Raw genomic sequence first — 57671 nt, forward strand, 5'->3', positions numbered from 1 at the left:
TGTGTGCGACCGGGCGGACACACGGGTCCGCCCCTACAAGAGATAGAAGCGCTTCTCGGTAGAGCGACTGATAGAAAGCGTTGTCGTTCACAGCATGAGACAATCAGAACCCTGAACACATAAAGTTCCCTCCACCCTCGCAAGGAGTCGCGGCATGACCGCCACAATCCGCTCTCTGCTCATGGTCCTGGCCCTCGCCCTGGCCGGCTGCTCCGGCGGCGCCAAAGCCCCGGATTATTCAGGCTTCGCCACCGGAAAGCACGAAATTTCCAAGGAACACCCGCGCCTTCTGGGCAGCGCCGACTACCTGAAAAAGCTGGCCGCGGAGCGCCCCGAGGCCTGGGCCCGCGTAGACTGGGTGGCCCGTAACCTGGAGACCAGGGACGAGACCGTGATGGACGAGCACATGAAAGCTATCTCCATGGGCCTGGTCTACGTGGTGGAGGGTGACACGGCGGTGGGACGCGCCGCGGTGGAGCGGGTGCTGATCACCGTGCGCGCGCCGATCCGGGTGGGGCACGACACTTTCGGCTACGACATGGCCAAGGTCTCGCTGGTCTATGACCTCTGCTGGCCGCTCTGGACCCAGGCCGAGAAAGAGGAGTTCTTCGATTACTGCAACCGCACTATCGACGCCAACGTGAACAGCGAACTGGCCGTGTTCCACAACGCCTGGTACGGCTACAAGTGGTGGGGCTACGGCCTTACCGCCTACGCCACCTGGAACGAGTGGGAGCGCGCCCCCAAAATCCTGGCCGAGCTGGAGAAGGATTACGCCGAGCGCGCCGCCCCGGCCCTGGAGCTTTCGGGCCAGGGGGGTGGGTTCGCCGAGGGCTATTATATCAACTACTGGTCCTACGAGTGGCTGTTTTTCTGCGAGGCCGCCCGCACGGTGGAGGGCAAGAATTATTACGCCCTGGCCCCAGGGTTTTTCCACAACCGCGCCGTGGCCTGCATGTTCGAGGCCTATCCCTGGATCAGCGAGAACAGCTCGCACCGTCCGATCCCGATGGGCGACTCCGGCGGGCAGAGGTTCCGCCGCGAGCGCGACAAAGCCCTGGCCGTGCGCCGTATCCTGGTCAATTTCTACCGCGATGACCCGGCGCACCAGGTGGTGCACACGTTCAACGAGGAAACGCCCCGCTGCGGAGTGCCCGGCAACGCCTACAAGGATTTCCTCTGGCGCGACACCACTGTCACAAAGGGCGACCTGGCCCATTTCAAGCTCTCGCATATCAGCACCGGGCCGGGCTATGTCTACGCCCGCAGCAGTTGGGACAACGGCGCGACCTATTTCTTCTTCAAGTGCGGCGACCGGTTCACCGCCCACCAGCACCTGGACAACGGGCATTTCCTGTTCGCCAAGTATGATGAGCTGGCCGGGGACGGCGGCCAATATTTCTATTTCGGCGGGGACCACGACACCAACTACCTCATCCGCACCATCGCCCACAGCACGGTGACGGTCTACAACCCGGCCGAGACCTGGACCAACCTGCGCGCGTTCGCCGGGCCGTTCGGCAACGACGGGGGCCAGATGCACGACTGGCCGCACCACAACGGCTCGTGCAACGACATCGCCGACCGCGACCTTCACCCCGACCTCTACGAGCTGGCCGATATCACCGCCTATGAGGACAAGGGCGCCTACATGTATGTGGCCGGCGACATGACCAAGGCCTACAAGGCGGACAAAATGGGCCTGTTCACCCGTCAGATCGTGTTCCTGCGCCCCGGCACCCTGGTGATATTCGACCGCGTGACCGCCAAGGACAAGAATTTCACCAAGCGCTGGCTGCTCCAGGCCACCAAGGCGCCCACGCAGCAGGACGGGGCCTTGGTAGTGACCAATGATTACGGCGGACGGATGTTCGTGCGTGCGCTTCTGCCGCGCGAGGCCAGGGTGAAACTCAACTCCGGCGACAGCCTGTACTGCTACGACGGGCACTGCTACCCGGCGGAACAGTCCCGCGGGCCCGCGCCCGAGTGCCGGGTGGAGATAAGCCCCCCCGTGGCCGCGGAGACCGACTATTTCCTCAACGTGCTCACCGCTGCCGACACCTCCATGACCGCGCCGCCGGAGGCCGGGTACACTGAATACGAGGACCGGGTGGAGGTGAATCTGGAGGGGGCGAAAGTGACTTTCCAGAAAGGCGCCCTGGGCGGTCAAATAGAGCTGGGTGGGCAGAGCGCACCCCTGGCCGCGGGGATTGTGCAGTAGGGCAGGGAAAAGAAGGCTTAGCAGGGAAAGAAAAGGCCGCCTCCCGGTGGGATTGGGGGGCGGCCTTGTTGCTGATTATTGATCGGGATTCAAATTGTTTGCCCAAGACAGTTTTCTTGAATTACACACCCCGGCGGCTGCGCCGCCACCCCTCTTTTTAGAGGGGAGTTTCCCACCCGGCCACGGAAATCCACCAAAAGTATGTCCAGCCGGCCTCCCCCTTTGACAAAGGGGGATTGAGGGGGATTTGCCTTGTAGTTCTGACTCAGCACTCATGCCGACACCGTCAAAGCCGTAATCCCCCCTGACCCCCCTTTTGGAAAGTGGGGAAATAAAACAGGCCCGGGTTATCTCCCGGGCCTGTCGCATTTTCATAGCCTTTTTACTGCACTGCCTCAGCTCGCCTGGCGCGCCACGGCGGCGAAATGCTGCTCGATCCCGCCGGTGAAGCGGTCCAGGATGATCCCGTGCATGTCGGGGTTGGTCATCAGCACCTGCATCAGCTTCTCGTGCCCGAACTCGCGGGTCATCATCAGGATCGTGATGTCGTGGATGATGAACTCGCGCGCCACCATGCAGAGCGCCGGGTCGCGGGTGATCACGGCCCAGGAGTTGTCATCCTGCAGCATCTTGCCGATCAGTACCTCCTGGTTGTCCCGCACCACGAGCGTGTGCTGGCCGCGCAGACGGTTCTCCACCACGTGCAGCGGCATGCTCTCATCGTGGTAGTAGATATGGCCGGGCAGGTCCACCGGGCTGTCCGAGAACATCGTGGTGAAAATCTTCACCCCGCGCTTCTCGGCCCGGCGCAGCAGGGGACGGACCTCCTGGGTCTGTTCCTCCCACAGCTCCAGCATCAGCTCGCGCTCGGCGTTCTCGATCATCAGGCGGATCTCGCTGCGCACGTTGTGTGCACCCTTGATGTAGTAGATGTATTCGCGGGTGAACGAGAACGAGGCCTGGTCCAGGGCCGTGCGCACCGAGTCGATGGAATGGTCGAAATCCCGTTTCAGGGTATCCAGGAACTTGTCATAGGGCACGGGCACGTACTTGACCGGGTCTTTCTCGATGCGGTAGACCGCACCCAGGTCGATCAAACGTTGCAGGACATCGTAGATCACCGAGCGGCGGATGCCGGTCTCTTTGCTGAGCTGGTATCCGGTTACAGGGTTTATCCGCAGCAGCGAAATGTACACCTTGGCCTCGTTGCCGTTCATGCCGAGCTTCTGCAGGTCCTCGATACACTGTTTCACGGCTTGTCTCCGGAGAGAGTAAAAAATAGGGTTTTCTACAGATTAATTAGGCTCAAGCTCTCCTGTCAAGGTTAATTTTTATGGAGAACGAACAAAATGTGCAAAAAAAAGCCCCGCCGAAGCGGGGCTGGAGGGCTTAAATCCTTACAGGTCAAGCTTTCCGCTTTGATGAGCCTCGATGTATTTCATGCAGAACTCATCCTGGCCCAACAAAGTGCGCGTGGTGATCAGGTTGGCCATCAGGCGCTTGTCCGTGGGGTCGAGGATGGCTGCGTCCAGTCCATGATCCATCGCAAGTACCAGAAACATTTGATTTATAAGGAATCTGAAGGGCAGCCCATAGGAAACGTTGCTGAGTCCGATGACCGTATGAACGCCCTTGAATTGGTTCATAATTCGAACCAATGCCTCTAACACTACAGTCGCGTAAGTGTGGTCTGTGGCCACCGGATGGACCAGCGGGTCGATGTAGATGTTTTCCAACGGGATGCCCTCGCCGGTGAGCCGCTCCACCAGGCGCCCGGCCAGGCGCAGCTTGCTGTCCAGGTCGGTGGGCATGCCATCGTCATCCGCACACATGGCGATCACATCCGTGCCGTAGTCTCGCACCAGGGGCATCAGGGCCTCGTAGCGCGTTTTTTCCAGGGAGATGGAATTTATCAGGGCCTTGCCTTTGTGAAGTTTCAGCGCCGGCTCGATGGCCCTGGGGTTGGGGCTGTCCAGGCTCAGCGGGCAGCCGTAGCGGCCCTGGACTGTCCCGACCAGCCAGCAGAGCAACTCCGGCTCGCGCTCGCCGAACATCCCGGCGTTGACATCCACATAATCGGCCCCGGCCTCTAACTGCATACCGGCCTCGTTCAGGATGAAATCTGCGTCGCGGCTTTCCACCGCCGGGGCGATCCTCTTGCGGCTGGAGTTGATGCGCTCTCCGATTACGAGCATACGGTCCTCCGTCTGGGGTGACAATTCAGAATGAAATGATTCGGATAATCGGCCCGTTTCAGTGCTGCAGCAGCCCGGAGGGATAGGGCTCCGGGAAGAACATCGAATCGGTGAAAGTCTCCTCCCACTCGGGCCGAGAGGCCAGCTCGACAAACTCCATGCGCCGGGCGATGCGGCAGGCGCGCTCCAGCTCCGGGGCCGACAGAAGGGCGAAGCGCGCCCCGATCCCGGCCGCGTTGCCGATCGCGCTCAGGCGCGTCAGGGGGATGCCGCGCACCAGTCCCACTCCCAGGGCGCTGACCGGCTGCATGTAGTTGCCGAACGCCCCGGTCAGGAGCACTCTCTGCACCTGTTCCGGCTCGCGTCCGGCCGCGTTCAGCAACAGGCGGATTCCGCTGGAGATGGCCCCGGCGGCAAGCTGAAGCTCGCGCACGTCTTTCTGGGTCAGAAGCACCCGCTGGTGTCCGGCGGCGTCCTCGTGCTCATCCAGCAGGAACCAGCCCCGTCCCAGCTTGTCCTCGCCCAGGCGCCCGGACAGAGCCGGGCTGACCTTGGACGGCAGCTCCGCGCGCGGCAGGAGACGCCCCGTGGCGTCGATCACCCCCACGCGGCGCAGCTCGGAGACTATGTCCAGAAGGCCCGAGCCGCAGATTCCGCGGGCGTGAAGGCCCTCGCCGATCACATGGAACTCCGGCCCGCCCGACAGGTTCACCCGGAAACTGTCCAGGGCGCCGCTCTCGGCGCGCATGCCCATGTGGATACGCGCGCCCTCGAACGCCGGGCCGGCGGCGGTGCTGCAGCAGAGCAGCCGTCCCCGGTCGGCCAGGACAATCTCACCGTTGGTGCCCAGGTCCACGGCCAGGGTGAGCTGGTCGGCGGTGTCCAGGCGGGCGGCCAGGGCCACGGCCACGGTGTCGGCCCCCACGTGGCCGGCCACGGTGGGAAGGAATGTCCCGCGGGCAAACGGCGAGGCGGCGAGCCCGCACCCGGCCGGGCTGAACTCCACAGCGCCGTTCACCAGGGGCAGGTAGGGCGCGCGGCCCAGCAGCAGCGGGTCGAACCCGAAGAACAGGTGCTGCATGGTGGTGTTGCCCACCAGGGACCAGCGGTAGATATGCTCGGGCGAGGCGCCGGCGCGCGAGCAGGCCAGGCGGGCCAGGCCGTCCAGGTCGCGGCGGATCAGCTCGCTGAGCTGCGCCAGGCCGTCCGGCTTCTCAAAGCAGTAGCTGATCCGGCTCATCACGTCATCACCGTAGGCGCTCTGGCTGTTGGCCTTGCCGACCGAGGCCAGCAGACGCCCGCTGGTGAGGTCGCACAGGTAGAGGGCCAGGGTGGTGCTGCCGATATCGACCGCCGCGCCCAGGACCTGGCTCGTGGTATCGCCGCGCTCCACTCCGGCCAGGCTGTCGCGGTCGATCAGCAGGGTCACCGCGTTCAGCTCACGGCCCACCGCCTCGACAAAGGCGCGCGCCACGGGCAGGGGCAGGGGACGGCTCCCCAGGTGGGGGGGGAGCGCGGCGTGAAGGGCCTCGGCCGAGGGGATGAGCAGGTTTTTCAGGGTCGGCTCCACCGGACTGAACAGCACCTTGCGCGGCGCGCCCTCCGGGGCCACCCCGGCCTGCTCGGCCTCGAGCAGGGCGATCTTGGCCCGCGGTATCTCGCCGATGTGCAACAGGCGCACGGTCAGGTCGGAGTGGACAGTCAGGCGGCAGGCGAGGCGGAAACCCTGGTCCAGGCGCTCGGGGCCGATCTGGGCGCGGTCCTCCTCCGAGGGTGGCGGGCTGTCGCCCTGGAAACGCACTTGGCAGCCGCCGCAGGTGCCGCGTCCGCCGCAGGGTGAGTCTATCAGGAAACCGTTGTCGCGGGCGGCGCTCAGCAGGCTGGTCCCATCAGCCACCCGCACGCTGACATTCTGGGGCAGGAAAGTAACGGAATGTTCCGTCATTGTCTCCACGGCTGGAAAAGGGTAACAAGGGCAGGCCGGGAAGTGAATCTTTCAGGCAGCACTCCCGTCCCGCGGAAGAAAAAAGGGGGCAACCCATGCAATATGGTTTGCCCCCTGACTTTAGTTGCTTCAGCTTCGGCCACGCGCGGTCAGGCGGCGATGCCGAGCAGTTCCTTGGCCTTGACCACCGCGCTGCTGCCATCGGCCGAGTAGCCGTCCGCGCCGATCTCATCGGCGAATTTCTGGGTCACCGGGGCGCCGCCGACCATGGTTTTCACCTTGCCGGTCAGGCCGGCGTCCTTGACCGCCTTGACCACGTCCTTCATCGACAGCATGGTGGTGGTCAGCAGTGCGCTCATCAGGATCAGGTCGGCGTTCTTGTCCTTGGCCGCCTGGACGAACTTGTCGGCCGCCACATCCGTGCCCAGGTCGATCACCTCGAACCCGGCGCCTTCCATCATCATCACCACCAGGTTCTTGCCGATGTCGTGCAGGTCGCCCTTGACCGTGCCGGCCACGGCCACGGCCTTGGCCTTGTAGTTGCCCTCGACCAGCTTGGGCTTGATGATCTCCATCCCGGCTTTCATGGCCCGGGCGGCGATCAGGACGTTGGGGATGTAGTACTCGCCGCACTTCCATTTCTCGGAGACAATCTCCATGCCTCTGACCAGCCCGTCGTTCAGGATATCCAGGGCGTTCTTGTTCTCGCCGATGGCCTTCTCGCACAATTCCTTGATCTTCGGGGCGTTGCCGACCACAAGCGAATCACGGATTTCCTCGATCAACGACATTGTCGTATCCTCCAGCCGGGAAATGAAATGATGGATTGATGTATGAAAGATTTTTCGCAAAAGGGACAGCCGCCGGGCTGAACAAGCCTCGCGACGCGAGCGGCCGGTTCATTGTCCGAAAAGTATAATCGAATGCCGAGGAAAAATCCACCCTTTTCGTCAGGCCGGATAGCCACTTACCCCACGTCCGGCGCACGAGTTAGAACGAACGCCGCCGCGCGTGCCAGGTTGCACGGCTCAAATCTTCAGCGCGGCGACCAGGGCGGCGAACCGCTCGAAATCCAGCGACTGCTGGCCATCTGACAGGGCCCGTTTCGGGTCGGGGTGCACCTCGATCATCAGGCCGCAGGCGCCGACCGCGCGCGAGGCCAGGCTTAAGGGGGCCACCAGCGAGGCCCGTCCCGTGCCGTGGCTCGGGTCCACGATCAGCGGCAGGTGGCTCAGCTCGCGGGCCAGAGCCACGGAGTTGAGGTCCAGGGTGTTGCGCGTGGCGGTCTCGAAAGTGCGGATACCGCGCTCGCAGAGGACGACATTCGGGTTGCCGGAGTCCAGGATATACTCCGCGGCCAGGAGCCACTCCTCCAGACGCGCGCTCATCCCGCGCTTGAGCAGGATCGGCATCCCGCTGCGGGCGGCCTCGACCAGAAGGTCGAAATTCTGCATGTTGCGCGTGCCGATCTGCAGCATGTCGCAGCAGGAGGCCACCAGCTCTATGTTCTTCACGTGAAGGATCTCCGTGACCACCGGGATTCCCACCTCGCGCCGGATGCGGTTGAGGATCGCCGCCCCGGCCTCGCCCAGGCCCTGGAACGCGTAGGGTGTGGTGCGTGGCTTGAAAATCCCGCCACGGAAAAGGCCCGCCCCCAGGCGCTTGACCTCGCGCGCGGTGGTCAAGGCCTGCTCCTCGCTCTCCACGCTGCACGGCCCGGCGATCAGAGCGAAAGGAGAGTTCCCGCCCAGGCTCACTCCGCCCACCTGCACCACGCTGTCCTCGGGGCGCCACTCCCGGCTGACCAGCTTGTAGGGCTTCGAGACGTGGATGATCTCCTTGACCCCCGGCATCAGGAGCACCTGGTCGGCATCCACGTATCCCACGTTGCCCATCACGCCGATCGCGGTGCGGGTGGAGCCGGGCAGAACCTCGGCCTTGAGGCCCAGGGCCTGAATGAGGTCGGAAACCTCCCCGACCTGTTTTTCGGTGGCGGACTTGTCCATTACGATCAGCATACCGATTCCTCAGTCTTATAAACTTGTCTGTTGCAGGCGGATACCGCGGCGGAACTCTCTGATGAATGTAGGGGCACGGCGCGCCGTGCCCCTGCGGTCTGGGAAATTTATAAATGATAGGCTCATCCGGCGCAAGAATAATCCGGCTCAGGCCTTGCCTTTCTCCAGGATGCCGGGACGGGTGATCCGCTCCGGGGCGAGGGCCGCCTCCAGCTCCGCCGGGGTGAGGATGCCCCGCTCCAGGATGATTTCCTTCAGCGAGCGTCCGGTCTTGGCCGACTCCTTCACGATCTCCGCGGTGTTGAGGTAGCCCAGCACCGGGTTCAGCACCGTGGCCGTGCCCAGGCTCTTCTCGAAGTACATCCGGCAGCGCTCGCGGTCGGCCTGGAGGCCCGCCACGCAACGCTCGGCCAGCAGACGGCAGGCGCCGGTGAGGATACGCGCCGACTCCAGGACATTCCAGGCCACCACCGGCAGCATCACGTTGAGCTGGAGCTGGCCGGCCTGGGCCGCCATTGTCACGCACTGGTCGTTGCCGATCACCTGGAAACTTACCATGGCGGTCATCTCCGGGATCACCGGGTTGACCTTGCCCGGCATGATACTGCTGCCCGGCTGCAGGGCGGGAAGGAGGATTTCGGCCAGGCCGCTGGTGGGGCCGCTGGCGAGCAACCGCAGGTCGTTGGTGATCCGGATCAGCTCCACGGCCAGGGCTTTCATCCGCCCGCTTATGTCCACGAACACATCCAGGCTGGCCATGGCGGCGAACAGGTCGGGGTCGGCCGAGAGGTCGAACCCGGTCAGCTCGCGCAGCGTGGCTATCATGCGGGGCACGTACTCGGGGTGGGTGTTGAGGCCCGTGCCCGCGGCCGAGCCGCCGATCCCCAGCACCCCGGCCCGGTTGAACGCGCTTCTCAGGTGCTTCTCGACCTTGAACAGGGTGTGGGCGTAGCCGCCGAACTCCTGGCTCAGCCCCACCGGCACGGCATCCTGAAGGTGGGTGCGGCCGGTGGTCACGATGCCCTCGAAGGCTTTGGCCCGGCCCTCGAAAGCGCGCGCCAGCGCACCCACCGCCGAAACCAGCGGGGCTTCCATTTTCAGACAGGCCAGGCGGATCGAGGTGGGGACCACATCATTGGTGGACTGGCCCATGTTCACCTGGTCGTTGGGGCTCACCAGCTTGTACTGGCCGCGCTTGCCGCCCAGGGATTCCTCGGCCAGGTTCGCCAGCACCTCGTTGACATTCATGTGGTAGCTGGTGCCGGCCCCGGCCTGGTAGACATCCACCACGAAATGGCTGTCCAGCTCACCCGTGAGCACCCGGTCCGCGGCGGCCACTATCGCCCCGGCCACCTTTTTATCCAGCAGCCCCAGGTCGGCGTGCACCTGGGCCGCGGCTTTCTTGATCGCGGTGGTGGCCCAGGTCATCTCGGGCGGAAGGGTCCGCCCGCTGACCGGAAAATTCTCGACCGCGCGCCGGGTCTGCACGCCGTAGTACATGGCCTCCGGCACCTGGACCTCGCCCAGCGAGTCTTTTTCCACACGGTAGGACACTTTCGCCCCCTTATGCCTGTTCCCCCGTTAGAGTGAGAACGAAGGAATGTCGGGTTGTACGATACAGGTTTACGTAGGGACACGCCGGAGCGTGCCAAGAATCGGTTTTATTGTCTTTGGTTACAGTCAGGATAACCAGAAGCCACTGGGGACGTAATTCCGTCCCGGCCTGTCGTAGGGGCGGACCCGTGTGTCCGCCCGGTCGCACACGCGGGTGCGACCCTACATAAAACCAAAACACAACTCTTCCATTCCCCCTCATAAAAAGTTTTGGGAGGTGGGAGATGGTTTGGGAGGGGGTGGAGAACCTTTTTCAAAAGGGTACCGCCCCCTCCCGTAATCCTGTTACGCCGTCTTCGAGCGGGTGAGCGGCAGCAGCCCGCCGGCCAGGAGCACCTCGCGCTCGTAGTCGCTCAGCTTGCACAGGGCGCGGACAGTCTTGCCGCTCGTGCGGTCGGTGACAGCGATCTCCTCCCGCCCGGCTTCCAGGGCCGCGCGCACGCCCGAGATTTCCAGCTCATCGCCCTGCTTTATCGCGGTGTAGTCGTTCTCATCGGCGAAAGTCAGGGGCAGGATGCCGAAATTGATGAGGTTCGAGCGGTGGATACGGGCGAAGCTCTTGACCAGCACGGCCTTGAGGCCCAGGTACATCGGGGCCAGGGCGGCGTGCTCGCGGCTGGAGCCCTGGCCGTAGTTCTGCCCGCCCACCACGAAACCGCCGCCCGCGGCCTTGGCCCGCTCGGGGAAAGTCTCGTCCAGGGTGTTGAACACGTACTGGCTGATCTTGGGGATATTGGAGCGCAGCGGTAGCACCTTGGCCCCGCCGGGCAGGATATCGTCCGTGGTGATATTGTCCCCGGTCAGAAGCAGCACTGTCCCCTGGAGCGTGTCGGCCAGGGGCGTGTTGACCGGGCAGGGCTGGATATTCGGCCCGCGGACTATCTCCACCGCGGCGCCCTGGGGCGCGGGCGGCTCGATCATGCGGTCATCGATGATGAACTCCGCGGGCGGGGCCACCTCGGGCGGCGTGCCTGAAGCATCCGGGGACGGCAGCTCACCGGCCAGAGCGGCCAGGGCGCAGACCTCGGGGCTGGCCAGGATCACGCCCACGTCCTTGCTGCCGGCTCTTCCCTTGAAATTGCGGTTGAACGAGCGAACCGAGACCGAGCCCGTGGGCGGCACCTGCCCCATACCGATACAGGGGCCGCAGGCGCTCTCCAGGATGCGCGCGCCCGAGGCGATCAGGTCTTTCAGCCCGCCGCTGGAGGCGATCATCTCGAACACCTGACGGCTCCCCGGGGTAACCACCAGGCTCACCTCCGGGTGCACCCGCTTGCCGCGCAGGATCGCCGCCGCGGCCATCAGGTCGTGGTAGCTGCTGTTGGTGCAGGAGCCGATACAGACCTGCTGGACTTTAATCCCGGCTTTCTCCGACAGCTTCACCACCGCGTCCGGCGAGTGCGGCATGGCCAGCATCGGCTGAAGCTCGGACAGGTTGATCTCCATATCTTCATCGTACTTGGCATCCGGATCGGGCAGGACCTCGCGCCACACGCTTTCGCGGCCCTGGGCTTTAAGGAATTCCAAGGTGCGCTTGTCCGAGGGAAACACGCTGGTGGTGGCCCCCAGCTCGGCGCCCATGTTGGTGATCGTGGCGCGCTGGGTCACGTCCAGGCTTTCCACCCCGGGGCCGTAGTAGGCCACGATCCGTCCCACGCCGCCCTTTACGGTCAGACGGCGCAGCATTTCGAGGATTACATCCTTGGCCGAGGCCCAGCCCTTGAGCGAGCCGGTCAGCTTGACGCCCAGGATCTTCGGGCAGCTCAGGTGGAAAGCGCCCCCTCCCATGGCCACGGCGATATCCAGCCCGCCCACGCCGATAGCGAGCATCCCGGCCCCGCCCGAGGTGGGGGTGTGGCTGTCCGACCCCAGGAGGACCTGCCCCGGCGCGGAGAACCTTTCCAGGTGCACCTGGTGGCAGATACCGTTGCCGGGGCGGCTGAAATGCGCGCCCACCTTTTTGGCCACGCTCTGGAGGTAGCGGTGGTCATCCGCGTTCTCGGTGCCGGTCTGGAGCATGTTGTGGTCCACGTAGCTGACCGAGAGCTTTGTCTTGACGCGCGGGATGCCCATGGCCTCGAACTGAAGGTAGGCCATGGTGCCGGTGGCGTCCTGGGTCAGGGTCTGGTCCACCCGGATCGCGATCTCGGCGCCGGGAGTGAGCTGGCCCGAGACCAAGTGTTCGCTCAGGATTTTCTGCGGAACGTTGAGGCCCATCGGGTTCTCCTTTATGCAAAGTTCGGCTGCTGAAGTGAACGTTGAGTCCCAGAGCGATACTCTCCGCCCGGACCGGCCATAGTCTATATAATTATTTCTACATTCCGGGCGGAAGGTCAAGCCGGGCCGGGAGAAGATGCGCAATATAACGCAGAAAGCCGGGAAAGGCAAAAGGAGGGCGGCCGGGAGACGTTTTGTGTTGCGGATGGGCGGGTAGGCGGGCCGCGTGAGGTGGCCTGACCGTAATCCTGCTACATACCGACTTTCAACCCCAGCGAGAAATTGTAGAAATGCGCCCGGCTGGCCTGTACTATCCTGCCGAACATTTGCCCGCCCTCCCGGGTTGCGCCGTAGGTGTTCGCAGCCGGGTCCACATGCCGGTACAGACGGTCGTAATCCAGGGCCGCGGTCAGGCTGATCCTGGAGCGCAGCTCCCGCTCCAGGCGCGCCATGCCGAACAGGCCTGGCTCAGCCCCCGGTTCGAACTCCACCAGGATGTCCACATCGCTCTCCGGGCCGAAATCCTCCCGCAGCACCGAGCCGAAGAAAGAGAACCTGCGGATGTGGTTCCGCCGGCAGAAAGCGGTTATTTCATCTGTGTTCAACTTTATCCGAGTCATGCCACTATTCCTGAAAAGACGGAGATTCCGAACTCTCAGATTAAAATCTCATAGTACAAACTAAAGGTCAAGAAATTTTGGCAGTGCTTTGTAAGTACTCGCCATCATTGGGCTGACAGATATTCCATGATCGCATAGTTAGATTTTCTGTTCTGAATTATAACAATCAACATCCTGTCTTGGATTTTCAAATATGTTGGCAGAATATCCTTGCCATGCATGCATAGCTGAAAATAAGCACTGGTGCTTGAAGTGCTGTTGTAAATATATCCCCTATAACGCTCTCCATGCGGGAAAACAATAGTTACATCTCCTTTGCTTACATAATTATAGTTGTTCGAGCCTCTTTTTATCGTAATCGGATGCCTTGTGCTGTTGAAAAACGATTCGTTTAGCTGGAAATTGAACATTATCATAATGACCTCCGCTTCTTTGAACAGATTATTACCTGTTTATCCAATACCCAGCACTTGTAAATGCCTTTCTCACTGCTTCTATTTGCCCATGTGAGGCGCCATTGCTATCAGCAAATCCCATAGCCTCTTCAGTCGCTCTTTTTATCGCCGATTTGTCATTTTTCGATGGCAGAAGGAAACGTTTGGAAGCGCCGCCCTTGAAAGAAATAAGCATGTAATTTTCTGCAATTCTTGCAGTCATTCTTTTCTGGGCAAATCTTGGTCTCGCGATTTCCATCTTTTTCTCCTGTTTTGGATTGTCGATACTAAATACTCTCCTGAGTACAATATCTGGTGTTTCTCCAAATGAACAACGTTTGGCAATTTCATTCCATACTTCCTCAGAAATTCTAATTGTTCTCATAAATTCTCCTTTTGGTCTGGATTTTACTGAAATATAATCACAGAACTCGCAGTAAATCAAGTGTAAAGTAAAAATATTTTATCCACCCCCACGGCACGCGATTTGCAATCTCACCGGTGCAGAAAATAATTCCCCCTTTTTCTTCACCGGAGAACGTCATCTTGTCCAAAATTGTCCGCAAGCTCGGCTGGCTGCGAAAAGTGCGCTGGACCGCCTGGGCTTCCCTTGTCATACTCGGCCTTGTCATGTGCCTGACCGGCGCGGCCCAGGCCCAGGCCCCGGCCGCCGCGCCAACGGGCGGCGGCATGCTTTTCCCCAGCATCAATGTCGGCGTGGGCCAGAGCCATAACCCGCAGGACCTGGCGATCACACTACAGATACTGTTCCTGATGACCCTGCTCTCGCTCGCCCCCTCGATCCTGATCATGATGACCTGCTTTACCCGGATCGTGGTGGTGTTCCACTTTCTGCGCCAGGCCCTGGGCACCCAGGGCATGCCGCCGAATCAGTTACTTATCGGCCTGGCCCTGTTCCTCACTTTCTACATCATGATGCCGGTCTGGACCGAGATCAACGACCGCGCGCTGCAGCCCTACCTGAGGCACGATATAGTCCAGGCCGAGGCGTTCAATCGCGGCCTCAAGCCCATCCGCACCTTCATGCTCAAACAGGTGCGCGAGAAGGATTTATCTCTGTTCGTGTTCATGAGCAAGATGGAAAAGCCCAAGAGCGCGGATGATATCCCCACCCTGACCATCATCCCGGCCTTCATCATCAGCGAGCTGCGTATCGCGTTCCAGATCGGGTTCCTGATCTATCTGCCCTTTATCATGATCGACATGATTGTCTCCAGCGTGCTTCTTTCAATGGGTATGATGATGCTGCCGCCTGTGGTTATCTCCTTGCCGTTCAAGGTGTTGCTGTTCGTGATGGTGGACGGCTGGTACCTGCTGGTGAGCAGCTTGATGCGAAGTTTCAATTAGCGGAGGTGAAGCTTGACCGAGCAGTTCGTTATCCATCTGGGCCGCGAGGTGTTCATGACCTCGGTCCTGGTCGCGGCTCCCATGCTGCTGGCCGGCCTGGTGATCGGCGTGGCGATAAGCATCGTGCAGACCGCCACCTCGATCCAGGAGCAGACCCTGACTTTCATCCCCAAGATTCTGGCCGTGGCCGCGGCGCTGATCCTGTTTTTCCCCTGGATGATGAACACGCTGCTCACGTTCACCGCTGACCTGATCACCAACATTCCCAACTATATCAAGTGAACGCGGCCGCACTGCCCGGCAAAAATGTCCGGCCCGCGGGCAGGGCCTCGAATAAAAGTATACCGGTCACAGGGTTGTAGAACAGTGTACAGGGCAACAGTTGCCGCCAGCCTGACAGCGAAAGCGGCACAGTCGCCCGGAAAGGACTGCCCGGCCGATGTTGCCGGTGGCCGAAATAACGCTCCGTCAGATAGAAATCTACTCGATCATCTTTTTCCGGGTGAGCGGGGTGATTTTCATGCTCCCGTTCTTCGGCTCGGAGAACGTGCCGCGCCTGGTGCGTATCGGGCTGGCCCTGGTGATCACCATGGTGCTGGTTCCCACGATCGACATCGCGCGGGTTACGTTCCCCGACGCCCTGGTGCCCTACGTGGTCATGGTGGCCCGCGAGCTGCTGGTGGGGTTCGTGTTCGGCTACATCGCCACTCTTCTGTTCACTGGAATACAATTTGCGGGAGACCTGTTAGGCTTCCAGATGGGTCTGCGCATAGGCAACATCATCGACCCGATGAGCGAGGAGCAGATTTCGGTCATCGGCTCGATGCAGAACCTGCTGGCAATCCTGATCTACCTGAGCCTGTTCTGGGACCATTTCCTGTTCAAGGCGATGGCGGCCAGTTTCCAGGTGATCCCGCTGGGGGGAGTGGTGCTCAACCCGCGCCTGCCCTCCGAGCTGATCCGCATGAGCGGCGAGGTGTTCGTGATCGCCCTGAAAATGGGGGCGCCGGTGCTGGTGGCGATGCTGCTGGCGGATGTGGCCCTGGGTTTCATCGCCCGGACCGCGCCGCAGATCAACGTCTTCATCATCGGCTTTCCGGTCAAGGTGGGGCTGGGCCTGATCCTGCTGGGGATAAGCCTGCCGTTTTTCGCGTTCGTGTTCGGGCGGTTGGTGGGACGGATGGAGAACGATTTCATGATCGCCCTGCGTCTGATGGGCATGGGATAAGAGGCGATGGCCGAGGAACAGAGCTTTCAGGAAAAGACAGAGGACCCCAGTCAGAAACGGCTGGATGACGCCCGGGAGGAAGGCAACGTACCCCGGTCGGCCGAGCTGTCGAGCGCGATGGTCCTGCTGGCCGGGATAACCGCGCTCTATTTCATCGGCTGGCGGATGTGGCAGGACATGGGCCTGGCCAGCCGCTTCATTTTCATCCACGCCCCCGAGATCGAGCTGACCAGCGACAGCCTGCCGACTTTGGCCCAGGAGTCGGTGCTGTTCTGCATCAAGCTGATGGCGCCCATTTTTGCCCTGGTCATGGTGGTGGGAGTGCTGACCGGGGTGGCGCAGTCCGGGGCGAATTTCACGTTCAAGCCCCTCAGCCCCAAGTTCAGCAAGATGAACCCGCTGGAGGGGATCAAGCGTGCCTTTTTCTCGGCCCGCACCGTGATCGAGCTGGTAAAAAGCCTGCTCAAGGTGACTGTGGTGGCGGGCCTGGCGGCCTGGACCATCCGCGGGATGTTTGTCGACTACATCCCCCTGCTGGACCAGGAGGCGGGGCAGATTTTCCTCTACCTGATGACCCAGATGTTCAAGCTCAGCCTGCGTATCGCCTTTCTGATCCTGGCCATGGCCGTGCTCGATTACCTCTGGCAGCGTTTCGAGCAGCGGCGCAAGCTGCGCATGAGCCGTCAGGAGGTCAAGGAGGAGCGCAAGCAGCAGGAGGGCGACCCGGCGGTCAAGAGCCGTATCCGCTCTATCCAGATGGAGATGGCGCGCAAGCGCATGATGGCGGACGTGAAAGAGGCCGACGTGGTGGTGACCAACCCGACCCACCTGGCCGTGGCGATCAAGTACGACATAGCCACCATGCGCGCCCCGATGGTCCTGGCCAAGGGCGCCCGCCTGGTGGCCGAGAAGATCAAGGAGATCGCCCGGGCCAACGATATCCCGGTGATCGAGAACAAGCCCCTGGCCCAGGCCCTGTTCAAGTCCGTGGACGTGGGCCAGGAGGTCCCGGCCGACCTGTACAAGGCCGTGGCCCAGGTGCTGGCCTACGTGTACCGCCTGAAGAAGAAACGCATCGCCTGAGGCGGAAAGGCTTGCGGGCGTTGAGGCGAGAAGGGCACGGCACGCCGTGCCCCTATAGGAAGAACATATCGGCAGAATCCGGGCGGACACATGGGTCCGCCCCTACGTAGAAGAAGATAAAGTCCCGGAACGAAACGACTGACGGAGCCGGACAGTGGCAAACGCAGCGAAAAAAGGCGGCGGTTTCAGCTTCTCCCACTATAGCGACATCCTGCTCGCAGTGGGGCTGGTGCTGATCCTCGTTGTGATGATCATCCCCATGCCGCCGCTGCTGATGGACCTGATGCTCACCCTGGACATCTCTATCGGGCTGCTGATCCTGGTGGTGGTGCTCTACACCACCGAGCCGCTCCAGTTTTCGGTGTTCCCGGGCTTGCTTCTGATGGTCACCCTGTTCCGCCTGTCGCTCAATGTGGCCTCCACGCGTCTGATCCTGAGCGAGGGCTACGCCGGCCGGGTGATCGAGGCGTTCGGCAATTTCGTGGTCGGCGGCAACTATGTGGTGGGGATCATAATTTTCGCCATCCTGGTCATCATCAATTTTGTCGTGCTGACCAAGGGTGCGGGCCGTATCGCCGAGGTGGCGGCCCGCTTCACCCTGGACAAGATGCCCGGCAAGCAGATGGCGATCGACGCCGACCTGAACAACGGCCTGATCGACGAGCACCAGGCCAGGGCGCGGCGCGAGAAGATCGACCGCGAGGCCGAGTTCTACGGGGCCATGGACGGCGCGGCCAAGTTCGTGCGCGGCGACGCCATCGCGGCCCTGCTGATCACGTTCATCAACATCCTGGGCGGGTTCGTGATCGGCGTGGCCCAGCGCGGCATGAGCTTCACCGACGCGATCAAGACCTACACCCTACTCACCGTGGGCGACGGCCTGGTGAGCCAGGTCCCGGCCCTGGTCATCTCCACCGCCGCGGGCGTGATCATCACCCGCGCCTCCAGCGAGAGCCACCTGGGCTTCGACATCCAGAGCCAGCTCATGGCCAAGCCGCGCGCCCTGTACATCACCGCCGTGGTGCTGATGTTCTTCGGTTTCACCCCGGGGTTGCCCACGTTTCCGTTCCTGGTCATGGCCACGATTGTGGGCCTGATGGGAGTCGGCTCGCGCAAGCAGCTGGAGGCCAGGGAAAAGGCCCCCGCCGAGGATGAGGAGCCGGCCCGGGACGAGAAGAAGGATGTCAAGGCCCAGATCGAGGAATACCTCCAGGTCGACCCGCTGGAGCTGGAGATCGGCTACGGCCTGATCCCGCTGGTGGACGTGGAGCAGGGGGGCGACCTTCTGGCCCGCGTGACCGAGATTCGCAAGCAGTGCGCCCTTGAACTGGGCATGATCGTGCCGCCGATCCGCATCCGCGACAATATCCAGCTCAAGAGCAACGAGTACGTGATCAAGATACGCGGCATCGAGACCGCCCGCGGCGAGGTGATGGTGGGCAGCTTCATGGCCCTCGACCCCGGCACAGTGGAAAAGCGCATCCCCGGCATCGACACCGTGGAGCCGGCTTTCGGCCTGCCTGCGCTCTGGATCACCGAGCAGCAGAAAGAGCAGGCCGAGCTGAGCGGCTACACCGTGGTCGAAAGCCCGGCCGTGCTGGCCACGCACCTGATGGAGATCCTGAAACGCCACGCGTTCGAGATCCTCAGCCGTCAGGACGTGCAGACCCTGGTCAACAACGTCAAGAAAGAGCACGCCACCCTGATCGACGAGCTGGTGCCCAACGTACTATCGGTCGGCTCGGTGCAGAAAGTGCTGCAGAACCTTCTGCGCGAGCGCGTGCCGGTGCGCGACATGGTCACGATCCTGGAGGCCCTGTCCGACTACGCCAACCAGACCAAGGACCTCAACACCCTGACCGAGTATGTGCGCCACGCGCTCAACCGCACCATTTTCAGCATCTACCGGGACAGCGAGGGCAAAGTGACCGCGATCACCCTCAGCCCGGAGGTCGAGCGCACCATTATCGACACGATCCAGTCGAGCGTGGGGAAAGGCACGCCTCTTGCTATGCCTCCCAGGTATATCGAGAATCTCACCTCGAACCTGAAAAGGAAAGTCGAGGCCATGAGCAACGAGGGCCTTCAGCCGCTGCTGGTCTGCTCGCCCACGATCCGCCAGTATTTCAAGCGTCTGGTCGAGCCGGTTTTCCCCAACCTGGTGGTGATTTCGTACGCGGAACTGCCCCAGACAGCGGAAATTGTTTCCTACGGCACCATTGTGCCTGAAATGGCGGGGTCTGCCCGATGAAAGTGAAAAAGTACGTTGCCCCCACAATGAAGGAAGCCCTGGAAAAGATGAAGAAGGACCTCGGCGAAAGCGCCGTGATCCTGGGTTCACGCAAGATCAGCCGCGGCGGGATGCTCGATTTCCTGGGCCGCGAGATGGTGGAACTGACCGCCACAAACGAGGAGAACGTGGCCGTTCCGGTGGCTGCAAAAAGTGCCGGTCGGCGGTCACGCAACGCGGCACGGGTTTCCTACACGGTGGGCGACACGGGCGCAGTGGCCGACCCGCCCGCGCCGGAGTTCCGCGACCTGCTCAAGGGCGCCGGTGCGGTGGAGACGCCTGCGCCGGTGCTCCCGCTGGGAGGAGGCGCCGCCGCCGCTCCCGCTTCCCCGGCGCGTCCGCTGGGCGGTTCGGGTGGCTGGGACGGCTCGCCGATGCGGCTGCTGCAGCGCCAGCTCGACGACATCAAGAACACCATGGGCGAGATGGCCGAGCAGATACGCTACCAGCGGATGCCGGCCCTGCCCGCCGCGCTCAAGGAAATTTACCGCCGCCTGGTGGACAGCGAGCTGGAGGAATCGATCGCGGTCAGCCTGATCCAGCGGCTCTACGGCCAGTTCAGCGAGAAACAGTACTCTGACCGCGAATTCGTCGAGAAGTTCCTGATCGATGAGCTGACCGCCCTGATCAAGATCGCCGCGCCCACGCCGGTGCGCCAGAGCGGCCCCCTGGTGCTGGCCTTCGTCGGGCCGACCGGGGTGGGCAAGACCACCAGCCTGGCCAAGCTGGCCACGAACAAGCGGTTCTACGGCGGCTGCCGCACGGCCCTGGTCACCACCGACACCTACCGCGTGGCCGCCACCCAGCAACTGGGCACGTTCAGCGAGATCGCCGATATCCCGATGGAGATAGTCCACAGCCCGCGCGACCTGTCCCGCGCCATCGAAAAGCACAAGGACAAGGAGGTGATCCTGGTCGACACCGCCGGGGCCAGCCAGTACAACGACCGTCTGATCGAGGACCTGCGCGCTTTCCTTGAGGCGGCCGACCCGGACGAGGTGCATCTGACCGTTTCGATCACCACCAAGCCGCGCGACCTGAAAGGCACGATCAAGCGTTTCCGGATGAAGCAGCGCGAGCGTCTTCTGTTCACCAAGTTCGACGAGACCCTCACTTTCGGCTCAATCATCTCGGTGGTGCAGAGCAGCGCGCTGCCGCTCAGCTATGTCACTTTCGGGCAGGAGGTGCCCGAGGACATAGAGCCGGCCGATGCGGGCAAGATCGCGCGCCTGGTGGTCAACAACATAGTCTGACCTTTTCCGGCCTGGCCGGGGTGCTGTGCGGAGCGGGAGTCAATGGAATTCAACATCCTCAAGCTTGCTTTTCTGTTGGGCTACCTGTCACTGCTGGTCTGCGTGGTCAGCGGCATACCGTTCCTGACCGCGCTGTTCCGTTCCGTGCTGGTGACCGTGATTTTCAGCCTGCTCGGATTTTTTATCCGTCTGTTCCTTCTGCGCCTGGTGAACTCGGTGGAGAGCCGGATCGCCTCAGGCTTCGAGGAGCCCTCCGGCCCCGGTTTCGGGGAGGAGACTCCCCAAGCCGGTGAGACCGAGGAAGAGATGGAATTTGAGAGCGCCGCCGGCCGGGGCTCCGACCAATGAGAAACCTGTTCTGCGACTGTGAACAGTGGCGTTCGGGAAGGAAAGCATGAACGATGGCAGCCAGACATTAGAGGGCATCAAGGAAAGCAAGCGCGAGAAAGTGCGCGAGGCCTACCGCGCGGTCCGCGAGGAGCGCGCCGAGGAGCGCGCCCGTCGCAACCGCCAGGTTGAAAAGCTGGTGGCCGAGTACCAGAAGAGTCACAACCCGAAGACAAAAGAAAAAATCCTTCTGGCCAACCTGTCGCTGATCAGCTACATCTCGGAGCGCCTGGCGGTCTCGCTGCCGCACTCGGTGGAGCTGGACGACCTGAAGAGCCTGGGCGTTCTGGGCCTGATCGACGCAATCGAGAATTTCAAGGCTGAGAAGCAGGTGCGGTTCACCTCCTACGCCGCCCTGCGGATCAAGGGGGCGATAATCGACGGGCTGCGCAGCCTGGACTGGGTCCCGCGCAGCGTGCGCAAGAAATCGCGCCAGATCGAGCATACCCTGCAGAGCCTGGAGGCCGAGCTGGGCCGCCCGGCCACGGAACAGGAGGCCTCGGAGCGCCTGGGCGTGGGCCTGGCCGATTACCGCAACATGCTCGAGGAGGTCAGCCCGATCTCGTTCCTTTCGATCAACGATACGGTTTACGAGGACGGAGACCAGTCTGTTCGGCTGGGCGAGGTCATCGAGGACACGACCAGCCACGGTCCGATCACCGAACTGGAGCGTGAGGAAGTGAAACGCATACTCGTCGACGGGATCAACAATCTCCCGGAGCGCGAAAAGCTCGTGGTGGCGCTCTACTATTACGAGGGGCTGACTCTGAAAGAGATCGGCGAGGTGATGCAGATTTCGGAGAGCCGGGTCTGCCAGATCCACACCGAGTCGATGCTCCGTCTGCGCGGGAAACTCAAGGCCTCTTTCTGATTCACCTTTCAGGGTCCCCTTTCGGTTCATCCGGCATACTCCTTCCCGGTGCCCCGGCACTTTTCTTGCATATAATTATCGACGCAACTGACGCCTCCAACGTGTCGCCAGTAACCGTAACCTCTAAAGCCTGTTCCAGTTCCGTAATCTGGCGGCCACGGTGCGACGGTGAGGGAGGTGATGTGCATGTTGGCGCCGATCTCCGGTGAGATGAATTTTGTTCCACCTCCCCGGAAAAAAAGTGTCGCCTCTTCCCCGGATGAGCCGGTGCGTTTCGATGAGGTGCTGATCGAGCGGCTCGAGGCCATCGACCGGGATGCGGCCAGCCGCGAGGACAGCGGCGGGCGCGGCGAGAAGGAAGAGACGGATTCGGATAGCGCGGCAGGCGAGGACATCGAGGCGGGGACGCAGGGAAGCGGCCCGCAGAATGAGGCAGCGCCCGTGATACGACGGATCGATCTGCGGGCCTGACAACGGCGGGCGCAGCCGCACAACGGTGCGGCCGGGGCGATGAGGATGCAGAAACAGACGCGTGTCGACCGGGAACGGCTCAAGCGTATCACGCAGACCATTATCAATCTGCCGACCCTGCCGACCATCGTGGCCAAGATGCTCGAGATCATCGACGACCCGCGCAGCTCGGCCCGCTCGCTTACCCGGCTCATCAACACCGACCAGGTGCTGACCGCCAGGATACTCAAGCTGGCCAACTCCTCTTTCTATGGCTTTCCCAACCCCATTTCCACGATCAACCTGGCCGTGGTGGTCCTGGGTTTCGAGACCATCAAGAACCTGGGCCTCTCGGTCTCGGTCATCTCGCGTTTCGCCCGGGCGCGCACGGACGGCGAGCTGCTGGACTACAGCCGTTTCTGGGAGCACTGCGTGGGCGTGGGCGTGGCCAGCCGCATGCTCGCCCGGATGCACGGCCTCAGGGCCATCGAGTCCGAGGCCTTTGTCGCCGGGCTGATCCACGACATCGGCAAGGTCATCCTCAGCCAGTACCAGACCGATCGCTATTCCGAGAGCCTGCAGATCGCCCGCGAGGAGCAGATGCTGATCGCGCGCGCCGAGGAGCGGGTGTTCGAGGCCAACCACACCGAGGTGGGAAGCTGGCTGGCCCGCAGGTGGAACCTTCCCGAGACCCTGGTCGAGGCGATCCGCCTGCACCACGTGCCCCTGACCGCGCGGATCAGGCCCGAGCTCTGCGCCATCGTGCATTTCGCCGACATCCTGGCCCGCGCGGCCCGGATCGGCTCGGGCGGGGATGACCTTGTGCCGCCGTTCTATCGCGGCGTGCTGCGTCTGGTCCCCCTGCGCCGTGCGCAGGACGGGCGGGTGGACCTGCCGTTTTACCTGGAGGCCCTTAACGGCGAGATGGAAACCGCCGAGACTTTCATCAACATCGTCCTGGGCAAGTACACCCGCCCGGAGTCCCTGGCCGCGGGCGAGACTGGCGGCCGCGGCAGCCTGAGAGCTTGATCGGAAAATCCTGTCCGCTCCGGGCGCATTATTCTCCGCACCTCCCCGGCAAAATGTTCCGGCGCCATCGGCCCCTCCGCTTGCTCCACCGCTCCAAGCCCCGTCAAACCTGAATTCCGTCCCCTTTCACCGCTGGCACGAGTATTGCCATTTACCGCTGCAGGACAATTTTACCGGCCGGAGGCCGGAAAGCAGTCAGCGAGCCTTCTGCAACGGACATAACCATGCTCAGACTCATCCGTATCTCAATAGCAGCGGCAGGCCTGGCCGCGCTGGCCGGTCCTGCGGCGGCCGCCTCGTTGGACGGCCTGCAGGTGTTCAGCGAGCGCGAGTACGCGCGGATTGTTTTCAGCCTGGAGGGCGAGGCCCGCACCGCGGTGGAGCCGCAGCCGGGGGGCGAGCTGGTGCTGGTGCGTTTCGACGGGACCGACATCACCCGGCTGCCCGAGCAGTCCTATGTCTTCGAGAACAACCCGCACGTGGAGTCGATCACGTTCCTGCCGCTCGCCGGTGGGGCCACGGTGGCCCGGATCAAGCTGCGCCACCCGTTCAGCCTTCGCACCTACAACATCGGCCAGCCGCCGCGTTTCGTGCTGGAGGTGAGCCGCGCAGCCGCCTCGTCGGTTCAGGGCGACGATAATTCTCCGAACATCGATTACTATTCCCACGGCCTGGAGCAGGTGCGCCAGGGCAGCGACGAGGCCGCGCTGATCTCGTTCCGCAACGCGATCCGCTCCGGGCACAGCGCCGCCGAGAGCTACTACCAGGCCGGCCTGATCCGTATGCGCCAGAGGCAGCCGCAGATGGCCGAGGTGAATTTCGAAAAGTCGCTCGGCAGCGGGCAGTATGCCCACGAGTCGCGCCTGTTCCTGGCCTGGCTCGCCCACGCCAGCGGCGACCGCGACTCTTTCCGCCGCCGCTGGAACGGTTTCTCGGCCGCGGTGCCCGACCCGGCGCGCCGCCTGGAGCTGGCCGCGGCCCATCCCGAGGTGGACTACCGCGCCATGGAGAGCGCCGCCCACGCCGCCGGTCTGACCGCGATCACTGTCTCCACGCCCGAGAGCCTTCCGGTGGCAGTGAGCCCGGCCGTGGAGAGCGCGCCCGCCCCCATGCAGGAGGCGGGCCCCCGGATCGACCTGGACTCGGCCCGCGCGTATTTCGACCTGGGCCTCCAGGCCCGCAACGACAAGCACCTCGAACAGGCCGCGGCGCATTTCCAGCACTCGCTCTCGTTCAATCCGACCAACCCCGAGGCTTGTTTCCAGCTCGGCATAGTCTACAAGGACCTGAACCGTCCGGCCGAATCGGCGGTCTGGTTCGAGCGCTCGCTGGGCAAGACCTCCGGCGCCGGGACCAACCGTGCCGAGCCGGTGGAGCAGCGCGCCGACCCCGAGGCCGAGTCCCTTGATGGTATGGCCTCCAAGGCCGGGGCCCCCATGTTTCCCGACAGCCAGTCCACCGATACCACGGGCTTCTCCGCCGGTTTGGCCCAGGCCAGCGGCGCCACCGGCCAGCCGCTTCCAGCCGACCGGGCGCAGGGCGCTGAATCCACGCCGAACAACGGCTCTACGGCAGTTGCGGCGGCTGCGTTGCAGCCCGCCGGCACCAGCCCGCTGCAGCGGCTGCGCGGCCTGGTCGGCGCTTTTGTCCAGCGCACGGGCATCCCGCTGCTGCGCAAGCAGGTGATTATCCTCACCCTGGCCACTGGATTTCTGTTCCTGCTCACCCTTATGGGCGAGCGTTTTGCCCTCGGACGGTTCGGGCTGCGTCTGTTTGGACGCGCCGGCAAGGACATGGCCGTGAAAGCGCTTCCCGCTCCGGCTGCGGCCCAACCCGAAACTATCACTCTGCGCCAGGCGGCCCAGTCGATCGAGCGCCGTCAGCAGGTGGCCCAGGTGCTGGCCCGCGAGCTGGCCGCCAAGCAGAAAGCCGTCCCGGCCGACAGCGGCGCCCCGCACCCCGCTGCCCAGCCCGTGGCGGCCATGGCCCGCGGCATGGACCTGCGCGTGGGACGACCCGCAGGCAGCGGCCCGGTCTACGGCGCCGACATCGCCCGCCGGATCAAGGAGCAACTGGCCTCGCCCGCGGTCAGGGTCGAGGCGGCCTCCGCCGGGTTCAGCCGGGCCAGGGAGGATGTCAAGTCCCGCCTGATCCGTCAACTCAGGGCCAAGAACTGGACAGTCAGCGACATCGCCCAGGAGATGGGGCTCTCGCGCGAGGAAGTCAAATGGGCGCTCTCCTCCAGCCCGGCGGCCGAACGCACGGCCCAGCCGAAACCGGCGGCCATGGAGCTGGGGCAGGCCCGTGCCCTGGGTGATGCGAACCTGTCCCGCTCCGCGGCTCGCGACCTGGACCGTGAAATGGAACTGGAGCTGCAGATCAATGTATAAAATAAGGGGGACAGCGAGGGGCGGGGCGATAGTGACGCTGACCGCGCTGCTGGTCCTGGCCGCTGTCACGGGGCTCGCGGCCCAGGGGCGGTCGGACGGCAGCAAGCTGCCGCCCGAGAAACTGGTCTATCCGCCCACCAGCCTCTGCCTGTTGAATGTGCGCAACGCAGAGGAGGGCTATCCTTACAAGATGGAGGAGTTCCAGCGCGCAGTGATTTCCTGGCTGCGCTCGGCCGACTACATGACTGTCCGGACCGAGAACGACATCCGGGATGTCCTGCGCCGCAACCGCCTGAGCGCGCCCGAGGTGTACGAGTCGGGCCTTCTGTCCAAGATCGGCGAGCTGGCCGGCTGCGACTACGTGGCTTTCATGCGGCTTTCCACCTGCGGCCTGAACCGCATGGATGGGTTCACGATCCCGCACCTGTTCCACCGGAACAAGGTCACGGGCTGGATCGAGCTGGACTTGGACCTGGTGGAGGTGAAGACCGGTGCGCTCCAGTATTCCAGGCGCGTGCGCGGCGAGGCCGGGTTGGGACGGAGTTTCCAGATGTACCCGATAGTGGAGGACCCCAATGTGTACCTGGATTTCCGCACCCGCGGCCTGCTGGAGCAGCACACGGTGGAGAACCTGGCCCGCGCCACTTTCGAGTCAATCATGACCGGCATCCAGAAACCGCTGGGTGACCGCTACATCTGCTACTGGCAGGATGAGGTGCATATTATTTCGGACAAGCCCGGACTCTGTCCGATCTGTGGCTCCAGGCTTGTCCGGATCAAGCGCTGAACGCACGGTCCCCCTCCGGCCGCTTCGGTGCGCCAGGCAACCCCCCGGCGCGACTGCCCGCTGCCACAAATATTTCAGTCACAGACGCCCCCGCCCGATTATTGAGGTATCATGGGAGAGAACGGGAAAGAAAACGGACTGGGCGCTCGGGAACTCGAGACCCTTTTCAAGATCAGCCAGGTAATCCAGTCCTCGGTTGAGACCGAGGTGGTTTTCGGTTCGGTGCTCGACCTGCTGGAGGAGCTGGCCGAGTTCGAGTTCGCCGCCCTGTTCATAAACGACGAGTCCGAGCAGCGCCTGCGCGTGGTGGCCAGCAAGGGCCACGTGGTCGACCTGATCCAGCCGGTCAGCTTCGACATGGGCAACGGCCTGAGCGCCTGGGTGGCCAAGCAGAAACGCCCGATCCTGCTGAGCGACATGCACCGCGGCAAATCCGATGAGGAGTCGCCGCTGCGCTCGTTCCTCTCGATCCCGCTCCTTCTGGGCGACCGCCTGATCGGGGTGATGAATTTCGGCCACAGCCGCTCCGGGGCTTTCACCCGCCACGACCTGCACGTGCTGTCCATCGCCGGGGCGCAACTGGGGGTAATTATCGAGCGGGCGCTGTATTTCAACCGTCTGTCCGAGACCAACCGGGAGCTGGAGGAGAAAAACCGCCAGCTGGCCGAGGCCCAGCAGGCCCTGATGCGTCAAGAGCGCCTGGCCGCCCTGGGCGAGCTGGCAGTGACCGTGAACCACGAGATCAACAACCCCCTGACCGTCATCATCGGCAACGCCGAGTTCCTGCTGCACGACCTGGAGGGCGGCGACCCCAAACTGTTGAGCAAGGTGGAGCACATTGTCTCCGAGGCCCGGCGCATCGCCCGGATCACCCGCTCATTGCGCAAGCTGGACAACCCGGTGAGCGAGGACTACCTGCCCGGCGGCCGCAAGATGATCCGATTGGACGGCGGCTCCTGAGCCTGAAACCCCCTTCGAATAATTCTTTCCCGCCGCCGTCTTATCCGTAAGTCCCCCCTGCCGTTCCGGATGAACGCCTGTATTTGACCGCGCGCCAACAGTTTTATCGTGGCTGTCCGGTCCAAGAGCGTTGACTTTTCCTCCAGAAGGATAATAGATTTTATAGGATATGGGCAGGTAGGCTGCTTTGAGGGAATTCTTCGCCGAAAGCGAGTCCGGGATGAGAAAATATTTCAAGCTGTTCCTGATTGCCGTTGTGCTGTGCATGCTGAGCATGGGGGTCGGGGTCTCCCAGTCCGATGAGGGGGCCTCGGGCGGGGCGAAAAACCTGATGCAGCTCAACGAGGTGCTTAACGTCCTGTCGGAATACTATGTCGACCCTATCCCGCCCGAGGACCTGGTGATGGAGTCGATCGACGGGCTGGTGGAAAGTCTGGACATTCACAGCCAGCTCCTGGATCAGCGCAACCACAACCGTCTGATGGAGCAGACCCGCGGTGAGTTCGGCGGCATAGGAATCGAGATTTCGATCCGGGACGACTCGCTGACAGTGCTCAGCCCCATCCCCGGCACCCCGGCCTCGCGGGTCGGGCTGCAGGCCGGAGACCGGATCGTGCGCATCGAGCAGGAACCCACCTGGCAGATGGCGCTGGAGGCTGCGGTGCGCCGCCTGAAAGGCAAGCCCGGCACCCAGGTCAACATCTGGATCCGCCGCATGGGGGTGGATGAGGATATCCATTTCGAAATCACCCGCGACATAATCAAGATCGAGAGCATCCAGGGCAAGTTCATGCTCACGCCCGATGTCGGCTACGTGAGGCTGAGTGTGTTCTCGGACAAGAGCGGCGTGGAGCTGGCCGAGGCCATCGAGGACCTGAAGGCCCACGGGATGAGGAAAATGGTTTTCGACCTGCGCGACAACCCCGGCGGGCTGCTCTCGCGGGCGGTGGATGTGGCCGACCTGTTCCTCGACCCCGGCCAGGTGATAGTCTCGACCCGCGGACGGATCAGCTCGTCGAACAAGGTGTTCCGGGCCACCACGCCCCCGATGTGGAAAGACGCACCGGTGATCACGCTCATCTCGGGCGGCAGCGCCTCGGCCAGCGAGATCGTGGCCGGCGCCCTGCAGGACCACGACAAGTCCGTGATCATGGGCGTGACCAGCTACGGCAAGGGCTCGGTGCAGACAATCATCGACCTGCGCGACGACTATGCGCTCAAGCTGACCACGGCCAAGTACTACACCCCCAGCGGACGCTGCATCCACGCCGACAAGGGCGCGGGCGAGGAGCACCAGGCCCTGCTCACCAGCGAGGACACGCTCCAGACCTACCTGACCGACTCGGGACGGCCGGTGCACGGCGGCGGCGGGATCACCCCCGACCTCTATCTCAGGCCCGACAGCCTGAACGCGGTCGAGCGCAAGATATTCAAGCAGGTGGGGTTGTTCCGCAACCTGATGTTCCGCTACGCGGTGCAGTACAAGACCTCGCACCCCGAGCTGGGGAGCGATTCGATCGAGGCGGTGGGCTATGTGCCCGATTTCCGGGACAAGGTGCTCAAGATCACCCCGCAGATGATGAAAGAGGCCCGCCAGCTGATGCGCGACAACGGCTTCGACCTGAGCGAGGCCGAGTTCAGGCAGGCGGACAAGCTCATCCACCAGTGGATGAACTACTACGTGGCGGATGCCGCGTTCGAGCGCAACGTCTCGCAGCATATCTTGTCGATGTACGATGAGCAGGTGATGAAAGCGGTCGAGGTGCTGAGCAAGGCCCAGCCGCAGGGAAATTTTGTCGGCACCGTGCTGGCGGGCAAGACCCTGCCCGACACGCTGAACCTGTTCTGAAAGCCTGTGATGCAGAGTGAAACCGCGAAAGGCACCCCCCCTGTAAAGGTTGGAACCTCGACCGGTTCGGATGATATTTATCAGTCCCATAGGGGCACGGTTCGCCGTGCCCCTCGTTTTTGTCTCTGCGCTTTTGCTACCCTGGTTTCGATTCCAGAACGCCTGGAGCGTTCAATGCCGATACGGTCCCTCATGCGCCTGATCCCGGTCCTGGCTGTGGCTTGCTGTCTGGCTGCAACCGGGCTTCAGGCCGCATTCCACCTGCCCTATCAGGCCGCGCCGCCCCGTCCCGCCTGCCAGCGCGTTCCCGGCGGCTACTGCCGTCCCGAGTACCCCGAGGTGGCCGAGCGGCTCGACCCCGAGACCCTTGACTGGCTGGTGCGCACCTATCCCGTGCTGGGCTGGCAGGACATGGACCCCCGTGTCTGGCGTCCCAAGCCCGTGCCCGGAGCGGACCGGGTGGATGGGTTCCGCTACGACACCGGGCGGCGTAACCTGGAGGTGGAGGCAGTGTTCCATTTCGGGCCGCGCAAGGGCAACGGCGCCCTGATCGAGGAACTGCTGCCGCTGGACGGCAACCGTCTGCTCACGGTCAACCGGGCCTCGCATAACCTCTCGGTCATCAACACCGCCAGGCCGGATGTGGACGCGGTGATCCCGGCGCCGCGGGGCCTGCGCTCGCTGGAGGTCAACCCGACCTCCCAGGAGCTGTACCTGGTGGAGCGCTCCGCCTCGGGCATGCTGGTCTGGAGCCTCAAGGACTACCGGGTCACCGACACCCTGTTCGTGGATTTCAGCCCCGGCGCGGTCCTTCTGTCGCGGGATGCGCGCTGGCTGTACCTGACCGATGAAACGAACGGCTACCTGGTGCGCCTGGACCTGACCCGACCGGCGGATGGCCCGGCGCGTCTGGCCGTGACCCTGGCCGCCCCCTGGCTGATCGCAGAGGACCGGGAAAGCGGGATCGTGTTCCTGGCCGGGCAGAAAGACGGCCGGGTGCTGCTGTGCGAGCCCGAGGGCTTCACCCGTCTGGGCCGGGAGTTCTCGCTGGGCGCGCCGCTGCTGGCCTGGAGCGCCCCAGCCGAGGGGAAGGCGCTGTTCCTGGCCGCGGGCGACTGCGAACGCTCGGCGGTCTACAGCCTGACCACCGGCGACGGCACGGCCTCCCTGACCAAGCTCGCCGACCTGGGCGGCGCGGTGACCACCCTGGGCACGGACACGAAAGGTGAAAAGCTCTGCGCCCTGGCCGGGCAGGAGCTGTACAGCCTGGACCCGGACGCCTACTCGAACCCGGCCCACCGCGGGCTCCCCGCACCGGCCCAGCGCGTGCTGCCCCTGGGCTCGAAAGTCTATGTCAGCGCAGGCATGGACTGGCTGCTGGTCTTGGATGAGGGCCTGCAGGGCCGGATCGACCAGGTGCAGGTGGAGTTTGGGCCGGGGCCGATTCTGGAACGTGAGGGCGCCCTGTGGGTGGCCAACGGACTTTCCAGCAGTATCACCGTGCTGGATGCCGGCAAGCTGGAGGAGAAATTCTCGGTCCTGGTGGGCGTGCTGCTCGGCCGCATGGTGCAGCACGGGCGGAAAGTGGTGGTCAACAACCTGTTCCGCGGCAACGTGATGGTGCTGAACCCCGAGAACTACATCATCGAGGACATTGTGGCCGCCGGGGGCAGCCTCGATTTCTCGGCCGCGGCGAACCGGGTGACCATGGTGGACGACAGTCTGGCCGTGGGCATGGACTACCCGCCCTCGCGGCTTTCGATCAGCGCCACGCTCGACATTCCCCGCGGAGTGCGGCTGTTCGCCCGGGTGGGGGATTCGCAGAGTTACCTGGTGGAGGACCAGGACCGCAGTGTGGAGAGGGTGGACCTGTCGCGCCGTTTCCGTTTCGGCGGGGTGCCGCTGCCGGCCGAGGGAAAGGGGATGTTCACCTGGGACGGCGCCGCGTGGGTGCTCTCAGCCTACGACCTGTACCGTTTCGGGGTGGGGGAGAGCCTGGGCCTTGACCGGAGCTGGCCGCTGCGGCCGTTCAAGTTCCACCCGCCCTACGTGGCCGCGGACTACGTGTCGGGCGGCAACGGCAGCCAGGTGCACGTGATGTACAACGGCCAGTTGCTCGACCTCACCTCCACCCCGGGCCGCATCGGGGTGATCCGGGACGACCCCGACACCTCCTACTGCTGGTTCGGCACCACGCAGAACGCCCTGGTCTTCGACCGGCGGGACAACCGCTCATCGGCCGTGGTGCCGGTGGACGGCACCGCGCGGGACATCTACCTGCCGCCCGGCTCGCTCAACGGCTACATCTGCGGCGAGGGGAGCCTCACCGTGGCCGACCGCCGCAATTTCTTCCGCCAGAACGAGATCGCGGTGGACGGCGATTTCGTCTATGTCTCAGGTGAGGAACTCTACCTGCTGGACCACGAGGACCGCAGCCTGCTCTACGTGGTGGACGGTTACCGGGCGATGGTCTACCAGCGGCTGCGCCTTCCGCTCAGCCCCACGGACGCCGCCTCGGACGGCGAGCGGCTCTACCTTCTGGGCGGGGCCGAGGGCGCGGTGGCGATCTACTCCAATTTCCCGGCCGCCGAGCGTCTGCCGCGCTCGGTCGACCGCAATGTCTGGGACTCCGAGGCCGACCGCCGCAGCGGCGAGCACCGCTGAGAACGATTTTGCCTCGTTCATCACCGTGAACCGAATCGCGGCAATTCTTTCCTATTCGGCGAAAGAAGCAAAGCCGGCGTGGGCCGGTACAATCTTTGCGTTTTGCGTAGGGGCGGCCCCCTGTGGCCGCCCGGACCGACAGGGGCAGGCACAGGGGCCTGCCCCTACGGGAAAGCCTGCCTTCTACGTTGGCAGTTCATGATTCACGCTTTGGTTCGGACACGGCACACCGTACCCTGACACCGGTTTTTACCGCCTGAGACTACCAGCCACCCATTCGCCGCCTTTGACTTTTCCAGCCCACTCTGTTAAACTTACATATTATTCAAAACCCCGCTCCAGGGCGTCTAAAACGCCCGAACACCAACAATGACGGGTATTTACGATGAAAAAGATAATCGAAAAGGTCGGGCTGACATTCGACGATGTAATGATCGTTCCGCGCAAAAGCGACATCCTCCCGCGGGAGACGGACCTCTCCACACGCTTCAGCCGCGGCATCCAACTCAACATCCCCATTGTCAGCGCGGCCATGGACACGGTGACCGAGTCCGAGATGGCGATCTCGATGGCCCGCGAGGGCGGTCTGGGCGTGATACACAAGAACATGTCCATCGCCCAGCAGGCCGAGCAGGTGCGGCGGGTGAAGCGCAGTGAGAGTGCGGTGATCACCGAGCCGCTCACCCTTCCGCCCGAGGCCCGCCTGAGCGACGCGGTCGAGCTGATGCGCACCAGCCGGGTTTCCGGCATCCCGATCACCGAGGCGGACGGCCGTCTGGTGGGCATTGTCACCCATCGCGACATGCTGTTCGAGACCGACATGAACCGCCGTCTGCGCGAGCTTATGACCTCCGGCGACGAGCTGATCACCGCCCATGAGGGGATCGAGCTGGCCGAGGCCCAGAAAATCCTGCACAAGAACCGTATCGAGAAGCTGCCCCTGGTGGATGCCGAGGGCCGTCTCAAGGCCCTGGTCACGGTCAAGGACCTGGTCAAGCGCACCCAGTTCCCCAACGCGAGTAAGGACAGCAAGGGCCGTCTGATCGTGGCCGCGGCTGTCGGGACGAGCGAGGACACCCTGGAGCGAGCCCGTGCCCTGCGCGACGCCGAGGTGGACGCCCTGGTGGTGGACACGGCCCACGGGCACAGCCGCCGGGTGTTCGAGATGGTCCGCCTGTTGCGCCGCGAGCTGGGCGACATCCAACTGGTGGCGGGCAACGTGGCCACGGCCGACGCCGTGCGCTCTTTGGCCGGCGAGGGCGTGGACGGGGTCAAGGTGGGGATCGGCCCCGGCTCGATCTGCACCACCCGCGTGGTGGCCGGAGTGGGAGTGCCACAGCTCACCGCGGTCCTGCAGTGCGCCGAGGAGGCCGGACGTCACGACCTGCCGATCATCGCCGACGGTGGCATCCGCTACAGCGGCGACATGGTCAAGGCCCTGGCCGCCGGGGCGCAGTCGGTGATGCTGGGCAGCCTGCTGGCCGGCACCGAGGAAAGCCCGGGCGAGACAGTGCTGTTCCAGGGCCGCACGTTCAAGGTCTATCGTGGCATGGGCTCGTTGAGCGCGATGAAGAAGGGCAGCAAGGACCGCTACGCCCAGGAGGATTTGGAGGCTTCAAAGCTCGTCCCAGAGGGCATCGAGGGCCGCGTGCCGTTCAAGGGCCGCGCCGGCGACACGATCTACCAGATGGTGGGCGGCCTGCGCTCCGGCATGGGCTACTGCGGCGTGCGCACTATCCCCGAGCTGTACGAGAAGACCGAGTTCATGCAGAGCACGGTCATGGGCATGAAAGAGAGCCACCCCCACGACGTGACGATCACGCGGGAAGCTCCCAACTACTCCCTGGACTGAAGCGGACGGAACGAGAGCGTGGAGAGTCAGGCCGGAGCGCTGCGGGTCGGCGAGATTTCATACACCAACTGCTTCAATATCTTCCACTGCCTGCGGCGCGGCCTGCCCGCGCCGGGAGTGGAATTCCACGCCGCTGCGCCCGCAGTGCTGAACCACCTTCTGAGCCACGGCGGGATCGACCTCAGTATCAGTTCCTCGGTGGAGTACGCCCGCCACGCCGATGACTATTTCCTCCTGCCGCGCTACTGCATCGGGGCCACGGGGCCGATCTGGAGCATCCGCCTGTTCAGCCGCGTGCCGATAGATGAGCTGGACGGCCGCGAGGTGGTCCTGACCGGCGAGAGCGAGACCACCGTGGTCCTGCTCAAGATAATCCTTTCAAAATTCTACGGCTTCCGCAACACGTTCCGCACCGAGCTGACCGACCTGGAGCCGGCCCTGGAGCGCGCGCCCGCCGTGCTGCTGATCGGCGACAAGGCCCTGGCCGCCGGGATGCGCGCCCCCGCCGGAGTGCATATCTACGAGTTGAGCGAGATCTGGCTCGCCCACACCGGCCTGCCTTTCGTGTTCGCCCTCTGGACCCTGCGCCGTGAGGCTCTGAGCGCCAAGGCCGCGCCGCTGGCCATGTTCTGGCGCGAGCTGCGGCGCTCGCACGAGGAGCTGAAGCACCCGGATGAGGCCCTGGTGGCCGCTATCCTGGCTGCGCGGCCGTTCCTGGACCGCGCCACCGTGCTGCGCTACTGGCAGCTTATTTCCTACGAGCTGACCGAGGCGCACCTTCAGGGACTGCGCGAGTTCTACCGTCTGGCCCACGCCCTGGGCGAGGCCCCGGAGCCGCCGGAGCTGCGTTTCTGTGAGCCGGACAGGCTCGCCGGCGGGCTTTGATCGATAGGAGTTCCTGTGTAGGGGAGGGTTTTAAACCCTCCCCTACATCTTTTTCCTCCCGGCGTGCCGAGGATTAATTCTTTCAGTATCGCCGGTGTTCTATCCGGCCTTGACACTGCGAATAAAGATCATACCTTGATATATTGTGAATGATCAGCCGCCTGCGGGCGTCTTGTAGCAGAACGGAGTGTCCGCCCGGCGGGTCTGGAATCGCAACCGTGGAGGGTCGAGCATGGTCGTTCCGGCCGTAGTGGGGCGCTGGCGCTCCAAAACGTTCTGCCTGGCCTGGCTGATTGGCACGCTCGCAGTGTCACACCTGGCAGGTGTGTTTCTGCCCGGCCAGTGGTGGCTGCCCGTGCTCAACGGCGGCCTGTTTTTTCTGCTTTTCTTCGGGCCGCTACGCGAGGGCGAATACTGGGCCGCGGTGCGCCTGGCCCTGGTCTGGGCGGCCATGACAATAGTGCTCCAGGTGGGCCTGACTGTCCTGTGGCCCGCGGCCATGGAGAACGCGGTCTGGCACGGCGCGGCCTACCGCGAGGAGATGTTCGCCTGGGTGCGCAGCGGCGCCGGGGCCGAGGGCGATATCCGCCTGTTCCTGCCCGTGCACCTGCGGCATCTGGCGATTTTCTGCGTGGTCTCGCTGGCCAGCGGCGGCCTGTTCGGCTTGGTGATGGGCGCGGCCATGCTGGGCTATATGGATTTCTATGTCGGAGAGCTGATCGCGGCCAGCGGCTGCCACTGGAGCTCGATTCTCCTGGGCTGGCAGGTCTGGGCCGTGTCCCGCGTGATCGGCTTCATCCTGGCCGGGGCCGCCCTGGGTGCGGTGTTCGTGCACCGTCCCCTGGACCTTCTCGACAAGCGCAACCACGTGCTGCGCATGCTGGCTGTGGCCCTGGGGCTGATCGCGCTGGACATCCTGCTCAAGTGGGCCCTGGCTGGATACTACCAGCAGTGCCTGTCCGGGGCGCTGGCGGGAGCGCCGTGAGCGCGCCGCTGATCCGGTTCCCGGAGCTGACCGCGGGCTCTCTGGTCCGGCGCTACAAGCGGTTCCTGGCCGAGGTGGAGCTGGCGGACGGCCGGATTGTGACCGCGCACGTGCCCAACAGCGGGCGCATGACCACGGTCGATATGCCGGGCAGCGAGGTGCTGCTCTCCTGGCACGGCGGCGCGGGACGCAAGCTGGACTGGACCCTGGAGTTGCTGCGCGTGGCTCCCGGGCCGCACGGCTGGGCTGGGGTGAACACCGGCCTGCCCAACGCCCTGGTCCCGGCCGCGGTGGCCGCGGGCCAGGTGCCGGAGCTGGCGGGCTACGACAGCCTTCGGCGCGAGGTGGTCTGCGCGCCGGGGACAAGGCTGGACCTTCGCCTGGAGCGAGCGGACAGTCCCGGTTGCTGGGTGGAGATAAAGAACGTGACTCTGGGGCAGGACGGCGTGGCCCTGTTCCCGGACGCGGTGACAGAACGCGGGCGCAAGCACCTTGAGGTGCTGGCCACTCTTGCCGCAACGGGCGAGAGGGCGGTGATTTTCTACCTGGTGCAGCGGCCCGATTGCACTATCCTGCGCCCGGCGGACGAGGTCGACCCGCAGTACGGCGCGGCGCTGCGCCGCGTGCTGGGCCAGGGAGTCCAGGCGCTGGCCTACCGCTCCCGGCTCTGCCGGGAGGGCGCCGCTTTGGACAATGCGGTGCCGCTGGATGTGACATGAAAGAGTCAGTTAACAATAAATCAAAGAATGGAGACGGAAAATGAAAGGATTCACCGGCATCACCCTGGTTCTGCTGCTCCTGGCAACTTTTGCCGCCGTGCCGCTCAGCGCCGCATCGGTCACGGACATCAAAGCCTCGATCACCTCCACCAGCCGCCGTGTGCGGGTGGGCGAGAGCGTGAAGTTCGACGGGCGCAAGTCGGACCCGGGACAGGGCGAAAAACTGACCGGCATGTACTGGGATTTCGATGACCTGGACCTGGTGGAGGTGGATGAACTGGGCGATACGGTGAGTCACATTTTCAACCACACCGGGGCCTACAACGTGCACCTGACCGTGGAGAACGAGCTGGGCGAGCGTGATGTGGCGGTTTACAGCATAGAGGTCCTGCCCGAGAAAGGCCTCGGCTCGCCCTCGATCACCAGCCGTTTCGAGAACGGCAAGACCGGAGTGTTCCTGGACTCGCCCTACACTTTCGCTTTTCGTCTGGAATGGGGCAACCAGTTCTTTTTCCGGCTGGACGGCTGCAAGGACAGGCCGGTGAGCCTGCGCATCTATGGTTACGGCAAGAACCGCCCGATCCCCGCCTCGGTCACCCCGTACTCGGATGACGACACGTTCGACGCCAAATGGACCGCCCTGGCCGCGGAAAGCTACATCGATCCGGACTGGCAGCCGCTCACGGAGGCCAAGTACACGTTCGACCCCGATTCCTCGGCCGTGACCATCCGTTTCACCCCCAAGAGCGAATCTCTCTACCTGGCCTGGGCCGCGCCCTACGTGCTGCACGACCTTCAGGCCATGATAGACCGCTACGAGGAGCGCCCCGAGTTCCAGTGGGAGCCGGCCGGGCTGTCGGTGGAGGGGCGGCCGATCTATCATATCACGATCACCGACCCGCAGGCCGCGGACAGCGGCAAGAAAGTGGTCTGGATCACCGGCACCCAGCACGGCTACGAGATGGCGGCCGGGCCGGTCTGCGAGGGGCTGGTCGCCGCCCTGCTCGAGGATAGCGATTCCTCGAAGGCGCTGCTCAAGAAAACCATTTTCCACCTGATGCCGATCCTCAACCCGGATGCGGTGTTCCACGGCGGCTACCGCTATAACATGCACGATGTCGACCTCAACCGGAACTGGGACACGGAGCGCTCCTCCCAATGGGACCGCGTGGTGCCGGAGCCGGAGGTCGGGTCGGTGCAGAACCTGATTGGCGATTGGGTGGTGCACAACGGCCATCTGGACCTGTTCATGGATTTCCACTGCCTGACCACGATCGCCGACAACCTTCTGCTGATCGAGGCGGCCGGGGACTCGCTTCCCGCCTCGGTGAAAGAGGCGCAGGGCAAGTTCTACGACCTGCTGGCGCGCAAGTACACTTTCCGCCGCAGCGAGGACAAGACAGTCTCCAGCGCCCTGGGCTGGGTCTCCAGCCAGTTCGCCAGCAGCCTGGGCACGCCCGCGTTCACGCCCGAGCACTGCCTGGGCTGGATCGAGCCCAAGGGCAAGGGCCCCGTGCGCGCCACTCCGGCGCTGTTCCGCCAGCTCGGCCACGATTATGTCTGGGCCGTGCGGGACTTTTTCAACCTGTCTGCCAAGTAGTGAGCGGGGAAAGGGGAGGAAGATGCAGGAGTCGTACGAGGAGACTTATAAGAAGATAGAGAAACTGACCTCGCTGGCCCGGGGGTTCCAGCCTGCGGTGGTGCTGACCGCGGCCGCGGAGTACGAGCTGTTCGAGTTGCTGGAGGGCGGGCCGCTCACCCCGGAGCAGGTGGCGAAGAAGAAGGGCCTGGATGAGCGTGCCACAGGGATCGTGCTGCACGCCCTGGCCGGGATGCGCCTTCTGGAGAAAGAGCCGGACGGCAGGTTCTCGCTTTCAGAGATTGCCGCCGAGCTGCTGGTGCGGGGCAAGCCCTGGTACCAGGGGGACATTATCCGCCACACCGGCCACCTGATCGAGCGCTGGGCGCAGTTGCCGCAGGTGCTGAAAACCGGCCGCCCGGGCGAGGGGGGCCGTCCCCAGGACGACAAGCGCCAGCGCCGCGATTTTATCCTGGGCATGAGCAACAACGCCCGTCTGAGCGCGGCCAAAGTCGGCGCCCTGCTCGACCTGGGCGGGGTGCGCCGCATGCTCGACCTGGGCGGCGGTCCCGGCACCTACGCCATCTCGTTCTGCGAGCAGGCGCCCGGCATGCGCGCCACCGTGTTCGACCTGCCCGAGGTGATCGACGAGATCACGCGGGAGCAGGTGGAGGCCGCCGGGCTGTCCGGGCGGATCGATTTCCGCCGCGGCAGCTATCTGAGCGATGATTACGGCTCGGGCTACGACCTGGTGTTCATCTCCAACATCATCCACTCCCTGGACGAGGCAGGCTGCCGCGAGCTGGTGCGCCGCTCGCGCGAGGCCCTGGCGCCGGGGGGACGTCTGATAGTCAAGGATTTCCTGCTGGATGAGGACATGGTGGACCCGCCCTTTTCCAGCCTGTTCGCGGTGAACATGCTGGTGGGCACCGAGGGCGGACGCTGCTACAGCCTGGATGAGGTGCGCCACTGGCTGAGCGAGCTGGGTTTCGGCGACGGGGTGACTGTGGCCGAGCTGAGCCCCCAGGCCCGCATGGTGATCGGCATCCGCCGCAATTGACAGAAGTTATGGCGGCGGGCGGGCGGTTTTCCGCACCCGCCCGCCGGCTTTCCCCCCGAAGCCTCTTGTTGCAGACAGCCGGAGCGTCGACCGGCCATCCCCCCTCTTGCGCGCACCTGCCGTGTCGCAGCGGAGCGCATCTCTGCCCAGCCTGGCACTGTTCTTGCATTTGCAACGGTCATCGTGAAGTGCCTTTACATGGCAAATAAACCTCCACCGAACGCGGATATGCCCCAATACCGGATATCAGGCCAGAATCGCCCCCCGGACGCCCCGGCGGCCGGGCGCGCCGTGAGAGGACTGCCTCTCGGCCCGGCGGTGATATTTTTCCTACTGCTGGGCTGGATTGCCAGCCTGGAAGCCGCAGTGCCCGTGATCACCTCCCGGGTGCCCGACCTGGCCGTGATCGAAGGTCAGACCCTCACCGTGACCATCCACGCCACGGACGCGGACCACGATTCCCTGTCGTACCACATTCTGCACGCCCCGGCCAATACCACTATCCACGACAGCGTGATCACCTACAGCCCGAACTACTACCAGGCCGGGACGGATTCCATTGTCTACGCCGTGCGTGAGCACCCCTCGCTCTACCAGGTGCAGGACACGTTCCGGGTTTTCACTCTGGATGCCGGGATCACCGGCTCCTACACGGATGTCAGCGCCGCAGCGGGCCTGGCCGATCCGGGTGTGTCCAACTCCGCCGCCTGGAGCGACTACAACCGGGACGGGGTCACGGACGTGTTCGTGGCCAACGCGGGCGGACCGGGGCAGCTCTACTGGGGCGATTCCCTGGGAGGGTTCCATCCGGCCAACGCGCTGCCGTCCGGCGGGTCGGAGGATGCCTCCACCGCCGCCTGGGGCGACTTCAACCACGACGGCCGTCCCGATCTGTTCGTGGGCAGCGCCGGATTGTTCGGCGGCAGCCCGAACCACCTCTACCGCAACGAGCCGAACGGGTCGTTCAGCGATGTCACCGTCGCGGCCGGGATCAGCGGAAACGGTGTGACCAAGGCGGTCTCCTGGGTCGATTTCGACTGCGACGGCGACCCGGACATCCACGTGGTCAACTACGGTTCCAAGGACCAGCTCTTTTCCTGCAACCGCAGCGGCAGGTTCGACGAACAGGCCGATTCGGTCGGGATCGCCGATGCCGGGGACTGTGTGGCCGCGGCCTGGGGCGACTATGACAACGACCTGCACCCCGACCTGTACCTGGTGCGCGAGAACGGCGCCAACCGCCTGTTCCACAACAACCGCGACAGCTCGTTCACCGATGTCGCCGTAACCGCGGGCGTGGCCCACACCGGCAACGGCGCCTCGGCGGCCTGGGGCGATTACGACAACGACGGCGACCTGGACCTGTTCCTGGCCAACAAGGACAGCGTGCAAGTGCTCTATTCCAACAACGGCAACGGCACGTTCACCCGCATGAGCTCCTGCGGCGTGGGGGTGCGCGGATCGGCGCGCTCGGCTACCTGGATGGATTTCGACCTGGACGGCCGCCTCGACCTGCTGGTCACCTTTGCCGACAGCGCCAGCAAGCTGTTCCAGAACCACGGCGACAGCACGTTCACCAATGTCGCCCCGCAGCTCAAGATCGACTCGTTAGGCTACTGGACCTCGGTCACCTGGGCCGACCCCACCAACCACGGCACGCCGGATTTCTACCTGACCCGGCGCAACGGGACCAACCGCTACTACGAGGGTATGGTGCAGGGTAACTGGCTCAAGGTGCGCCTGCACGGGGTGGTGAGCAACCGTTACGGCCTGGGGGCGCGTATCCGCCTACGCACCGGCAGCCGGGTGCAGACCCGCTGGATTGACGGTGGCACGGGGTCGCAGAGCGAGCCGGCCGCCCTGTTCGGCCTGGGCACCGCCGGAGTCGTGGACAGCCTGACCGTGTTCTGGCCCTGCGGGCTGCGCCGCGACACCACCGGCGTGGCGGTCAACCACATGTTGACCTGGTTCGAGACCGACAGCCTGTTCCCGGTGATCGACTCCACCACGGTCTACCACGACACCACGTTCCTTTCCGGACCGTACCCGATCCGCGCCTGGATTTCGGACAACAACACGGTCACGCCCACCCTGCTCTACAGCATCGACCGGGGGCGCAACTATGTCCCCGTGGCCATGACCTCCCTGGGGAACAACAACTACAGCGGGAATATCCCGGGCCAGCCCAGCGGTACCCGGGTGCGCTACTATATCCGTGCGATAGACACCTGGGGCAACCGGAGCCACTCCCCCTACGCCGCGCCCGATTCGTTCTTCAGTTTCAGCGCGGACAGCACCCGGCCGGTGATCGGCGCGGCCACCGTGATCAGGGACACCAGTTTCACCGCCGGACCCTACCGGGTGGAGGCGCGCGCCTCGGACAACGACTCGCTGCGCAATGTCTGGCTGGTGCGCAGCTATTCACGCTCCGGGGTCATCGCGCTGGTGGACAGCACGGCGATGACCATCACACGGCGCGACAGCACACAGTACCTTTTCCAGGCCGAGATACCGGGCCAGCCGTTTGGCACGCGGGTGGACTACTATGTCCGGGCGGTGGACCTGGCCCACAACTGGCAAGTCCGGCCAGCCAACGCGCTGGACTCGGCCACCGGCTTCCGGGTGTCGCATTTCACGCCGCGCGACCCCTCCGGCGCCGCCATCCGTCGCCACGGAACCGGCGCGGCGGTGGCGGATTACGATCAGGACGGCCTCCCGGACGTGTTCCTGCCCAATATCGACAGCCTGGATGTCCTGCTGCGCGGCACGGCCGACAGCTCCATGATCGTGGTCGCCGGCTCGGGGGTCAACGCGGTCAGCCGCGCCACCACCGGCGGCTGGTGGGGCGATTTCAACAACGACGGCTACCCGGACCTCTACCTGACAGTCCTGGGGGCGAACGTGCTGTTCGCCAACAACCGCAACGGCACGTTCAGCGACGCCACCACCCGGGCCGGAGTGGGGGATGCGGGACGCTCCTGGGCCGCCGCCTGGGTGGATTACGACCGGGACGGCCGGCTCGACCTGTTCGTGGCCAACGAGGACGGCCCGGCGCGCCTGTACCACAACAACGGCGACTCGACCTTCACAGACAAGGCCGCGGCGGCCGGACTGGCCGGCTCCGCCGGCGCGGTGGGCTGCGCCTGGTGCGACTGGGACTCCGACGGGGACCGGGATGTCTACGTGGTCTACTACGGCGCCGCCAACCGCTTGTACCGCAACAACGGCGACGGGACGTTCACCGATGTGACCTCGGTCGCCGATGTGGGCGGCGGACCGGCCAGTGTGAGCGCCGCCTGGTTCGATTACGACAACGATTCCCGGCCCGACCTCTACGTGGTGGAGCAGGCCGAGGACTATCTGTACCGGAACAACGGGAACGGCACATTCACCCGCAAGGACTTGCCCTCCCTGGGCTTCGGCCCCACTCCGGATGGTTTCTGCGCCCTGTGGGGCGATTTCGACAACGATTCCCGCGCCGACCTGTTCAAGACCCGGGGCGAGACCGGCGGCCCGGATGTCAACCTGTTCATGCGCGGCAGGGCGGACGGCACTTTCGAGAGCTATTCCGGCCAGGCCGGTTTCATCGATTACGGCGAGCACCGCGGCGCGGCCTGGCTGGATTTCAACCGTGACGGGCGGCCCGACCTTCTGGTCAACGACCGCGCCGGACGGGTGCTGCTCTACCGGAACATCAACCCGGACGGCAACCGCTGGCTGCGCCTCAAGCTGGTCGGCACGCGCAGCCCGACTATGGCTATCGGCGCGCAGGTGAGCGCGTTCTTCGGCGGGCAGCGCCGGTTGCGGGAGCTGGGCGGCGGTGACAGCTACAGCGGCCAGAGCGAGCCCGTGCTGCAGTTCGGCCTGGGCTCCACGCCGGCAGTCGACTCGCTGGTCATCCGCTGGCCGGCCGGTGTGGTGCAGCGCCTGTACAACATTTCCGCGGGCCAGACCCTTACCGTGACCGAGCGCGACTCGCTGTTCCCCGGCATTGTCCGCCTGGATACGATCCCGGACCAGTACGTGCGCGGCGTGCAGCCCACGGCCTTGGTCAAGGTCCAGGACCGGGACGCACTGACCCTGGTCAACCTGCGCTGGCGCACCGGCACTCAGACCGCATACACCAGCGTGGCCATGAACCGCGATTCCTTGCGCACGTTGGGGGAGACGGTGTTCAGCTACTGGCGCGCCAGCCTGCAAGAACAGACAGTGGGCACGACGGTCTACTGGCGGGTCGTGGCCTCCAGCCCGCGCGGCGCGGCCGACAGCAGCGCCACGCTCAGCTTCCTCACCCGCACCGATTCCGACGCGCCCGGAGTAATCCTGACCTCGGTCCCGGACAGCCTGGCCCCGAACACCCAGAACCAGATGGCATTCCAGTTGCGTTTCACTGACGGGGCCGGGGTGCGGCGGGCCGGGTTCCGTCTGAGCGGCTCCGTCTATCCCTCCGGACCGCCGGTCAGCCTGTCGCGGGACACGCTCCTGAGCGGGGTGGTGCATGCCGTGGACTGGAATTTCCGGATCGGCCCCTGGCCCTTGGGCAGCCGTTTCACCTGGTTCGCATTCGCTGCGGATGTCTCGGGCCTGGCCGACTCCAGCGATATAAAGAGTTTCCGCATCTCGCCGCGGCTGGGCAAGGCCAGCGTCCAGGACGTTCCGGTCAACACCGCCGACCTGATGCGCCTGGTCTACATCATCCTGGGCTATGTCGCCGCTCCCAGCCTGGTCGACAGCCTGGGGTTGGACCTCAACCGCGACGGCTGGTTCAGCGACATCGACCTCCAGCGCGCCCTGGCCGCCTGGCGCTATGATGCCTCCAGGGGCACGCTTCTGGCCGCAGCCGGGGGATCAGGGCCCGAGCCCACGGTCTCGCTGGCGTCCGCACGCGGCGGGGCGGCAGTCAGCCTGCGCAATGTCCGTCCGCTGCCCTTTGTCCTGCTCGAAATCGAGGTCACCCCGGCCGTGGCCCGCCGGCTGACCGTGCGGCCGGGTGCGCGCGCCGCGCTCGGGGAGTTCGCCGGTGGGGCCGCGGATGACAATACGATAATCCTTCTGCTGAAACCCTCCGCCGGCCGGGATGAGTTCCTCGCCGCCGGGGACGGCGAGTTGTGCAGCCTTCTGGTGGACGGCTCCGGGGCCACGAGCGAGGTGGGTCTGAAACTGCGGCGCGCCGTGCTGGGCTCTTTCGAGCTGGATGGCCTGGCCTCCGGGCAGTCCGGCTCCTCAGCCGCGGTGACAGTGGCCCTGCCGACGGCGTTCAGCCTGGAGCAGAACTATCCCAACCCGTTCAACCCCAGCACCACGATCAGTTTCGGCGTGCCGCAGCCGGAATCGGGCGGCCCCGGAGTGCTCCGGGTGCGCCTGGCGGTCTACAACCTGCGCGGCGCTCTGGTGCGCACTCTTCTCGACTCCGAGTTGGAGCCGGGTTTCCATAGCGTGGTCTGGGACGGGCACGACAGCCGCGGCCGCGGCCTCCCCAGCGGCGTGTATTTCTGCCGCCTGGTCTCGCCGCAGGCGACGTTTACGCGTAAGATGATATTACTCAAATAATTATGGATGTCTGGAGCGGTCCGGCTGAGAAATAAGATCAATCTTGTATTTTCGCGCATTCTGTGATAGAGTTAACTGGTGCGCGGCGCTCCGCGCTTCGGGCCGCTTGACCCGCGAGACGCGCCGGGGTCGAAAACGGCGCGGGTTTTTCTCATTCAGCGGAGGAATTCTGTTGTGGAAACCCCTCAGAAAAGTCCGTTTATAAAGAAAAAAGCACCCTGTCCGATCTGCAGCCAGGAGGCTCCCAACCGGTTCATCATGCCCAAGAGCTACCTGGAAAAGGGTCTCGACAGCGACCGTCACCCCATCGGCTACAAGTGGCTGGATGAGGCTTTCCAGGACATCCAGCCGCCGTTCTACCATTTCTGGCACTGCCCGACATGCAAATACACCGCCACGCAGAAGGATTTCCTCAAGCCGGGCGAGGATTCGGACAGCAACTACAGTACGTTGAAGAAGTATTTCCAGCGGATGCAACCCCTGCAGAAGCAGATCGTACAGCTCCTGGGCACGGGGATAGATTACGACAGGATGGATTTCCCGATGGCCATGAACCTGCACCTCGCGGCCATCTACATCCAGGAACTGGTGCCGGATGACGTGCGGGACACCTCTAAGCTGGGCAGCTATTACCTGCGCAGCGCCTGGCTGTACCGCGACCAGAAAGCCAAGGAGAATTCGGCCGAGGAACTGGCCCAGTACAACGCCCAGCTCGACAAGCTGGCCAAGGTCTGGCCCGAGGTGCCGCGCAGCGAGGCCGACTGCCTGAACAAGGCCGCCGCCTACTACGAGCTGGCCTACCAGCGCCATCCGCGCTACGCCGATATCGTGATGGCCACCGACCTGATGATCCTGATCTCCGACCTCTACATGCGCGCCGGCGACATGACCAAGACCATGCAGTGCCTGAACGTGATCATGCAGACCGGCCAGAAATTCCGGGTCAAGCAGACCGAGCTGCTCCGCCGCGAGAAAGAGGAGGGCAAGCTCACGGTGACCCGCAAGGCGCAGATCGACGCCCAGACCAACCGGGTCAACGCCCTGATGGAAAAAGCCGGCGACATGCGCCAGCGGATCATCCAGCTCAAGATGAAGAAGCAGGAGCCCAAGGCCCTGCAGGCAATCCAGACGTTGACCGCGCAGGGGTTGGACACGGAGCAGATACGCGAGAAGCTGCAGCAGATGAACGTGGAGCCGCAGTTGATCGTGAAGCTGTTGGGCGAGCCCAAACGCAAGAAATTCCTCGGCCTGTTCTGAAGCCGCCGAGGCAGGCGGCTCAAGTATTGGGCCGGGTTGTCGATATTATCTCTTAGGCCGGACCGTGAGGCAATTCGCGCTTGAAGCGGCTTCGGGTCCGGCCTGCGTTATCTGTTCCCCCCGCGCCCGTACACCCCCGAGCGCGGACCGGATTCCGGCAACCCCGTGCACGTTAGCCCGGTCACCAGATGAACGACAAGATCAAACTCATCGTGTTCGGTGTGATCGGGCTGATCGGCTCGTTCGCCGTTTTCGTGGCTATTTTCTGGCTTATCTTCTCGATGCGCACCCCGGACGCGAGCCAGGCCGCCCCGGCCGAGGGCGAGGTCCAGGACCAGGCCGGCGAGGTGGAGCGCGTGCAGGCCCGCCGCGACACCACGGTGCCGGGCGGCGAGGTGATGGCCTACGCCGACGTGCTGGGGGAAAACATCCCGCTCGAGCCGCAGGTGAACGGGTACCACTGGGCCACCTGGGGCATGAACACCGAGCAGGTGCTGGCCGGACTCAAGCAGGAGAGCGCCCAGGACATCCAGTCGTTCAGTCCGGAGGGACGGAATATCACCTCCATCGTGGCGCTCAACCCCGACAACCTGCGTTTCAAGGTGGAATACCGTTTCTACAACAACGAGTTGTTCCATGTCGAGATATTCTACTCCTCCTATTACCGCACGACATCGTTCAACGCTTTCCTGCTGGACCGCATGCGCGAGTACGGCCGTCCCTACGAGCAGTACGCCACGGTGGACGAGATGGGCAACGTGATCCTGCACGCCAAGTGGGACACCGAGCAGACCCTGGTCGAGCTGGTGGCCTATCCCAACGGCCGCTACAGCCTCTTTCTCGACCGTCAGCTCACGATCATCCAGCTCGAGGAGCAGCGTAAATCGCAGGAACGGATGCAGTACTGAAACACGGGGTGTCCCGGGGGTGGTGGCATGGAATGGAAGGAAGAGGACTTTCGCCTCGAATCCGACGGGCGGAAGTCGGACGGCAGCCGGCGCGAATTCGTGGGAATATTCTGGGAGTGCTGCAAGGTCTACAGCCGGGTGCACCTGAACAGCCGGGGCACGGCCTATGTCGGCTGGTGCCCCAAATGCTCCCGCCGCATACAGTTGAATATCAGCCCCACCGGCTCGAAGAGCCGTTTCTTCAATGTCGGCTGAGTGTGGGCGACCGGGCCGGAGTGGTTGCTTAAGTCTGTCCGCGATGCTATATTAAAAGAGTGGCAGGGGAGGCTTGCCTCCCCTTTTTGTTTGCCCGGACATGGCGTCGCCGGTTGCGGCAAGCTTAGTAGAGACGATTGATACAAAAGGCAGTTGGCGACGTTTAAGAGTAATGCTCATTCGATTGAGCCCGGCCCGAGCGGCCGGGCCGGACGGAGAGAAACGTTGCCCACTGCGGATACCCCTCGCAAAGTTCTTCTGGTCTACCCCCAATACCCGGACACTTTCTGGAGCTACCGTCGCGCACTAAGGTTCATCGGGCGCAAGGCCTCGCTCCCCCCGATGGGCCTGCTGACCGTGGCCGCCCTTCTTCCCAAGTCCTGGGACCTGCGTTTCGTGGACGCCAATTTCACCCCCCTGCGTGACGAGGACCTTCGCTGGGCCGATTTGGTTTTCATCAGTGCGATGACCGTGCAGAAAGAGTCGGCGCACGAGATAATCGGCCGCTGCAAGGCCCGGGGAGTGAAAGTGGTGGCAGGTGGGCCGCTGTTCACCGCCCTGTCCGCCGAGTTCCCCGAGGTGGATCACCTGGTGCTGGACGAGGCCGAGTTGAGCCTGCCGCCGTTTCTGGCCGACCTGGAAGCCGGCAGCCTTCAGCGTATCTACCGCAGCGAGGGTTGGGCCGATCTGTCCACCACGCCCATCCCGGCCTGGGACCTGATCGATCTGAAGAAATACGCCACCATGAGCGTGCAGTATTCCCGCGGCTGCCCGTTCGATTGCGAGTTCTGCGACATAACCGTGCTCTACGGGCGCGCGCCGCGCACCAAGCCCGCGGCCAACGTGCTGGCCGAGCTGGATGCCCTGTACGAGCGGGGCTGGCGCGGGGCCGTGTTCTTCGTGGATGACAATTTCATCGGCAACAAGCGCACCCTCAAGGCCGATCTCATGCCCAAGCTGATCGGCTGGATGCAGGCCCACCGTCACCCCTTCAATTTCCTGACCCAGGTCTCGATCAACCTGGCCGGGGATGACGAGCTGATCGAGTTGATGGTGGATGCCGGGTTCGACATGGTGTTCGTGGGCATCGAGACCCCGGACGAGCAGAGCCTGATCGAGTGCGGCAAGATGCAGAACACCCGCTCCGACATGCTGGCCGATGTGCACAAGCTGCACAGCGCCGGGCTTCAGGTCCAGGCCGGGTTCATCGTGGGGTTCGACAGCGACAAGCTCGACATTTTCGGCCGCATCTCGCGTTTCATCAACGAGAGCGGGATAGTGGCCTCGATGGTCGGCCTGCTGAACGCCCCGCCCAACACACGCCTTTACAAGCGCCTGCTGAGCGAGAACCGTATCCTCAAGGGGATCAGCGGCAGCAACACCGATTTCTCGATCAATTTCCTGCCCCGCATGGACAAGAGCGCCCTGGTGGAGGGCTACCGCCGGATCATCCACGACATCTACCGTCCCGAGGCCTACTACAGCCGGGTGCGGGCATTCCTGCGCCACTACAACCCGCGCAACCGGTTCAACGGCGGGCGCTTTTCACTGGCCCACGCCCGCGGGTTCCTGCTGTCGGTCTGGCGGCTGGGCATCCGCAAGGGTGTGCGCCGTCACTACTGGCGCCTGTTCCTCTGGACCCTGTTCCGGCGGCCGCGGCTGATCCCCTATGCCATCACCATGGCGATCTACGGCGACCATTTCATGAAGCATTTCGGGATTGTCGCGGAATAGAAGTTTCAGTTCTGGCAAGAGCCTCCAGCCGTCCTCCCCTTCAGGTGGGCGGCTTTTTGTTTCCGGAATGGTCTACCCCGCAAAGCCGCATCACAGGCCCAACTCAGAACGTGACCTAAAGGAACCGGCCCGGCCTGCCGATAATTCTGATTATGCGCTGCTCAACCGGCGGCGCGCAGACAGAGGCAACATTACATATTTTTTTCAGCGATAGAGTCAGGCTTAATCTTTTCAGGGAGGAAAAGATGCTCGAGCTGGTGACACCGCTCAGGGAAAGAGTGACAGTCAAGGCGCCGCGGCAGATGAGCGGGCCGAACGTGTACCGCCTGAGCTGCGAGGTGCAGGAGGCTTTCGCCGCGGACCAGGAGGGCGTGGTAATCGATTTCGACGGGGTGGACTACATCGACCTGCACGGCCTGGTGCTGCTGAAGGATCTCTGCGAGTTGGTGGAGGTCAGCGGCGGCAGGACTTGGGCGGCGCATGTCGACCCGGACATGCTTGATGTGCTGCAGGAGGCGGAGCTGTTGGGCATGTCTGGTGGCCGCTTCAGTCTGGAGGACGGCGAATACGAGTTGAGAAGCGCCTGAGCGTGGGATTCCGTGGTAAAGCGTTAAGAGGCGGGGCCGGAGACGGCCCCGCTTTTTTTGTTTTCCGTGGATTGCGATTTGCGGCAGGGCCTTTTTCTTCGCAAGCCGCTTTAATACATTGCTTTTATTCTCTTCCGGTTCCCGAGGCGACAGCTTATATTTAGCTGCGGGAAAAGACCGGCCCCACACTCCCCACCCGGTCGGCGGCGGCGCGCAGCGCCGGAAAATGCCTCCGGCGCCATCCCCGGCGCAGCCCTCCCGGTTATGCCTGCCAGCCCAGGTGCAATGTACGCGGTTCCAGGCGGCACCTGATGCTCAGTGACCGACGTTATACGCTCTGGAGACGGTACTGATGCGTCCGCTCGACTTCCATCGCCATAGGCCCCATAAAGCCCTTCCCCGGCTGCTCGGGAGCGTGCTGGCGGCTGTCTGCCTGGCGGTCGGCACGGCGGCGGCCCAGAAATACATGATCCGCAACTATTCGCCCAGCGACGGGCTGGCGCACTCGGAAGTCATCACGATCATGCAGGACAGCCGCGGCTACCTCTGGTTCGGCACCTGGGGCGGAGCCTCGCGGTTCGACGGGCTGACGTTCCAGAATTTCTCGAAGAAGGACGGGCTGGCCCACAACGGGATCAACTGCATCCGCGAGGACAGCGAGCACAACCTCTGGTTCGGCACCGGCGGCGGCGGGATGAGCCGCTACGATGGGCATTCCTGGCGCACCTGGTCCCATGAAGAGGGTCTGGTCCACGATTTCGTGATGGACATGCTGATCACCACGGACGACAAGCTCTGGTGTTTCGGCCGCAGCGAGGGCGTGAGCCGTCTGGACGGCGAGCGCTGGCGCAATTTCAGGGTGGAGGACGGGCTCGGCTCCAACACGGTCAACACCCTGTACGAGGACCATCAGGGCCGTCTGTGGTGCGGCACGGCCTGCGGCGCCAGCGTGTTCGACGGTGGGGTCTGGCGCACGCTGCGCTGCAAGGACGGGCTGGCCGGGGACTCGGTGGACGCGGTCATGCAGGACCGCAGCGGCCGCATGTGGTTCTCCATCATCGGGGCCGGGGTGAGTCTGCGCGACGGCGACCAGTGGCGCACTTTCACCACCGCGGACGGCCTGATCAGCAACACCGGCTGGCTGGCCGGCCAGGACTCGGCGGGGGACATCTGGTACACCGCCGCCGAGGGGATCAGCCGTTTCGACGGGGAAAAGTGGACCTCCTATCCCCTGCGCGAGGCGATGCGCGACAAGGGCTACAGAAAGTGCCTGTTCATCCAGCGCGAAGACCATCCTGAAATCTGGATCCCCTGTTTCTCCGGTGCGCTGCGCTTCGACGGGAGGGACTGGCTGGAGGTCACGGCCGGCAACGGACTGACCAGCAACAACGTGTACTGCGCCCAGCAGGACAACGAGGGCAACCTCTGGTTCGGCACGATCGGCGGCGGAGTGTGCAAGTTCCCCACGTCCGAATGTATCACCTACACCAAGAAAGACGGCCTGGCCGATGACATGGTGGTCCCGGTGTTCGAGGACAGCCGCGGCAACTACTGGTTCGGCACATACGGACACGGCCTGACCCGCTACGACGGGAAGCGTTACACCACGTTCACCGTGAAAGACGGCCTGCCCAGCGACTATATCAAGGTGATCATAGAGGACGGCCACGGCGAACTCTGGATCGGGACCTACGACAGCGGGATCAGCCGGTTCGACGGCAGCCGCTGGAGGTGCTACTACACCTCGGACGGGCTGCCCAGCAACAAGATTGTCGCCCTGGACAAGGACAGCCGGGGCCGGATACTGGTGGGCACCACGGACGGCGCGGCGTGTTTCGACGGGCACAGATGGGAGACTCTGGGCCGGGGAACCGGCCTGGACGGGTTCGGGGTCTACGCCGTGCGCGCCGACTCCAACGATGTCTGGTTCGGCACCTACGGCCGCGGGGTCTACATCCTGAAGGACGGCGCGCGCTGGGACTCGCTCAGCACGCGGGATGGCCTGATCAGCGATTTCATCCTCGAAATCTTCCTCGAGCACTCGGTGGCCTGGATCGGCACCGAGGACGGGCTGAGCCGGTTCGACGGCGAGTCGAGCGTCAATTTCAACTCCTCCAACGGCCTGCCCAACGACCGCACCAACTGCATCCTGCGCGACGGGCAGTTTCTGTACATCGCCACGGACGGCGGGGCGAGCCGTTTCGACGGGCGCACGTTCCAGACCCTCACCACCCGCGATGGTCTGCCGGACAACGTGCTGCGCAAGTACTCCACCATCCGCGACAGCCACGGCTACATCTGGTTCGGCACCTCAGCCGGTGTGGCCCGGTTCAGCCCCGGCTCCAGCCGCTCCAACCGGGTGCCGCCCCCGGTCTACATCACGCGGGTCTCCGCCCCGGACAACCTCGAGGTGGCCGACGGCAACGTGCTCAAGTACAACCGCAACAACCTGACTTTCGAATTCGAGGCGGTCTGTTTCACCGAGGCGGACGAGGTCAAGTACTATTACAAGCTGGAGGGGCAGGACGAGCAGTGGCGCTTCTCGCGCCTGCGGCTGGTCCAGTACACCAACCTCCCGCCCGGCGATTACGTGTTCCGGGTCCTGGCGCTCAACAGCGACGGGGTCTGGAGCGACTCGGCCGCCGAGTTCAAGTTCCGTCTCACCCCGGCTTTCTGGAACACCTGGTGGTTCAAGGCCCTCTCCATCCTGGCCCTGGCCCTGCTGATGGGCGAGTGGCACCGCAAGCGCGCGGCCAAGAAAATGGCGGGCATGAAAGTCCGGATGGACAAGCTCAGCCGCGATGTGATCGAGCGGATGAAAGCCGAGCAGGCCTTGCTGGAGGAGCGCTCCAAGCTGCGCACCGCCCTGGACCACGAGCAGCTCCTGTCGCGCGTCGCCTCGCGGCTCAACTCGGTCAACTCGGTGCGCGAGTGCATCGAGGACCTGCTGGCCCAGGTGGTCTGCGGCGTGGGGGTTGACTGCGCCGCTCTCTACACCTACGATGAAAACAAGCGCTGGGCCGTGAGGCTCAGCCACTGGTGCATGCGGGACGAGAACCGTCAGAACGACTGCACCCCGGTGCGGGTGTCCCTGGGCGGCGAGGTCCGTCTGGCCGAGCGACTGAGCGCCCGGACCGAGGTGGTGCTGGACGGCCGGGTGCTGGAAGACCCGCGGACCCGTCTGTTCGAGTGCGGCCACGACTACAGCACGGTCCTGCTCACCCCGCTGACCCTGGTGGGCGAGGTGAAGGGCTTTATCGGCTATTTTAGCTTGAGCGAGCGCTCCTGGCAGGATGAGGAGATTAACCTGTTCATGACCACCTCGCACGTGGTGGCCGGGGCCTGGGAGCGGGACGCCCATTTCCGGGCCCGCCTGGAGGCCGAGGAAAAGCGTGTCGAGGCGATCCGTATCGCCGAGAAAGCCTCGCACCTGGCCTCGATCGGCGAGATGGCCGCGGCGATCACACACGAGATCAACCAGCCGCTGACCACGATCAATTTCGCCATCGAGCGCCTGTTCAGCTGGGACCGCGAAAACCGCGACATCCTGCCCGAGATGTTCCGCAAGCGGATGAAGAAGATATCGGACGGGGTGATCCGCATCGACGAGATCATCCGTCACATGCGCTCGTTCTGGGTCTCCTCCCAGGGCAGCGAGAAAAAGAAGATCGACCTGAACCGCGTGGTGCGCAACGCCAACAGCCTGGTCAACTGCCAGCTCAACTCCCACGGCGTGGAGCAGGAGATCGTGCTCAGCCGCGACCCGCTCGTGATCGAGGGCAGCCCGATCCAGTTGGAGAACGTGGTGATCAACCTGGTGGTCAACGCCATGCAGTCGATCGACGCGGCCGGGCGGGCGGAGAAGAAACTGCGTATCTCCACCTGGCGCGAGAACAGCACCCTTCTGCTGCAGGTGGAGGACAACGGTCTGGGCCTGCCGGATGTGGCGGTGGAAACCCTGTTCGAGCCGTTTTTCACCACCAAGCGGCCCAACGAGGGCACCGGCCTGGGCCTGGCCATAGTCAAGCGCTTTGTCGAGCGGCATGACGGCACGATAACGGTGCGGAATAACCCCGGCGGGGGCGCCACTTTCACGATCCGTTTCCCCGCTGCGGCGGACACCGACAGGGACAGCACGCATGAAGATTCTGCTGGTTGAGGACAACGATTCGCTGCGCGAGGAAATCGCCGATTTCCTGGAATCGGAGATCGGGTTCGAGGTCGAGCAGTGCAACAGCGGCCGTCAGGCCCTGGAGGCCGCCCAGCGCGAGCCTTTCGAGCTGGTGGTCTCGGACATCCGCATGCCGGGCATGGACGGTATCCAGCTCTTGCGGCATTTCGGCGCTCTGGAGGAGGAGCGGCGTCCCGAGGTGATCCTGATCACCGGCCACGGCGACATGGAGACCGCGATCAGCGCCCTGCGCGCCGGGGCGCGCGATTTCCTGACCAAGCCGCTGCGCCCTCAGGACCTGGCCGATTCGGTGCGCAAGGTGATCGCGCTGCTGGAGAGCCACAAGCAGGCCCAGGCCGAAACTGTCCCAGTGGCGCAGGACAGCGACTGCCACCCGGGAGCGCTGTCCTCCCGGAGGGCCCGGCCGGAGCTGAAAGAGCGCGGACCGCTGTTCCTCTGCTCGGACGCCATGCACCGGATCATGGCCCTGGTCGAGAGGTTCCACCGGGACCGCTCCGTGCCGGTGCTGATCGAAGGCGAGACCGGCACGGGCAAGGAGCTTGTCTCCCGGATGATCCACAGCCCGGACGGGGTGGAGGCGCACGGCGGGCCGTTTGTCTCGCTCAACTGCGCCGCGATCAGCCCCAACCTGTTCGAGAGCGAGCTGTTCGGCTACGAGCCGGGATCGTTCACCGGGGCCAGCGCCAAGGGCGCGGTGGGCAAGCTGGAGCTGGCCGCCGGTGGCACTCTGTTCCTGGACGAGATCGGCGACCTGCCCCTGGAGCAACAGCCCAAGCTGCTGCGGGTGCTGGAATCGAAAGAGTACTACCGGGTGGGAGGAACGCGCCGCCTGGCCCTGGATGCCCGCCTGATCTGCGCCACCAACCACGATTTGGCCCGTCAGGTGGAGGAAGGACTTTTCCGCCGCGACCTGCTCTACCGTCTGAACCTGGGACGCATTCTCATCCCGCCCCTTCGTCAGCGCCGCGAGGCGATCCTGCCCCTGGCCCAGAAATTCCTGGACCAGTTCGCCCTGCGCAAGGGCAGCCGGTTCAGCTCCATCTCGCCCGAGGCCGAGGAGATACTGCTGGACCATCCCTGGCCGGGCAACGTGCGCGAGCTGCGCAATGTGATCGAGCGCGTGGTGCTGCTGTTCGACGAGGTCCAGGTGCGGCCCGGGCACCTGGTGCTGCTGACCCGGGGCGAGGATGAGACCGCGGGCGAGGCAATCCGCCTGGGTTCTATTGTGCTGCCGCCCGAGGGGATCGACCTGGCCCGCCTGGAGGCCGAGGTGGTGCGCAAGGCCCTGGACCGGTTCAAGGGCAACAAGACCCGCACGGCCGAGTTCCTGGGCCTGTCGCGGCGCGCCCTGGATTCGCGCCTGCGCCGGGCGTTCTGAACTCGGCTCAACTGAACCCGATCCCAAGCTGAGTAAAGAGAATGCCGATTTGTGGCTGTCGGTTATCTGAAGGGGCACGGCGCCACCGTGCCCCTGCGTGTTTCCATCATTCCCTGAATCGGTGCATTTGTGCTTTCCTTTGCGGTGTTTTATCTTACAGAAGAGGCTGCGGTCCATTGTTTTGTCCCCTGCGGCCGTCAGGCCGTCGCAGTTGACTTTGGGGGCCGCGCATGTCTGAGCCTGCAGCACGGGTAGCGTGTAGTCGGCAGCGAAACGGCCCGGCTTGAAATTGCTCTGGGGCATGGCGGCGATTAGCGACAGCGCCGCCGCTGCATCGAGGAAGCGGAAACAAAGCTACGTAAACATTTACGGTGGAAAATGCGGTGCGGTTAGGACGAGTTCGCGGCCCCCGCTGGCTTTGCTTCTTTCGCCGAAACGAAAGAAGAACAATCTGTCACAGAAATTTTTGTTCAGTGCAAATATCAGCGGATCGTTGTGTGATTCGGAAGAGGAACCCGGCCTGCGGGCGGGTCGGCGGCCAAACAACCGTGATTGGAGGGAACCGGATGCACCCGGAGCGCGTGCGGGAGCTGCTTGAGTCGGTCAAGAGCGGAAATGTCGGGGTCGAGGCGGCGATGGAGGCGTTGAAGGACTTGCCCTTCGAGGACCTGGGCTACGCGGTGGTCGACCATCACCGCGAGCTGCGGAACTCGTTCGCCGAGGTGATATTCTGCCAGGGCAAGACCCCGGAGCAGGTAGTGGGGATCGCCCGGAGCATAGTTTCGCGCGGCCAGAACCTTCTGGCCACCCGCTGCGATGACACCAACGCGGCGGCCCTGCTGGAGGCCCTGCCCCAGGCCGAGCGTCACGCCGCCGCGCGGGTTGTGACGTTGCGCCAGGCCCCCACCCCGGCCATGGCCGGCACGGTGGCGGTGCTCTGCGCCGGCACGGCCGATATCCCGGTGGCCGAGGAGGCGGCGGTCTGCGCCGAGGTGATGGGCAGCCGGGTGGAGCGTATTTACGACGTGGGTGTGGCCGGCTTGCACCGTCTGCTGGCGCGACGCGCAGATATCGCCGGAGCGCGGGTGCTGATCGTGGTGGCCGGCATGGAGGGCGCGCTGGCCTCGGTGGTGGGCGGGATGTTCGCCAAGCCGGTGATCGCAGTGCCCACCAGCGTGGGCTACGGGGCCAGTTTCGGCGGCGTCTCGGCGCTGCTGACCATGCTGAACAGTTGCGCCGCCGGAGTGACGGTGGTGAACATAGACAACGGTTTCGGGGCGGCGTTCGCCGCCAGCCTGATAAACCGTCAGGTGTGACACGCGCCGCCACCCGGACGGCGCTGAATGTATAGAGTGAGGGAGGTGCAGCATGCCGGATGAGGACCTGGCCCAAGCGAACGAAAAACTTGAAAAGCTGAACAGTCTGCTGGCCGGGATGGGCTCGGTGCTGGTCGGGTTCAGCGCCGGGGTGGACAGCACGTTCCTGCTCTGGGCCGCGGTGCGGGCCTTAGGGACAGAGCGCGTGCTGGCCGTGACCGGCAAGAGCCCCACGATCCCGGCGCATCAGGTCGAGGCGGCCCTGGAATACGCCCGCCTGATCGGCGCCCGCCACGAGGTGGTCGAGACCCGCGAGATGGAGAACCCCGCCTACCGCGAGAACCCCGCCGACCGCTGTTTCATGTGCAAGAGCGAGCTGTACCGGCTGCTTTCGGACCTGGCCCGCGAGCGGGGGCTCGGCTGCGTGGCGGACGGCTCCAATGCGGATGACCTGAAAGACTACCGCCCGGGCATGAAAGCGGTCCGCGAGCTGGGTATCCGCTCCCCTCTGCTGGAGGCCGGGCTGACCAAGACCGAGATACGCCTTCTTTCCCGCGAGGCCGGGCTCCCCACCTGGGACAAGCCGGCTTTCCCGTGCCTGAGCTCGCGTATCCCGTACGGGACCGCGATCACGGATGAGGCTCTGGAGAAGATCGACAGGGGTGAACAGTATCTCAAAACCCTGGGCTTCGGGGGCGCGGTGCGGGTCCGTCACCACGTTGACCTGGCGCGGATCGAGGTGGAGCCGCAGAACATCCCCCGCCTGGCCGACCCGGCCCTGCGCGGACAGATTACAGAGGAATTCAGGCGGATCGGCTACCGCTATGTCACGCTGGACCTTCAGGGTTTCCGTAGCGGCAGCTTGAACGAGGCGTTGCAGAACGCCCTGCGCCAGGTGGTGCAGAAATAGGTTGTGCTTTCCGGAGAGTGGCCTTATCCTGGTAGCACTTTTTTGCCAGGAGTATTACGAGACCGCTGACACCGGAGGCAAGCATGACCGGAAGCCTGCTGGCCCTGGCCGGCACCGCCCTGACTATCGGTGTGACCCACACCGTGCTGGGGCCCGACCACTATCTGCCCTTTGTCGCCCTTTCGGCCAGCCGCGGCTGGAGCCGCACCCGCACCCTGGTCATAACCGCGCTCTGCGGGGTGGGACATGTCCTGGGCTCGGTGGTCCTGGGCGCGCTGGGCCTTCTGGCCGGAGTGGTCCTGGGCAAGCTGGAGGCCTTCGAGGCGGTGCGCGGCGACCTGGCCGCCACTTTGCTGCTGGCTTTCGGCGTGGCCTACATGCTGTGGGGCCTCTGGCGTTACTGGCGCCCGGCCGGGCATCAGCATGCCCTTCTTCACCGCGCCGGGATCGCCCACGCGCACCCGCACACACACGAGCACGGGGAGGCAGCGCCGGCCGACGGGGCGGAGGCGGCCTCCGGCAGGAACTCGACCACGGTCTGGGTGCTGTTCATCATCTTCGTGCTCGGCCCCTGCGAGCCGCTGATCCCGCTGCTGATGTACCCGGCCAGCGAGAAGAATGTCGCCGGAGT

General features: G+C 64.2%; 42 protein-coding genes (1 of these 42 running past the window's edge). 33 read left to right on the top strand and 9 right to left on the bottom strand.

Going from position 1 to position 57671, the window contains the following annotated elements; genetic code table 11:
- Nucleotides 1–154 precede the first annotated feature (154 nt).
- Entirely contained in the window at nucleotides 155–2221 is a 2067-nt protein-coding gene (locus LLH00_10080; GenBank protein MCE5271616.1) for a heparinase II/III-family protein, read from the top strand.
- Nucleotides 2222–2616: 395 nt separating this feature from the next.
- Here LLH00_10080 and LLH00_10085 read toward each other — a convergent pair whose 3' ends face one another.
- From LLH00_10085 to LLH00_10125, 9 genes are all read right to left on the bottom strand, one after another.
- Nucleotides 2617–3474, bottom strand: a complete 858-nt coding sequence (locus LLH00_10085; protein ID MCE5271617.1) for a TrmB family transcriptional regulator — start codon at nucleotides 3472–3474, stop codon at nucleotides 2617–2619.
- Nucleotides 3475–3618: 144 nt separating this feature from the next.
- Nucleotides 3619–4416, bottom strand: coding sequence for a methyltetrahydrofolate cobalamin methyltransferase (locus LLH00_10090; protein ID MCE5271618.1), 798 nt, complete (start codon nucleotides 4414–4416; stop codon nucleotides 3619–3621).
- Nucleotides 4417–4474: 58 nt separating this feature from the next.
- On the bottom strand, nucleotides 4475–6361 hold the full coding sequence (locus tag LLH00_10095) for an ASKHA domain-containing protein (GenBank protein ID MCE5271619.1): 1887 nt from the start codon (nucleotides 6359–6361) through the stop codon (nucleotides 4475–4477).
- Between the two features lie 149 nt (nucleotides 6362–6510).
- Nucleotides 6511–7152 (bottom strand): corrinoid protein, encoded by a 642-nt coding sequence (locus LLH00_10100; GenBank protein MCE5271620.1) that lies wholly within the window; start codon nucleotides 7150–7152, stop codon nucleotides 6511–6513.
- Between the two features lie 237 nt (nucleotides 7153–7389).
- Nucleotides 7390–8379 (bottom strand): 3-deoxy-7-phosphoheptulonate synthase, encoded by a 990-nt coding sequence (gene aroF, locus LLH00_10105; protein MCE5271621.1) that lies wholly within the window; start codon nucleotides 8377–8379, stop codon nucleotides 7390–7392.
- A 147-nt stretch (nucleotides 8380–8526) separates the two neighbouring features.
- Nucleotides 8527–9933 (bottom strand): aspartate ammonia-lyase, encoded by a 1407-nt coding sequence (locus LLH00_10110; protein ID MCE5271622.1) that lies wholly within the window; start codon nucleotides 9931–9933, stop codon nucleotides 8527–8529.
- A gap of 345 nt (nucleotides 9934–10278) precedes the next feature.
- Nucleotides 10279–12210, bottom strand: coding sequence for an aconitate hydratase (locus LLH00_10115; protein ID MCE5271623.1), 1932 nt, complete (start codon nucleotides 12208–12210; stop codon nucleotides 10279–10281).
- A 251-nt stretch (nucleotides 12211–12461) separates the two neighbouring features.
- Nucleotides 12462–12830 (bottom strand): nucleotidyltransferase domain-containing protein, encoded by a 369-nt coding sequence (locus LLH00_10120; protein ID MCE5271624.1) that lies wholly within the window; start codon nucleotides 12828–12830, stop codon nucleotides 12462–12464.
- Nucleotides 12831–13274: 444 nt separating this feature from the next.
- Entirely contained in the window at nucleotides 13275–13649 is a 375-nt protein-coding gene (locus tag LLH00_10125; GenBank protein MCE5271625.1) for a hypothetical protein, read from the bottom strand.
- 161 nt (nucleotides 13650–13810) lie between these two features.
- On the opposite strand from LLH00_10125, the gene fliP reads away from it, so the two are divergent.
- The 32 genes from fliP to LLH00_10285 form a co-directional block, all read left to right on the top strand.
- The gene (gene fliP / locus LLH00_10130; GenBank protein MCE5271626.1) at nucleotides 13811–14632 is read left to right on the top strand and encodes a flagellar type III secretion system pore protein FliP; all 822 of its coding nucleotides are present in this window, start codon (nucleotides 13811–13813) and stop codon (nucleotides 14630–14632) included.
- 12 nt (nucleotides 14633–14644) lie between these two features.
- A complete protein-coding gene (gene fliQ / locus LLH00_10135; GenBank protein MCE5271627.1) occupies nucleotides 14645–14914 on the top strand; it encodes a flagellar biosynthesis protein FliQ in 270 nt (89 codons plus the stop codon).
- A gap of 166 nt (nucleotides 14915–15080) precedes the next feature.
- Complete coding sequence (fliR, locus tag LLH00_10140) at nucleotides 15081–15860, top strand: flagellar type III secretion system protein FliR (GenBank protein ID MCE5271628.1); 780 nt, start codon at nucleotides 15081–15083, stop codon at nucleotides 15858–15860.
- Between the two features lie 6 nt (nucleotides 15861–15866).
- The gene (gene flhB, locus LLH00_10145; protein ID MCE5271629.1) at nucleotides 15867–16943 is read left to right on the top strand and encodes a flagellar biosynthesis protein FlhB; all 1077 of its coding nucleotides are present in this window, start codon (nucleotides 15867–15869) and stop codon (nucleotides 16941–16943) included.
- Between the two features lie 154 nt (nucleotides 16944–17097).
- Nucleotides 17098–19194 carry a flagellar biosynthesis protein FlhA gene (gene flhA, locus LLH00_10150; GenBank protein MCE5271630.1) on the top strand — a complete coding sequence of 699 codons (2097 nt, stop codon included), beginning with the start codon at nucleotides 17098–17100 and terminating at the stop codon, nucleotides 19192–19194.
- Nucleotides 19191–20486, top strand: a complete 1296-nt coding sequence (gene flhF / locus LLH00_10155) for a flagellar biosynthesis protein FlhF (GenBank protein MCE5271631.1) — start codon at nucleotides 19191–19193, stop codon at nucleotides 20484–20486. The genes flhA and flhF overlap by 4 nt, the downstream gene beginning before the upstream one ends.
- Nucleotides 20487–20528: 42 nt before the next feature.
- A complete protein-coding gene (locus tag LLH00_10160) occupies nucleotides 20529–20834 on the top strand; it encodes a hypothetical protein (protein ID MCE5271632.1) in 306 nt (101 codons plus the stop codon).
- A gap of 46 nt (nucleotides 20835–20880) precedes the next feature.
- Complete coding sequence (locus LLH00_10165) at nucleotides 20881–21744, top strand: FliA/WhiG family RNA polymerase sigma factor (GenBank protein MCE5271633.1); 864 nt, start codon at nucleotides 20881–20883, stop codon at nucleotides 21742–21744.
- Nucleotides 21745–21930: 186 nt separating this feature from the next.
- Nucleotides 21931–22215: a hypothetical protein gene (locus tag LLH00_10170; GenBank protein MCE5271634.1), complete on the top strand. Its 285-nt coding sequence runs from the start codon at nucleotides 21931–21933 to the stop codon at nucleotides 22213–22215.
- A gap of 45 nt (nucleotides 22216–22260) precedes the next feature.
- Nucleotides 22261–23223 (top strand): HDOD domain-containing protein, encoded by a 963-nt coding sequence (locus tag LLH00_10175; protein MCE5271635.1) that lies wholly within the window; start codon nucleotides 22261–22263, stop codon nucleotides 23221–23223.
- Nucleotides 23224–23447: 224 nt separating this feature from the next.
- On the top strand, nucleotides 23448–25613 hold the full coding sequence (locus LLH00_10180) for a hypothetical protein (GenBank protein ID MCE5271636.1): 2166 nt from the start codon (nucleotides 23448–23450) through the stop codon (nucleotides 25611–25613).
- Nucleotides 25606–26400, top strand: a complete 795-nt coding sequence (locus LLH00_10185; protein MCE5271637.1) for a hypothetical protein — start codon at nucleotides 25606–25608, stop codon at nucleotides 26398–26400. The genes LLH00_10180 and LLH00_10185 overlap by 8 nt, the downstream gene beginning before the upstream one ends.
- Nucleotides 26401–26511: 111 nt before the next feature.
- The gene (locus LLH00_10190; GenBank protein MCE5271638.1) at nucleotides 26512–27360 is read left to right on the top strand and encodes a GAF domain-containing protein; all 849 of its coding nucleotides are present in this window, start codon (nucleotides 26512–26514) and stop codon (nucleotides 27358–27360) included.
- A gap of 220 nt (nucleotides 27361–27580) precedes the next feature.
- A complete protein-coding gene (locus LLH00_10195; GenBank protein MCE5271639.1) occupies nucleotides 27581–29209 on the top strand; it encodes a S41 family peptidase in 1629 nt (542 codons plus the stop codon).
- 174 nt (nucleotides 29210–29383) lie between these two features.
- Entirely contained in the window at nucleotides 29384–31873 is a 2490-nt protein-coding gene (locus LLH00_10200; GenBank protein ID MCE5271640.1) for a hypothetical protein, read from the top strand.
- Nucleotides 31874–32258: 385 nt separating this feature from the next.
- Complete coding sequence (gene guaB, locus LLH00_10205) at nucleotides 32259–33725, top strand: IMP dehydrogenase (GenBank protein MCE5271641.1); 1467 nt, start codon at nucleotides 32259–32261, stop codon at nucleotides 33723–33725.
- An 18-nt stretch (nucleotides 33726–33743) separates the two neighbouring features.
- A complete protein-coding gene (locus LLH00_10210) occupies nucleotides 33744–34610 on the top strand; it encodes a menaquinone biosynthesis protein (protein MCE5271642.1) in 867 nt (288 codons plus the stop codon).
- Between the two features lie 232 nt (nucleotides 34611–34842).
- Entirely contained in the window at nucleotides 34843–35595 is a 753-nt protein-coding gene (locus LLH00_10215) for a hypothetical protein (protein MCE5271643.1), read from the top strand.
- Between the two features lie 11 nt (nucleotides 35596–35606).
- Nucleotides 35607–36314: a DNA/RNA nuclease SfsA gene (sfsA, locus tag LLH00_10220; protein MCE5271644.1), complete on the top strand. Its 708-nt coding sequence runs from the start codon at nucleotides 35607–35609 to the stop codon at nucleotides 36312–36314.
- A gap of 40 nt (nucleotides 36315–36354) precedes the next feature.
- Nucleotides 36355–37914, top strand: a complete 1560-nt coding sequence (locus LLH00_10225; protein MCE5271645.1) for a PKD domain-containing protein — start codon at nucleotides 36355–36357, stop codon at nucleotides 37912–37914.
- A 22-nt stretch (nucleotides 37915–37936) separates the two neighbouring features.
- Nucleotides 37937–38953 carry a methyltransferase domain-containing protein gene (locus LLH00_10230; protein ID MCE5271646.1) on the top strand — a complete coding sequence of 339 codons (1017 nt, stop codon included), beginning with the start codon at nucleotides 37937–37939 and terminating at the stop codon, nucleotides 38951–38953.
- 291 nt (nucleotides 38954–39244) lie between these two features.
- Nucleotides 39245–44503: an FG-GAP-like repeat-containing protein gene (locus LLH00_10235; GenBank protein MCE5271647.1), complete on the top strand. Its 5259-nt coding sequence runs from the start codon at nucleotides 39245–39247 to the stop codon at nucleotides 44501–44503.
- Between the two features lie 174 nt (nucleotides 44504–44677).
- A complete protein-coding gene (locus LLH00_10240) occupies nucleotides 44678–45760 on the top strand; it encodes a DUF2225 domain-containing protein (protein ID MCE5271648.1) in 1083 nt (360 codons plus the stop codon).
- A gap of 188 nt (nucleotides 45761–45948) precedes the next feature.
- Nucleotides 45949–46668 carry a hypothetical protein gene (locus tag LLH00_10245; protein MCE5271649.1) on the top strand — a complete coding sequence of 240 codons (720 nt, stop codon included), beginning with the start codon at nucleotides 45949–45951 and terminating at the stop codon, nucleotides 46666–46668.
- A 27-nt stretch (nucleotides 46669–46695) separates the two neighbouring features.
- Nucleotides 46696–46923 (top strand): hypothetical protein, encoded by a 228-nt coding sequence (locus tag LLH00_10250; GenBank protein MCE5271650.1) that lies wholly within the window; start codon nucleotides 46696–46698, stop codon nucleotides 46921–46923.
- Between the two features lie 225 nt (nucleotides 46924–47148).
- Entirely contained in the window at nucleotides 47149–48657 is a 1509-nt protein-coding gene (locus tag LLH00_10255) for a B12-binding domain-containing radical SAM protein (protein MCE5271651.1), read from the top strand.
- A 245-nt stretch (nucleotides 48658–48902) separates the two neighbouring features.
- On the top strand, nucleotides 48903–49244 hold the full coding sequence (locus tag LLH00_10260; protein ID MCE5271652.1) for an STAS domain-containing protein: 342 nt from the start codon (nucleotides 48903–48905) through the stop codon (nucleotides 49242–49244).
- Between the two features lie 352 nt (nucleotides 49245–49596).
- Entirely contained in the window at nucleotides 49597–53403 is a 3807-nt protein-coding gene (locus LLH00_10265; GenBank protein ID MCE5271653.1) for a GHKL domain-containing protein, read from the top strand.
- Entirely contained in the window at nucleotides 53384–54814 is a 1431-nt protein-coding gene (locus LLH00_10270) for a sigma-54 dependent transcriptional regulator (protein ID MCE5271654.1), read from the top strand. The genes LLH00_10265 and LLH00_10270 overlap by 20 nt, the downstream gene beginning before the upstream one ends.
- Nucleotides 54815–55380: 566 nt before the next feature.
- On the top strand, nucleotides 55381–56130 hold the full coding sequence (gene larB, locus LLH00_10275) for a nickel pincer cofactor biosynthesis protein LarB (protein ID MCE5271655.1): 750 nt from the start codon (nucleotides 55381–55383) through the stop codon (nucleotides 56128–56130).
- A gap of 52 nt (nucleotides 56131–56182) precedes the next feature.
- A complete protein-coding gene (gene larE, locus LLH00_10280) occupies nucleotides 56183–57040 on the top strand; it encodes an ATP-dependent sacrificial sulfur transferase LarE (protein ID MCE5271656.1) in 858 nt (285 codons plus the stop codon).
- Between the two features lie 83 nt (nucleotides 57041–57123).
- On the top strand, nucleotides 57124–57671 hold the 5' portion of the coding sequence (locus tag LLH00_10285; protein MCE5271657.1) for a sulfite exporter TauE/SafE family protein. 178 nt of this gene lie beyond the right edge of the window; 548 of the gene's 726 nt are visible here — the first part of the coding sequence; its start codon is at nucleotides 57124–57126; its stop codon lies beyond the right edge, outside the window.

It is taken from the genome of bacterium (assembly GCA_021372515.1).
Taxonomy (GTDB): domain Bacteria; phylum Gemmatimonadota; class Glassbacteria; order GWA2-58-10; family GWA2-58-10; genus JAJFUG01.

What these genes read in the sequence shown, in the direction of transcription:
- LLH00_10080 (MCE5271616.1), top strand. Translation starts at nt 155, where the DNA reads ATGACCGCCACAATCCGCTCTCTGCTCATGGTCCTGGCCCTCGCCCTG.
- LLH00_10090 (MCE5271618.1), bottom strand. Translation starts at nt 4,416, where the DNA reads ATGCTCGTAATCGGAGAGCGCATCAACTCCAGCCGCAAGAGGATCGCC.
- LLH00_10095 (MCE5271619.1), bottom strand. Translation starts at nt 6,361, where the DNA reads ATGACGGAACATTCCGTTACTTTCCTGCCCCAGAATGTCAGCGTGCGG.
- LLH00_10100 (MCE5271620.1), bottom strand. Translation starts at nt 7,152, where the DNA reads ATGTCGTTGATCGAGGAAATCCGTGATTCGCTTGTGGTCGGCAACGCC.
- aroF (MCE5271621.1), bottom strand. Translation starts at nt 8,379, where the DNA reads ATGCTGATCGTAATGGACAAGTCCGCCACCGAAAAACAGGTCGGGGAG.
- LLH00_10115 (MCE5271623.1), bottom strand. Translation starts at nt 12,210, where the DNA reads ATGGGCCTCAACGTTCCGCAGAAAATCCTGAGCGAACACTTGGTCTCG.
- LLH00_10120 (MCE5271624.1), bottom strand. Translation starts at nt 12,830, where the DNA reads ATGACTCGGATAAAGTTGAACACAGATGAAATAACCGCTTTCTGCCGG.
- LLH00_10125 (MCE5271625.1), bottom strand. Translation starts at nt 13,649, where the DNA reads ATGAGAACAATTAGAATTTCTGAGGAAGTATGGAATGAAATTGCCAAA.
- flhB (MCE5271629.1), top strand. Translation starts at nt 15,867, where the DNA reads ATGGCCGAGGAACAGAGCTTTCAGGAAAAGACAGAGGACCCCAGTCAG.
- flhF (MCE5271631.1), top strand. Translation starts at nt 19,191, where the DNA reads ATGAAAGTGAAAAAGTACGTTGCCCCCACAATGAAGGAAGCCCTGGAA.
- LLH00_10160 (MCE5271632.1), top strand. Translation starts at nt 20,529, where the DNA reads ATGGAATTCAACATCCTCAAGCTTGCTTTTCTGTTGGGCTACCTGTCA.
- LLH00_10165 (MCE5271633.1), top strand. Translation starts at nt 20,881, where the DNA reads ATGAACGATGGCAGCCAGACATTAGAGGGCATCAAGGAAAGCAAGCGC.
- LLH00_10170 (MCE5271634.1), top strand. Translation starts at nt 21,931, where the DNA reads ATGTTGGCGCCGATCTCCGGTGAGATGAATTTTGTTCCACCTCCCCGG.
- LLH00_10175 (MCE5271635.1), top strand. Translation starts at nt 22,261, where the DNA reads ATGCAGAAACAGACGCGTGTCGACCGGGAACGGCTCAAGCGTATCACG.
- LLH00_10180 (MCE5271636.1), top strand. Translation starts at nt 23,448, where the DNA reads ATGCTCAGACTCATCCGTATCTCAATAGCAGCGGCAGGCCTGGCCGCG.
- LLH00_10185 (MCE5271637.1), top strand. Translation starts at nt 25,606, where the DNA reads ATGTATAAAATAAGGGGGACAGCGAGGGGCGGGGCGATAGTGACGCTG.
- LLH00_10190 (MCE5271638.1), top strand. Translation starts at nt 26,512, where the DNA reads ATGGGAGAGAACGGGAAAGAAAACGGACTGGGCGCTCGGGAACTCGAG.
- LLH00_10195 (MCE5271639.1), top strand. Translation starts at nt 27,581, where the DNA reads ATGAGAAAATATTTCAAGCTGTTCCTGATTGCCGTTGTGCTGTGCATG.
- LLH00_10200 (MCE5271640.1), top strand. Translation starts at nt 29,384, where the DNA reads ATGCCGATACGGTCCCTCATGCGCCTGATCCCGGTCCTGGCTGTGGCT.
- guaB (MCE5271641.1), top strand. Translation starts at nt 32,259, where the DNA reads ATGAAAAAGATAATCGAAAAGGTCGGGCTGACATTCGACGATGTAATG.
- LLH00_10215 (MCE5271643.1), top strand. Translation starts at nt 34,843, where the DNA reads ATGGTCGTTCCGGCCGTAGTGGGGCGCTGGCGCTCCAAAACGTTCTGC.
- LLH00_10225 (MCE5271645.1), top strand. Translation starts at nt 36,355, where the DNA reads ATGAAAGGATTCACCGGCATCACCCTGGTTCTGCTGCTCCTGGCAACT.
- LLH00_10230 (MCE5271646.1), top strand. Translation starts at nt 37,937, where the DNA reads ATGCAGGAGTCGTACGAGGAGACTTATAAGAAGATAGAGAAACTGACC.
- LLH00_10245 (MCE5271649.1), top strand. Translation starts at nt 45,949, where the DNA reads ATGAACGACAAGATCAAACTCATCGTGTTCGGTGTGATCGGGCTGATC.
- LLH00_10250 (MCE5271650.1), top strand. Translation starts at nt 46,696, where the DNA reads ATGGAATGGAAGGAAGAGGACTTTCGCCTCGAATCCGACGGGCGGAAG.
- LLH00_10260 (MCE5271652.1), top strand. Translation starts at nt 48,903, where the DNA reads ATGCTCGAGCTGGTGACACCGCTCAGGGAAAGAGTGACAGTCAAGGCG.
- LLH00_10265 (MCE5271653.1), top strand. Translation starts at nt 49,597, where the DNA reads ATGCGTCCGCTCGACTTCCATCGCCATAGGCCCCATAAAGCCCTTCCC.
- LLH00_10270 (MCE5271654.1), top strand. Translation starts at nt 53,384, where the DNA reads ATGAAGATTCTGCTGGTTGAGGACAACGATTCGCTGCGCGAGGAAATC.
- larB (MCE5271655.1), top strand. Translation starts at nt 55,381, where the DNA reads ATGCACCCGGAGCGCGTGCGGGAGCTGCTTGAGTCGGTCAAGAGCGGA.
- larE (MCE5271656.1), top strand. Translation starts at nt 56,183, where the DNA reads ATGCCGGATGAGGACCTGGCCCAAGCGAACGAAAAACTTGAAAAGCTG.